This is a genomic window from Rhodoferax sp. RT4P68, assembly GCF_056521305.1.
The window spans coordinates 57672-115020 of sequence record NZ_JBWMBB010000008.1 but is presented as its reverse complement, the minus strand read 5'-3'; the positions used below and the strand labels follow the sequence as shown (position 1 = coordinate 115020).

51 protein-coding genes (2 of these 51 only partly in view) are annotated in these 57349 nt (G+C 67.4%); 30 read left to right on the top strand and 21 right to left on the bottom strand.

Annotation, left to right across the window (positions count from 1 at the left end):
• Positions 1–1257: the 3' portion of a lipopolysaccharide biosynthesis protein gene (locus AC099J_RS18095; RefSeq protein ID WP_479616673.1), read on the top strand. 210 nt of this gene lie to the left of the window's left edge; the window shows 1257 of its 1467 coding nt (coding positions 211–1467); the start codon falls outside the window, past its left edge; the stop codon is at positions 1255–1257.
• Positions 1258–1272: 15 nt separating this feature from the next.
• Here the strand turns inward: AC099J_RS18095 and AC099J_RS18090 are convergent, their stop codons facing one another.
• The 9 genes from AC099J_RS18090 to hda form a co-directional block, all read right to left on the bottom strand.
• On the bottom strand, positions 1273–2274 hold the full coding sequence (locus AC099J_RS18090) for a hypothetical protein (RefSeq protein ID WP_479616672.1): 1002 nt from the start codon (positions 2272–2274) through the stop codon (positions 1273–1275).
• 454 nt (positions 2275–2728) lie between these two features.
• Positions 2729–3646, bottom strand: a complete 918-nt coding sequence (locus AC099J_RS18085; protein WP_479616671.1) for a glycosyltransferase family 2 protein — start codon at positions 3644–3646, stop codon at positions 2729–2731.
• Positions 3639–4418: a glycosyltransferase family 25 protein gene (locus tag AC099J_RS18080; protein ID WP_479616670.1), complete on the bottom strand. Its 780-nt coding sequence runs from the start codon at positions 4416–4418 to the stop codon at positions 3639–3641. The genes AC099J_RS18085 and AC099J_RS18080 overlap by 8 nt, the downstream gene beginning before the upstream one ends.
• Positions 4415–5227: a hypothetical protein gene (locus AC099J_RS18075; RefSeq protein ID WP_479616669.1), complete on the bottom strand. Its 813-nt coding sequence runs from the start codon at positions 5225–5227 to the stop codon at positions 4415–4417. Before AC099J_RS18075 ends, AC099J_RS18080 begins: the two co-directional genes overlap by 4 nt.
• A 6-nt stretch (positions 5228–5233) precedes the next feature.
• Positions 5234–6676, bottom strand: coding sequence for a flippase (locus AC099J_RS18070; RefSeq protein ID WP_479616668.1), 1443 nt, complete (start codon positions 6674–6676; stop codon positions 5234–5236).
• Between the two features lie 111 nt (positions 6677–6787).
• Positions 6788–7294, bottom strand: coding sequence for a 2-amino-4-hydroxy-6-hydroxymethyldihydropteridine diphosphokinase (gene folK / locus AC099J_RS18065; RefSeq protein WP_479616667.1), 507 nt, complete (start codon positions 7292–7294; stop codon positions 6788–6790).
• A gap of 10 nt (positions 7295–7304) precedes the next feature.
• Positions 7305–8873, bottom strand: coding sequence for a polynucleotide adenylyltransferase PcnB (gene pcnB, locus AC099J_RS18060; protein ID WP_479616666.1), 1569 nt, complete (start codon positions 8871–8873; stop codon positions 7305–7307).
• Complete coding sequence (locus AC099J_RS18055; protein WP_479616665.1) at positions 8870–9556, bottom strand: HAD family hydrolase; 687 nt, start codon at positions 9554–9556, stop codon at positions 8870–8872. Before AC099J_RS18055 ends, pcnB begins: the two co-directional genes overlap by 4 nt.
• Positions 9553–10227 (bottom strand): DnaA regulatory inactivator Hda, encoded by a 675-nt coding sequence (hda, locus tag AC099J_RS18050; protein ID WP_479616664.1) that lies wholly within the window; start codon positions 10225–10227, stop codon positions 9553–9555. The genes AC099J_RS18055 and hda overlap by 4 nt, the downstream gene beginning before the upstream one ends.
• A gap of 94 nt (positions 10228–10321) precedes the next feature.
• Here hda and purM point away from each other — a divergent pair, with 94 nt between their 5' ends.
• Positions 10322–11368, top strand: coding sequence for a phosphoribosylformylglycinamidine cyclo-ligase (gene purM, locus AC099J_RS18045; protein WP_479616663.1), 1047 nt, complete (start codon positions 10322–10324; stop codon positions 11366–11368).
• A 48-nt stretch (positions 11369–11416) separates the two neighbouring features.
• On the opposite strand, the gene AC099J_RS18040 is transcribed toward purM, so the two are convergent.
• Positions 11417–12721, bottom strand: coding sequence for a hemolysin family protein (locus AC099J_RS18040; RefSeq protein ID WP_479616662.1), 1305 nt, complete (start codon positions 12719–12721; stop codon positions 11417–11419).
• 97 nt (positions 12722–12818) lie between these two features.
• Between AC099J_RS18040 and AC099J_RS18035 the strand changes: the two genes are divergently transcribed.
• The gene (locus AC099J_RS18035) at positions 12819–13664 is read left to right on the top strand and encodes a symmetrical bis(5'-nucleosyl)-tetraphosphatase (protein WP_479616661.1); all 846 of its coding nucleotides are present in this window, start codon (positions 12819–12821) and stop codon (positions 13662–13664) included.
• Between the two features lie 6 nt (positions 13665–13670).
• Here AC099J_RS18035 and AC099J_RS18030 read toward each other — a convergent pair whose 3' ends face one another.
• A complete protein-coding gene (locus tag AC099J_RS18030) occupies positions 13671–15230 on the bottom strand; it encodes a DEAD/DEAH box helicase (RefSeq protein ID WP_479616660.1) in 1560 nt (519 codons plus the stop codon).
• Between the two features lie 127 nt (positions 15231–15357).
• The gene (aroC, locus tag AC099J_RS18025; protein WP_479616659.1) at positions 15358–16455 is read right to left on the bottom strand and encodes a chorismate synthase; all 1098 of its coding nucleotides are present in this window, start codon (positions 16453–16455) and stop codon (positions 15358–15360) included.
• Between the two features lie 109 nt (positions 16456–16564).
• Between aroC and AC099J_RS18020 the strand changes: the two genes are divergently transcribed.
• On the top strand, positions 16565–16987 hold the full coding sequence (locus AC099J_RS18020; protein WP_479616658.1) for a cupin domain-containing protein: 423 nt from the start codon (positions 16565–16567) through the stop codon (positions 16985–16987).
• Positions 16988–17161: 174 nt separating this feature from the next.
• Here the strand turns inward: AC099J_RS18020 and AC099J_RS18015 are convergent, their stop codons facing one another.
• Entirely contained in the window at positions 17162–17827 is a 666-nt protein-coding gene (locus tag AC099J_RS18015; RefSeq protein ID WP_479616657.1) for a glutathione S-transferase, read from the bottom strand.
• 125 nt (positions 17828–17952) lie between these two features.
• On the opposite strand from AC099J_RS18015, the gene AC099J_RS18010 reads away from it, so the two are divergent.
• Positions 17953–19173 carry a polyhydroxyalkanoate depolymerase gene (locus AC099J_RS18010; RefSeq protein WP_479616842.1) on the top strand — a complete coding sequence of 407 codons (1221 nt, stop codon included), beginning with the start codon at positions 17953–17955 and terminating at the stop codon, positions 19171–19173.
• 56 nt (positions 19174–19229) lie between these two features.
• Here AC099J_RS18010 and AC099J_RS18005 read toward each other — a convergent pair whose 3' ends face one another.
• On the bottom strand, positions 19230–19685 hold the full coding sequence (locus tag AC099J_RS18005; RefSeq protein ID WP_479616656.1) for a CBS domain-containing protein: 456 nt from the start codon (positions 19683–19685) through the stop codon (positions 19230–19232).
• Positions 19686–19783: 98 nt separating this feature from the next.
• Between AC099J_RS18005 and AC099J_RS18000 the strand changes: the two genes are divergently transcribed.
• Both AC099J_RS18000 and AC099J_RS17995 read left to right on the top strand, forming a co-directional pair.
• Positions 19784–21106 carry an O-acetylhomoserine aminocarboxypropyltransferase gene (locus AC099J_RS18000; protein ID WP_479616655.1) on the top strand — a complete coding sequence of 441 codons (1323 nt, stop codon included), beginning with the start codon at positions 19784–19786 and terminating at the stop codon, positions 21104–21106.
• Positions 21103–21921 carry an alpha/beta fold hydrolase gene (locus tag AC099J_RS17995; RefSeq protein WP_479616654.1) on the top strand — a complete coding sequence of 273 codons (819 nt, stop codon included), beginning with the start codon at positions 21103–21105 and terminating at the stop codon, positions 21919–21921. Before AC099J_RS18000 ends, AC099J_RS17995 begins: the two co-directional genes overlap by 4 nt.
• A 22-nt stretch (positions 21922–21943) precedes the next feature.
• Here AC099J_RS17995 and AC099J_RS17990 read toward each other — a convergent pair whose 3' ends face one another.
• Positions 21944–23179, bottom strand: coding sequence for a YihY family inner membrane protein (locus tag AC099J_RS17990; protein WP_479616653.1), 1236 nt, complete (start codon positions 23177–23179; stop codon positions 21944–21946).
• Between the two features lie 20 nt (positions 23180–23199).
• On the opposite strand from AC099J_RS17990, the gene AC099J_RS17985 reads away from it, so the two are divergent.
• From AC099J_RS17985 to AC099J_RS17960, 6 genes are read left to right on the top strand one after another with little or no spacing between them, the layout of a single operon-like run.
• Positions 23200–23610 (top strand): DUF2069 domain-containing protein, encoded by a 411-nt coding sequence (locus AC099J_RS17985; RefSeq protein ID WP_479616652.1) that lies wholly within the window; start codon positions 23200–23202, stop codon positions 23608–23610.
• A 12-nt stretch (positions 23611–23622) separates the two neighbouring features.
• On the top strand, positions 23623–25056 hold the full coding sequence (locus AC099J_RS17980; RefSeq protein WP_479616651.1) for an FAD-binding oxidoreductase: 1434 nt from the start codon (positions 23623–23625) through the stop codon (positions 25054–25056).
• Positions 25057–25103: 47 nt separating this feature from the next.
• The gene (locus AC099J_RS17975; RefSeq protein ID WP_479616650.1) at positions 25104–25397 is read left to right on the top strand and encodes a type II toxin-antitoxin system CcdA family antitoxin; all 294 of its coding nucleotides are present in this window, start codon (positions 25104–25106) and stop codon (positions 25395–25397) included.
• Between the two features lies 1 nt (position 25398).
• Complete coding sequence (locus tag AC099J_RS17970; protein ID WP_479616649.1) at positions 25399–25713, top strand: CcdB family protein; 315 nt, start codon at positions 25399–25401, stop codon at positions 25711–25713.
• A 12-nt stretch (positions 25714–25725) separates the two neighbouring features.
• Complete coding sequence (locus AC099J_RS17965; RefSeq protein WP_479616648.1) at positions 25726–26538, top strand: thymidylate synthase; 813 nt, start codon at positions 25726–25728, stop codon at positions 26536–26538.
• 1 nt (position 26539) lies between these two features.
• On the top strand, positions 26540–27049 hold the full coding sequence (locus tag AC099J_RS17960) for a dihydrofolate reductase (RefSeq protein WP_479616647.1): 510 nt from the start codon (positions 26540–26542) through the stop codon (positions 27047–27049).
• Between the two features lie 4 nt (positions 27050–27053).
• On the opposite strand, the gene AC099J_RS17955 is transcribed toward AC099J_RS17960, so the two are convergent.
• The 5 genes from AC099J_RS17955 to AC099J_RS17935 all read right to left on the bottom strand — a co-directional run bounded on the left by AC099J_RS17955 (position 27054) and on the right by AC099J_RS17935 (position 35534).
• Positions 27054–28268 (bottom strand): MFS transporter, encoded by a 1215-nt coding sequence (locus AC099J_RS17955; protein WP_479616646.1) that lies wholly within the window; start codon positions 28266–28268, stop codon positions 27054–27056.
• 103 nt (positions 28269–28371) lie between these two features.
• On the bottom strand, positions 28372–30324 hold the full coding sequence (locus tag AC099J_RS17950; protein WP_479616645.1) for a hypothetical protein: 1953 nt from the start codon (positions 30322–30324) through the stop codon (positions 28372–28374).
• Positions 30299–33121 carry a caspase family protein gene (locus AC099J_RS17945; RefSeq protein ID WP_479616644.1) on the bottom strand — a complete coding sequence of 941 codons (2823 nt, stop codon included), beginning with the start codon at positions 33119–33121 and terminating at the stop codon, positions 30299–30301. The genes AC099J_RS17950 and AC099J_RS17945 overlap by 26 nt, the downstream gene beginning before the upstream one ends.
• A gap of 96 nt (positions 33122–33217) precedes the next feature.
• Entirely contained in the window at positions 33218–34732 is a 1515-nt protein-coding gene (gene glpK, locus AC099J_RS17940; RefSeq protein WP_479616643.1) for a glycerol kinase GlpK, read from the bottom strand.
• 13 nt (positions 34733–34745) lie between these two features.
• On the bottom strand, positions 34746–35534 hold the full coding sequence (locus AC099J_RS17935) for a DeoR/GlpR family DNA-binding transcription regulator (protein WP_479616642.1): 789 nt from the start codon (positions 35532–35534) through the stop codon (positions 34746–34748).
• A 163-nt stretch (positions 35535–35697) separates the two neighbouring features.
• On the opposite strand from AC099J_RS17935, the gene glpD reads away from it, so the two are divergent.
• From glpD to AC099J_RS17850, 17 genes are all read left to right on the top strand, one after another.
• Positions 35698–37296 carry a glycerol-3-phosphate dehydrogenase gene (gene glpD / locus AC099J_RS17930; RefSeq protein WP_479616641.1) on the top strand — a complete coding sequence of 533 codons (1599 nt, stop codon included), beginning with the start codon at positions 35698–35700 and terminating at the stop codon, positions 37294–37296.
• Complete coding sequence (locus AC099J_RS17925) at positions 37287–38369, top strand: ABC transporter ATP-binding protein (RefSeq protein ID WP_479616640.1); 1083 nt, start codon at positions 37287–37289, stop codon at positions 38367–38369. The genes glpD and AC099J_RS17925 overlap by 10 nt, the downstream gene beginning before the upstream one ends.
• A gap of 171 nt (positions 38370–38540) precedes the next feature.
• Positions 38541–39650, top strand: coding sequence for an ABC transporter ATP-binding protein (locus AC099J_RS17920; RefSeq protein ID WP_479616639.1), 1110 nt, complete (start codon positions 38541–38543; stop codon positions 39648–39650).
• On the top strand, positions 39647–40531 hold the full coding sequence (locus AC099J_RS17915; RefSeq protein WP_479616638.1) for a carbohydrate ABC transporter permease: 885 nt from the start codon (positions 39647–39649) through the stop codon (positions 40529–40531). The genes AC099J_RS17920 and AC099J_RS17915 overlap by 4 nt, the downstream gene beginning before the upstream one ends.
• Positions 40524–41336 carry a carbohydrate ABC transporter permease gene (locus tag AC099J_RS17910; protein ID WP_479616637.1) on the top strand — a complete coding sequence of 271 codons (813 nt, stop codon included), beginning with the start codon at positions 40524–40526 and terminating at the stop codon, positions 41334–41336. Before AC099J_RS17915 ends, AC099J_RS17910 begins: the two co-directional genes overlap by 8 nt.
• The gene (locus AC099J_RS17905; protein WP_479616636.1) at positions 41336–41644 is read left to right on the top strand and encodes a DUF2160 domain-containing protein; all 309 of its coding nucleotides are present in this window, start codon (positions 41336–41338) and stop codon (positions 41642–41644) included. Before AC099J_RS17910 ends, AC099J_RS17905 begins: the two co-directional genes overlap by 1 nt.
• Before the next feature lie 86 nt (positions 41645–41730).
• Positions 41731–43464 carry an ABC transporter substrate-binding protein gene (locus tag AC099J_RS17900; RefSeq protein WP_479616635.1) on the top strand — a complete coding sequence of 578 codons (1734 nt, stop codon included), beginning with the start codon at positions 41731–41733 and terminating at the stop codon, positions 43462–43464.
• A gap of 253 nt (positions 43465–43717) precedes the next feature.
• Positions 43718–43897 carry a hypothetical protein gene (locus AC099J_RS17895; protein ID WP_479616634.1) on the top strand — a complete coding sequence of 60 codons (180 nt, stop codon included), beginning with the start codon at positions 43718–43720 and terminating at the stop codon, positions 43895–43897.
• On the top strand, positions 43894–44385 hold the full coding sequence (locus AC099J_RS17890; RefSeq protein WP_479616633.1) for a RidA family protein: 492 nt from the start codon (positions 43894–43896) through the stop codon (positions 44383–44385). Before AC099J_RS17895 ends, AC099J_RS17890 begins: the two co-directional genes overlap by 4 nt.
• A 44-nt stretch (positions 44386–44429) precedes the next feature.
• Positions 44430–45551, top strand: coding sequence for an ABC transporter substrate-binding protein (locus tag AC099J_RS17885; RefSeq protein WP_479616632.1), 1122 nt, complete (start codon positions 44430–44432; stop codon positions 45549–45551).
• Positions 45535–47607: an ABC transporter permease gene (locus AC099J_RS17880; RefSeq protein WP_479616631.1), complete on the top strand. Its 2073-nt coding sequence runs from the start codon at positions 45535–45537 to the stop codon at positions 47605–47607. Before AC099J_RS17885 ends, AC099J_RS17880 begins: the two co-directional genes overlap by 17 nt.
• 32 nt (positions 47608–47639) lie before the next feature.
• Positions 47640–48470 carry an ABC transporter ATP-binding protein gene (locus tag AC099J_RS17875; protein ID WP_479616630.1) on the top strand — a complete coding sequence of 277 codons (831 nt, stop codon included), beginning with the start codon at positions 47640–47642 and terminating at the stop codon, positions 48468–48470.
• Positions 48467–49174 carry an ABC transporter ATP-binding protein gene (locus AC099J_RS17870; RefSeq protein ID WP_479616629.1) on the top strand — a complete coding sequence of 236 codons (708 nt, stop codon included), beginning with the start codon at positions 48467–48469 and terminating at the stop codon, positions 49172–49174. Before AC099J_RS17875 ends, AC099J_RS17870 begins: the two co-directional genes overlap by 4 nt.
• A gap of 338 nt (positions 49175–49512) precedes the next feature.
• On the top strand, positions 49513–52878 hold the full coding sequence (locus tag AC099J_RS17865) for a response regulator (RefSeq protein ID WP_479616628.1): 3366 nt from the start codon (positions 49513–49515) through the stop codon (positions 52876–52878).
• A gap of 182 nt (positions 52879–53060) precedes the next feature.
• Positions 53061–53771 (top strand): zinc metalloprotease, encoded by a 711-nt coding sequence (locus tag AC099J_RS17860; protein ID WP_479616627.1) that lies wholly within the window; start codon positions 53061–53063, stop codon positions 53769–53771.
• A gap of 4 nt (positions 53772–53775) precedes the next feature.
• Positions 53776–54333 (top strand): hypothetical protein, encoded by a 558-nt coding sequence (locus tag AC099J_RS17855; protein ID WP_479616626.1) that lies wholly within the window; start codon positions 53776–53778, stop codon positions 54331–54333.
• Between the two features lie 9 nt (positions 54334–54342).
• Positions 54343–56499 carry a caspase family protein gene (locus AC099J_RS17850; protein WP_479616625.1) on the top strand — a complete coding sequence of 719 codons (2157 nt, stop codon included), beginning with the start codon at positions 54343–54345 and terminating at the stop codon, positions 56497–56499.
• Here AC099J_RS17850 and AC099J_RS17845 read toward each other — a convergent pair.
• Positions 56484–57349, bottom strand: partial view of a fatty acid desaturase family protein gene (locus tag AC099J_RS17845; protein ID WP_479616624.1) — the 3' portion only. The gene runs 307 nt beyond the window's last position; the window shows 866 of its 1173 coding nt (coding positions 308–1173); its start codon lies off the right edge, out of view; its stop codon occupies positions 56484–56486. The genes AC099J_RS17850 and AC099J_RS17845 overlap by 16 nt on opposite strands.

The window sequence follows — 57349 nt, the reverse complement described above, 5'->3', positions numbered from 1 at the left end:
ATCGACCCGCGCGATGTCGATACGGCGTTCACCCTCAACTGCCTGCGAGGCGCGTTAGTCTCTGCCTTCATCGTAGCAACGGCATTTCCGATGGCAGCAATCTACGACGACACCAGGCTTCGCTCCATTCTGCTGGTGATGGCATCGGTCCCGCTGCTGGGCAGCTTGACGAGCCCTGCCATGGTGCACTACCTGCACCGTCTCCAGTACGGCCCCGGCGCGCGCATGCAACTGGTTGGACGCATCGCCGGTCTGGTCGTATCGGTCAGTCTGGCCTTTTCCACGCGTTCTTACTGGGCCTTGATCGCGGGCCAGGTCGTCAACCCGCTGGTCTCCACGATCTACAGTTATCTACTGGCGCCGTACCGACCACGGCTCCGGCTGCAAGGAGCGCGCAGCCTGCTGCACTTCGCAGGCTGGATGACCGCGTCGCGATTTATTTCCACGCTGAACTTGCAGTCCGATCGATTCTTGATCGGCCATATCCTTGGCAAATCTCAGTTGGGGCAGTACACGGTGGGCAGCGACATGGCGTCCATGGCAACGTATGCCTTCGCCTCGCCGATCATGCAAACCATGTTCGGTGGGTTTGCACGGATGCAAGGCGATGATGATCGGATGCGTGCGGCTTACCTGAAGGCCCAGCAGATGCTTGTGATCGTCCTGCTGCCATTGGGCTTCGGCCTAGCAATCGTGGCTGAGAGATTGGTGCCCCTGGTACTTGGTCCTGAATGGGACTCTGTAGTCACCGTCATCTGGTGGCTGGCGCCAGTGGTATCGCTTCAAGTGTTGTATATGCCGCTGTTGTCGCTTGCCATGGCGCGCGGCCAACCCAAGGTGCTAGTTTTGCGCGAGGCTGTCAATCTGGCCATGCGCATGCCGCTTACCCTTGGTGGGGCTTGGTTCTACGGTCTGCTAGGTGCAGTTGTGGCCCGCTCGCTTGGCGGCTTGGTCATCATCCTCATGACGCTGATGATCGCGCGGCGTTTTATCCAGATCTCTGTGATGCGACAAATCTCAAACATCTGGCGCAGCCTCATTAGCGTTGCTGTGATGGTCGTTGGTGTCGCACTGCTCAAGCTGAACGTTGCTCCCGCTGAGGGCACGTTAATCCAGGTCACGCAACTTGCCCTGCTTGTCGGAGCGGGCGCGGCGCTGTACGCCGGCACTCACGTAGGTCTGTGGTTCCTCGCCCGGCGACCTGATGGAGCCGAACGGTTCCTTATTGAGATGATCTCGAAGCGAACGAAAAAATAGCAGCGCTTGCTCTGGTCAGGACGTTGATTGCACGATTGGGTGCAATGCAGCTGCTATGGCCTCGTCCCCGAACGCCCGAATCAGTTGCGGCATCGCGTCGACCGGTGCCTTCTGCGGCCGGAAGCTACGCACGAGTTGCATCAGCTCGTCCAATTCCGGCGCAAGGGTCAGCAGGTCGGGGCCGACCTGCGGCTGCACCCAGGACAGGAACGGCGTCTGCACCGCCAGCACGGGCACAGGTAGCGACATGGCGTAGAAAAACGACCCGCTGACCACAGTGTTCTCACCTGCGTGCGCCAGCACGATGCCCTGACTGCGGCGAATCAGGCGTTGCGCGCTGGCGTCGTCGATGTAGCCCGGCCGATAGATCACGTTGGGGCGATCGACTTCCTCGACCGCACGGCCGTACGCCACATCGGAGACGGATCCGATGATGAGCAGGTTGCGCTCGATGGGAAAGGCACGGGCGGCCTCGACGATCCGTTTGTACGGCGCTACGCGGCCGAACATCACGAAGTAATCTTGCGGCAGGCCGGGCACGGGATCGGGCGCGTTCTGCGCAGCTTCATCGGAATGGCTGTACAGCGGGTGCGGGCAGTAGCGATAGTGGCGCTGAAGGTGGGCACCGGAATGGGTGATGACGATGTCGAAGAAGCGTTCGTACCAGGCGATCAGCCGCATGGCTGCAGCCTCCTGGCCCGCAGCCAGCGTGTGCGGATACACGTTGTGGCGCACGAACACCAGGCGGCGCGACAGCAGGCGTGCGATGCAAGTCTTGAACAGTACCTTGGCCACATTCACAGCCGAGATGGTCCCTCCATGCTTGACCAAAAAATCATTCTCCACCCAGTTGAAGAACGTCGCGTCGTAGCGACGCAATCGCCTTCCCACTAGTTCACGCAGAAACTGCCGCGGACGCATGAACTGCTCGACCGAACCGAACGCGCGAAGGATTTCCTGCATGCGGCTCACATAGGCGTTGTTGACATCTGTGTGCGGCACGTAGGCGATGCGCATCGGTCCATTCATCAACACAGTTCCCTTGTGTCACGCCCAGCGACAAGCCACGCCTGCCGCACTGCTAAGCCGGACGTGGTGCCGTGGGCCGGCTGCTGGTGCAGGCCGTCGAAGCTGTGACCACGGCATGTCAGCATCTGGCGCACGGCCACATGTAACCGGGCCCAGCCATGATCAAAATCCTGCCAGATAGCGAACTCCATAAGCCATTCTTTCCTCAAGCGGATATTGGGCAATATTTGCCAACGATGAAATCGATCCACGAAAAATCAACGACGAGATGTATCGATTTCAAGCAAGGCTTGGCAGCGCCGCCCTTCGCAAGGGTTGGAACCGGCCTGACGCCAGATCGTTCGCCGACGCCTGGGTCCAAGACGACAGTTCTGCTCTCAAGCGCTGATGATCGAGCGCTTCACCGATCGGCAAGGTGTGCGGCATCAAAGTTCTTTTGTTCTTACACACGGCTCGACGGCCTGCCGTTGTTCCACCATGTCCACGCATAGCGCAGTGCGCCGTACGTTTCCCAATACCCGCTCATGGGCCGCCACCGGATGCGGCGCAACAGCCCGGCCCACCCCCGCAACGCAAGTTGCGGCGCGCGGCAACTGAGCAACAGCTTGGCGTGGTAGGCACCACGCCCGATGTCGTAGTCGCGGTACAGAAGACCGATCGTGTCGGCCTTGCGCCCGTGGTGGTGCGATACCACCATGTTCGGCTCATAACGCCCAGCCCACCCTGCCAAGCTGGCGCGGGCGGCGGCGTCGCAGTCTTCTGCCGGGAATGCTGCGCCACTGCCGAACCAGGGGTCAAAGCCACCGATGGCATCTAGCACTTCGCGACGAAACGCCATGTTCGCGCCTTTGAAGACGCCTGGCACCACGTAGCGCCCGGTCTCGAACACTTGCGGCTGTGTTGACAGGCTGATGGTGGCGGGGAAATCCGTTGGATCGTGCAGCAACACGCGGCCGCTGGCATAGCCCAGGCGCGAGTCCGCAAAGGTTGCGACCGTCGCTTGCAACAGGTCGGGGGCCACGTAGCAATCGTCGTCCGTAAACGTGATGACACGGCCGCGCGCGCGCGCAATGCCCGCGTTGCGTGCGTTGCTGAGCCCCTTGACGGGCTGCAGCACATACTGGACGGCAACCGACGCGGTTGCCGCAAAGTCGGCGACGACGCGCGCTGTGTCGTCGGTGGACCCGTTGTCGACCACGACGAACTCCCACAGCCCCTCGTAGTGCAGCTCAGCCACCGCACGCAGACAGGCGCCCAGTTGTGTCGCCCGGTTGCGGGTGCAGATGACGAGGGATATGTCCGGCGCGCCTGCGGTGGCGGACGGGTCAGCAGGCATGGCCGCGGGTGCAGCATCAGCCATGGGGCCCCTCCATCGACTGGGTGGCCTCGGGCAATGGCCGCCAGCGCGCACGCCAGTCCACCACCAGACGCCGCGCGCGATCGCGCAACCGCCACACCAGCCGTCCGCCGCGGGCTGCGGCCGCATGGCCCGCTCGGTCTGCTGGCGGATGACCGATCGACGACGGCACCAGGCGCTCGATCACCGGGTAGGGTACGACCGCGTAGTTGGCGTGGCCGTATGCCCAATAGCGCGATATGGCCCAGTCGATCGGCATGTCCACCACGGCGCAGCTGTCGAGCAGGGCCCGCGCAGCCGTCCGTGTGAGCAGATAAGCCTGCGTGCCATAGCAGTAGCCCTGGACCCGCACCAGATGGCTGTGGTCAGAATAGAACTTGTAGCGCACCGTTCGCGATTGGATGGGAAAGGTGGCGAACAACTTGAGCACATGGACGCCGAGGGACGCAAAGTCTCGGCCAGCGAGGCGTTGCACCGCCACCCAGTCCACCAGCACATCGTCTTCGAAAACGAGCAGTTGCTCGGCCGACGTGGCCAGGAACTCCTGCCACACCGCGTAGTGGCTGGCATAGCAACCGAGCTCGCCCGGGCGCAGAACACGGCCAGCGCGTACCAGCGCGGCTTTCGGCGAATACACCAGCGGCTGCTGTGGACCTGTCAGCGCGTCGAAGAAGGCCCATTGCAGTTCGACACCCTGCGCGCTGGCGGCAAAATGCTCCCTGCGCTGCACAGCGTTCGCCAAACTGATCACACGGACCATGGTCGTGGTCGTCATGGCCACGCCCTCACCAACAAGTTCTTCAGCAGGTAGATCCACCGCGTGTGCAACACCGAGCGGATCCTGGTGCCGCAGCGCAGCAGTCGCGCGGTCAGGTCCTGCTCGCAAATCAACATGTGCGCCTTGCCGACCATCATGGCGTGATTGTCGGCATCGAGCGGGCGGCTCCTGCGCCACGTTGGAATTTGCTTGCTGCCGAAAAGCCAGGCGCCAAAGTGCTGGCGGAGTTTTGGGTCCAACTCGGGCGCAAAGAAACCGGCTTCGTCCAGGCCACCCGGCACCAGGCGCGCCACGTCCTCGATCGGCGGATGCATGCGCCAACCGATGCCTTCCAGCGCACGCCGATTCAAGGCAAAGAAGTAGGTTGCGATCCACTCCTTCAACCGCGTGCCGCCGTAGGTGTAGAACGAGCGGTCCGGCAGCAACGCCAGCTCGCCACAGGCGGCCGGCGTTTCAGCACGGGCGCCGTCACGGGCACCTTGAAGGAACGCGGCCTGCTCCAGCACGCCCATCGGCCGGTAGTGGCAGAAAGTATCGTTGGCGAAAACGACTGACTTTAGAAGGTGTGCCCCAGCCAAGCCGCGAACGTGATCCAGACCGGACTGCCACGCACCGAACTCATGCAAGAAGTTGCTGGTCTGCAGGACTGTGACGCCCTCGTAGGACTTGAGCTGCAACTGCGTGTTGTTGGACATGACAACGATGGTGGCGTCTCGATCGATGCGGCGCACCATCCACGCGAACAGGCGAATGGCCGTGTCGGCGAACGCTTCGGAATAGACGACCAGAATGCCTGCTGTGTGCATGACGGATCAACGGTTGATTTTCTTCTGCAGCATCTGATGCAGGACTTGGTAGTTCAAAGCCAGGAACGCCACGCCAATGACGAATGCCAGTGCCACAACGGTCTGCGTCGACGGGACGGTGCGTGCCGCCCAAATGCCCACCACGCCGACCACGAGACCATGGACGGCCATCCGCACGTAGGTCGCCGCACCAGCGTCGCGAGCGAACAGGCACAACAGCACGCAGTCCACCAACATGCGGCTGGCCCACGCCAGCGCCGCACCGACGACCCCGTAAGCCGTGGTCAGCCACAGGAGGATCAGCACGAACGGCACCAGCTCCACGCCGTGAATGATGGCCGTGACGTTGGGTCGGCCTCGTGCCTGGATATAGACGAAGGGCAGCAAAGCCATGGAGTTGAGCCAGGCGCCGCCGAGCAGCACGATCGCAACCACGCCCGACACGCTGTCTCGCGACGCGCCGATCCACAGTTCGAGCAGGTGCCGGCTGGTCACGATGACACCCAGCACGACCGGCGTCATCAGGTTCAACGACGTGGAGACGAGCTTGCGGTAGAGATCCAGCGCCTCTTGGTCGGGCAGGCCGGAGAGTCGCGGATACGCCGCTCTCACCAACGCGCGCGGCACAATCCTCAGCTTGTCTGCGATCGAGAACGGCACGGCGTACAAGGCCACGTCGCTGGCACTGAGTTTTGCACCGATCACGAAGCGGTCCAGCGCCTCCAGCACCGGGCTGATGATGCCGCTGACCGATGCCCAACTGCCGAACGACACCAGGCGCCGCACCGCCGCGCGGTCCCAGGGCAAGGGCCGTCCCAATGGGAAGGTGCGCTGTGCCACCAGCACGATCACAACGAACAGCGCAATCCGCGTCCACACGATGGCCGGAATCAGCACATCGAGCCGCACACTGACCTGGTAGGCAAACACCACAGGCACCAACTGCACCGCCAGGCCACCGACGACATTCAAGGCATTCACCACGCCAAAGCGCTCGCGTGCTTCCAGCCCTCCCTGCAAAACCGCGCTGACCAGGGTCAGCGGTACGGTCAGGCAAAGCCAGGGCAAGCTGGCGACCAATTCTTCGCGCAAGCCCGGTTCGTCAAAGCGCACCGTCCCGAAAATGTATTGCGCCAGCGGATACACCACCGCCATGCCCACCAGGCCGAAGCCGCCGTTGATCCACAGCGCAGACCACAGCACACGCTGCTGACCGATCCTGTCGCTGTCTGGCGTGCGCGCAACCATATTGACGGTAGCCCGTGAGATGCCGAAGTCGAGCAGGCTGAAATAGCCAGCGAACAGCCACACCAGCGACAGAACGCCGTAGCGCGCTGCACCCACGCTGTTCAGGTAGAGCGGCACTGTGACGATGGCCACCAACAGCGGGATCACAGACCCGGCAACATTCAGGACGACGTTCTTTTTGAGACTGGGTTTGCGAGTCATGTGGGACAGGTGACGCAGGCGGGGCTGGGTGGATCGCACGAGCACCCAACAGCGGGCCTCAACGGACCTGCTCGCGTGCACCGACCAACCCCCTGATCTTCCCTGAGACCGTTACAAGTTGTTGGAAAATTCGTCCGACAAACGCGCGACTTGCTGTCCGGAAACGGCTTGTAGTTGCGCCAGCGCGACATGCTGTGGCGCAATCTCTGCAAGTGGAACCAGCACAAACGCGCGCTCCCACATGCGAGGATGGGGAATGGTCAGCCTCTCGGTGTCGATCTGCGCATCGCCATACAGCAGCAAGTCCAGGTCCAAAGTCCGCGGAGCGTTCACATAAGGGCGCTCACGGCCGGCCTGCCGCTCCAGGGACTGCAATGCGTCCAGCAAATCCAAGGGCGCCAAGGCGGTGGACAGCTCTGCGACGGCATTCAGGTAGTCCGGCCCGCCGGCATCGACAGGCGCAGTACGGTACAAGTGCGAGTGGCGCATGAGCCGGGTCGACGGCAATTGGCCCAGTGCCTGCAAGGCCGCCTGCAAGGCGGCCTTCGCGTCGCCCAGGTTGGCACCCAGTGCGATGAACGCTGGCACCTGCGAGGCGGGCCCGGCGTGCGCGGGCACGACCAACGGCCTAGCCGAGGTCACCCGGCACCGGGGCCGATTCCACCGCGCCGCTCGCCGGCTTGCGGCGGCGCCGGCGCTTGCGCGGGGCACCGGCACCCTCGTCAACGGCCGCAACCGCTGCATCATCCACCGGTTGGCTGACGGTCGCAGCACCATCCGGATCGTGCCGGGGCACCCGGACAACCCGCGCGCGCTGGCGCCCGTGCTGCTCTTCGCGCGCCTGCTCCAGCAAGTCCTGGCGACGCTCGTCGCTGGCCTGGGTGAACTCCTGCCACCACTCGGCCAACGCCTCGTCGACCTCGCCGATGTCGGCCCGCAGCCGCATGAAATCGAACGCCGCACGAAAGCGAGGCTGATCGATCAGGCCATATGGCGTGCTGCCGGTGCGCTTGTCGAAGCGCGGCTGCATCATCCAGGTCTCGCGCATGTCGCCGGCCAGCTTGCCGCGGCCGGACACATCGCCGATGCGCGCGCTGAACACGTCTTCGATCGCATCTTGCAGAGCCGGGAACGAGGGCAGGCGCTTTTCGATGCGCGCAGCCCATCCATCGCGCACGTCGGCCCACAGCACGCAGGCCAGCAGGAAGCTGGGCGCCACCGGCTTGCCCTCGCCCACGCGGCGGTCGGTGTCCTGCAGCGCAGCGCGCACGAAGGGTTGATCGGCCCGCTGCACGACCACATCCAGCAAGGGGTAGATGCCACTGGCCATGCCCAGCGACTTCAACTGCTCGATCGTGGCGATCGAATGGCCGGTCTGCAGCAGCTTGAGCATTTCGTCGAACAAGCGGCTTTGCGGCACATCGGCCAGCAGTTCCTGTGATTTGACCAACGGCGCCGCGGTCTTGGGGTCGATCGTGAAACCCAGCGCCCCCAGCTTGGCCGAGAAGCGCACGGCGCGGATGATGCGCACCGGGTCTTCGCGGTAGCGCACGGCAGCGTCGCCGATCATGCGGATGGTGCGCTTCTTCACGTCCTTGAAGCCGCCGTGGTAGTCCACCACGACCTGGCGCTTGGGGTCGTAGTACATGGCGTTGATGCTGAAGTCGCGGCGCGCGGCATCTTCCTCCTGCGGGCCCCAGACGTTGTCGCGCAGCACGCGGCCGGTGGAGTCGACGGCATGCTGCATGCCGGCCAGCTCGCTCTTGCTGGTGCGCTCGTTGCCGGCCACCTGCTCGGCTGCCGCGTTGTCCAGGTAGGCGCGAAAGGTCGAGACCTCGATCACCTCGTGCTCGCGGCCACGTCCGTAGACCACGTGCACGATGCGGAAGCGACGGCCGATGATGAACGCCCTGCGGAACAGGCTTTTGACCTGCTCGGGCGTGGCGCTGGTGGCCACGTCGAAATCCTTGGGGCGCAGGCCGACCAGCAGGTCGCGCACGGCGCCGCCGACGATGTAGGCCTCAAAACCCCCCTGCTGCAGCGTGTTGACGACGTTCAGCGCGCGCTCGTCCACCAGATTGGGGTCGATGCCGTGGACATCGAGCGCGATTTCCTCGCGCTTGCCGAACTTGGGTGGCGCCACTACTACGGTCGCCGGGGTCTTGCCCAGAAGCCTGTCGATGAATTTCTTGATCATGTGATTTTGTTGAACAGGTCCAGTATGCGCCAGCCCCGCTCCAGGGCGATGGCGCGCAGACGGTCGTCTGGATTGGTCGCGACCGGCTCGTCGACCTTCTCTAGCAGGGCCAGGTCGTTGATGGAATCGGAATAGAAGGTGCAGCGCACGTCGCCCCAGGCCAGCCCGCGTGCCGCCAGCCAGGCCTCGACCCGCGTGACCTTGCCCTCGCGCGCCGAGGGCACGCCGCGAATGGCACCGGTGATCCAGTCGCCGCCAGCGGGCCAGGGGGCACGCTCCAGCTCCACGGCAATCAAGGTCTCGATGCCGAAGGCCTCGGCGATCGGGCGGGTCACGAATTCGTTGGTGGCGGTGACCATCAGCAACGTATCACCGCGGGCGCGGTGCTGCTCGACCAGCGCGCGCGCGGCCGGCACGATGGCCGGCAGCACCATGTCGCGCATGAAGTCGGCGTGCGCCAGCGCTGCGGCTTGCGGCCCACGTGCGCGCACGGCGTCGGTGGCGAAACGCACGTAGTCGTGGATGTCCAGCGTGCCGGCCTTGTAGTCGGCATAGAACGCGTCGTTGCGGCGGGCGAAGGCCTCGGGGTCGGTCCAGCCAATGCGGGTGGTGTGCACGCCCCAGGCGTAGTCGGAATCGATCTGCAGCAAGGTGTGGTCCAGATCGAACAGTGCCAGGTTCACATTTGCTCCAGCATGGCCTTGATCAGCGGAATGGTGATGGCGCGCTGGGTCTGCAGCGCAAAGCCGTCCAGTTTGTCCAGCAGTTGCAGCAGGCTGCCCAGGTCGCGGCTGAAGCGCGTGAGCATGAAGTCCATCACCTCGTCGGGCAGAAACACGCCGCGCGCGTCGGCGTGCTGGCGCAGCACCGCACGCCGCTCGGGCTCGGACAGCAGCTGCAGCTGGTAGACATGGCCCCAGCCCAGACGCGAGCGCAAATCGTCGCGCAGCGGCAGGTCTGCCGGCGGCAGGCGGCCCGCGCCCAGCACCCAGCGCTGCAGGCCCTGCGCGTTGACGAACCAGTTGAAGGCGGCGTGCTGCTGCTCGGCCGAGTAAAGATGCACGTCGTCCATCAGCACGGCCGCCCAGCGGTCGTCGAAGTCGGGCGGCTCGTGCAGGCTCGGGTCCAGCCAGCCGACGGCGGCACCCTGCACCCGCAGCGCCTCGCGCACGGCGTCGAGCAGGTGCGTCTTGCCGCTGGCCTGCGGTCCCCACAGGTAGGTGGGCACCGGCGAGCGCGTCGGGCTGCCGGCCCACAGCTGCAGGTGCTGCAGCGCAGCCTGGTTCGGCCCGGCGAAAAAGTTCGCCAGCGTAGGGCCTGCTGCCAGACCGATGTCGAGGGCCAACTGTTGCATGAAGAGGATGTGGCGTGGGGAGCCCCACGTAAAATTCGCGCGAATTTTAGTCTCCCAGGCGTACCCCCTGTGCCGTCGCTGGCACCTCCCCCCCATGAGCACCACCCCGAACTCCCCTGCCCCGCTGTCGTACAAGGACGCCGGCGTCGACATCGTTGCGGGCGACGCCCTGGTCGAGCGCATCAAGCCGCTGGCCAAAAAGACGATGCGCGAAGGCGTGCTGGCCGGCATCGGCGGCTTTGGCGCCCTGTTCGAAGTGCCCAAGCGCTACAAGGAGCCGGTGCTGGTCAGCGGCACGGACGGCGTGGGCACCAAGCTCAAGCTGGCCTTTGAATGGGGCATGCACGACACCGTGGGCATCGACCTGGTGGCCATGAGCGTGAACGACGTGCTGGTACAGGGTGCCGAGCCGCTTTTCTTTCTGGACTATTTCGCCTGCGGCAAGCTGAATGTGGACACGGCAGCGGCAGTGGTCGGCGGCATCGCGCGCGGCTGTGAGCTGTCGGGCTGCGCGCTGATCGGCGGCGAGACGGCCGAGATGCCCGGCATGTACCCGGCCGGCGAATACGATCTGGCGGGCTTCGCGGTCGGCGTGGTGGAGAAGTCCAAGATCCTCACGGGCCAGGATGTTGCGCCCGGCGACGTGGTGCTGGGCCTGTCTTCCAGCGGCGTTCATTCCAATGGCTTCAGCCTGGTGCGCAAGTGCATCGAGCGGGCCGGCGCCGCTTTGCCCGCCACGTTGGACGGCCTGCCCTTTCGTGAGGCTGTGATGATGCCCACGCGGCTCTACGTGAAGCCGGTGCTGGCAGCGCTGGCGGCGCACCCGGTCAAGGCGCTGGCCCACATCACCGGTGGCGGCTTGCTGGAAAACATTCCGCGCGTGCTGCCCGATGGCATGGCCGCCGAACTCAGCCGCGCCAGCTGGCCGCACAGCGAATTGTTCGACTGGCTGCAGAAGACGGCCGGCATCGACGACGTGGAGATGAACCGCACTTTCAACAACGGCATCGGCATGGTGGTGGTCGTGGCGGCGGAGCACGCTGAAGCCGTGGCCAGCACCCTGAGCGGGGCGGGGGAGACGGTGCAGGCCATCGGCAAGATCGCCGCGCGCGGCGCGGGTGAGGCGGTCAGGGTCGCCTGATCGGGCAGCAGGCGCCGCCCCGGGCCAGGGAGGCCTCGCGGTGACGGCTCACGTCAGCGTGTCGTCCTGCACCGGTGCCGCCAGCACCTTGTCGATGCGCTTGCCGTCCAGGTCCACGACCTCGAACACCCAGCCGGCGCATTCGATGCGCTCACCGGTCGCCGGCAGCCGTCCCGAGACCGACATCAACAACCCGGCAACCGTGTTGTAGCGGCCACGGTCGTCGTCCGGCAGCTCGCGGATCTCCAGCCGGTTCTTCAGCTCGCCCACCGGCATCAGGCCGTCCAGCAGCCAGGAGCCATCGCCGCGCGGCGTGGCCCAGGCATCGGACTCGCCGCCTGGCTGCAGTTCGCCGGTGATGGCCTCCAGCAGGTCGCGCGGCGTCATCAGCCCCTGCACCACCCCGTATTCGTCGACCACGAACACCATGCGGCCCGAGCGCGCACGGAACTGCTCCAACAGCTCCATGCCCGACAAGGTCTCCGGCACGAAGGTGGCGGGCAACACATGCGCTTCGATCTGCGCGTTGTTGCCGTCGGCCACGCCCAGCAGCTTTGCCACACTGATGACGCCGATGACATCGTCCAGCGAACCGCGGCACACCGGGTACCAGGAATGCGAATCGGTGTCCTCGTCGCCCGCCGCCTGGCGCAGCGCTTGCTCCACCGTCAGGCTGGCGTCCAGCCAATGCAGGTCGGTGCGCGGCACCATCAGCGAGGTCAGCGGGCGCTCGTCCAGCCGAAACACGTTCTGCACCATCTGGTGCTCATGCTCCTCGATCACGCCGGCGTCGACACCCTCCTCCAGGCTGGCGGTGATTTCTTCTTCCGTGACCGAGCGGCCCCCGGCGGTGTCGATGGGCAGCAACGCGAGCACGCCCTGGGTGCTGAGCGAGAGCAGCCGCACGAACGGCTTGGCCACCGTGGCCACCCAGGTCATGGGCCGCGAGATCAGGTGCGCGACATTTTCCGGGTACAGCTGCGCGATCCGCTTGGGCACCAGCTCACCAAAGACGATGGTGATGAAGGTGATGATGGTCACCACCAGCGCCGTGGCCGAGACGTCGGCTACACCGTCCGCCACGCCCAGGCTGATGAACCAGCCGGCCAGCTCGCCGCTGAAAGCGGCCTCGCCGATGATGCCGTTCAGCATGCCGATCGAGGTGATGCCAACCTGCACCGAGGACAGAAACTGCGTCGGGTTGTCCAGCAGCGCCAGAGCGGCCGCCGCGCCTTTGTCACCAGTCTCGGCCATGGCGGTGAGGCGGGCCTTGCGGCTGGACGCCAGCGCCATCTCGGACATCGCGAACACGCCGTTGAGCACGGTCAACAGCGCGATCAGAAGGAAGTCCATGGATTCAGGTCAGCCGCTCAAGTGGGAAAGGCGCAAATTACAGCACAGCGTGCCGTGTAGAGTCCGGGCCACACAAGCACGAAGGCGGGGAGCAGACATGGCGGCGTATCTGGTCGGGGATGTTCAAGGCTGCGACGCCCCGCTCGGGCGGCTGCTGCAGGCGATCGATTTTTCCGCCAGCCGCGACACGCTCTTCGTGCTGGGCGATCTGGTCAACCGCGGCCCGGCATCGGCTGCCGTCCTGCGGCGACTGATGGCGATGGGCAGCAGCGCGCGCTGCCTGCTGGGCAATCACGACATGCATCTGCTGGCCTGTGCGCACGGCGTGCGCAAGCCCCACAAGCGCGACACGCTGGATGACCTGCTGGCGGCCCCGGACCGCAGCGCCATGCTCGACTGGCTGCGCCGCCAGCACCTGGCGCTGCACGAGACGGTGGACGGTCGGCAGCTGTTGATGGTGCATGCCGGCGTGTTGCCGCAGTGGACGGCAGCGCGCACCGTGGCGCTGGCGCACGAGCTGGAACAGGTGCTGCGCGGCGAGGGGCTGAGCGATTTCCTGCACGCCATGTATGGCAACACGCCAGACCGCTGGAGTGACGATCTGCATGGCCACGAGCGGCTGCGCGTGATCATCAACGCGCTGACGCGTTTGCGCTTCTGCACGGCCGACGGCCGTATGGAATTCGACAGCAAGGACAGCGCTGGCACCGCGCCGGCAGGCCATATGCCCTGGTTCGACGTGCCGGGGCGCGCGACGGCCGGCGATACCGTGGTGTTCGGCCACTGGTCCACGCTGGGATGGCTGGACCGGCGCGACCTCGTCTGCATGGACACCGGCTGTGTCTGGGGCGGCCCGCTGAGCGCGTTGCGGGTGTCGCCGCAGCTGGACCGCGCAGGCCTGGTGCAGGTCGACTGCCCACAGGCTCAGAAGCCCGGGGCCTAGCGCCGATCAGTCGGCGGTGGTGGAGGTCTCTTGCGGCTGTGGCTGCGGCGCCTGCACCACTGGCGCGGGGGGCTGCGACTTGAATAGCGCGGCGACCTTGCGCTTGGACTTGATGTTGGCCGAGATGCTGCGCGCCGGCTGACGCGCATGGGCTTCCCAGCCCGGCGCGGCGCCCTTCTCAGCCGCAGCCGTTGCCTCGTACGGCTGATCGAAGAACGGGTCGCGCGACGCAGCCGCACGCTGCGGGCGTGCCGGCCGGTCGGGCACGTCACGCCGCGGCGGCGCAGGTTGCGGGCGGTCTTCCAACACATCCCGCGGATCGTCGCCACCCCAGGCCCGGCGACCGTCGTTGAAGCGTCCCTGCTCGCGGATGCGCGGCATGTCCTCTTCGAACTCCAGCGGCTCGATCTCGATCTTGGTCTTGATCAGCTTCTCGATCTCGGCGACGAGGCGCACATCGTTGCCGCCTCCGGCAAAACTCACCGCCAGGCCCGACGCGCCGGCACGACCGGTACGGCCAATGCGGTGCACGTAGTCTTCGGCGTTGAATGGGATGTCGAAGTTGAAGACAGCCGGCACATCCTTGATGTCCAGCCCGCGGGCGGCCACGTCGGTGCAGACCAGCAAGTCGACTTCGCCCTTCTTGAACGCCTCGAGCGCTTTGAGGCGCTCGTCCTGGCTGCGATCGCCGTGCAGCGCCACCGTGCGCAGGCCTTCGCGCTCGAGCGAGCGCGCCAACCGGGCGCAGCCGAGTTTGCTGTTGACGAACACAAAGGCCTGGCGCAGCTCGCGGGCCTTCAGGATCTGGCGCACGGCGCGGCGCTTGTTCTCGTCCGTCACGCTGTAGAAATGCTGCTCGACGGTGGACGCTGCGGCGTTCGAGCGGGCCACTTCGATCGTGGTCGGGTTCTGCAGGTAGCTGCTGGCCAGACGCTTGATCTCGGGAGAGAACGTGGCCGAGAACAGAAGCGTCGTGCGTTGCTTGGGCAGGTACGACAGGATGCGTTGCAGGTCCGGCAGGAAGCCGATGTCCAGCATGCGGTCGGCCTCGTCCAGCACCACGTACTCGACCTGGTTCAGCACCGCGTTCTTGGCCTCGATGTGGTCCAGCAGCCGGCCGGGCGTGGCCACCAGCACTTCGACGCCCTTCTTCAGCTCGGCGGTCTGCGGCTTCATGTCGATGCCGCCGAACACCACGGTGCTGCGCAGCTGCGTGTACTTGGCGTACAGCGCGATCTGCTGGGCGACCTGGTCGGCCAATTCGCGCGTGGGCAGCAGCACCAGTGCACGCACCGGGTGCCGCGCGGGCGACATGGAGGCGTTCTCGTGGCGCAGCATGCGCTGCAGCAGCGGCAACGAGAAGGCGGCCGTCTTGCCGGTGCCTGTTTGCGCGGCGCCCATGACGTCCTGGCCTTGCAGCACCACCGGAATGGCCTGCGCCTGGATCGGCGTCATGGCGGTGTAGCCCATCTCGGCAACCGCCCGGGCCAAAGGCTCCGCAAGCTGCAGTTGGGAAAACGAATCAGGCGCGGAGCTGGAGGAGGTGTCGGGTTCGGAGTCGATCATCAATACGAAAATTCAAGCGCTACCAAACCGATAGCTGGCCGGCGCGAGAGAGAAAGGCCGGATTCGGATTATCGCCCAAGGGGTGAAACCCCGTGGCGCGCAAGCCGGTTCGAGGTCGCCCGCAAGGCTAAGGAAGCGACGCAGCAATCGGCGCCACGGCCTGCCGCACGTCGCCGCACTGCGCCCGATGGCGCAGCGCATGCTCCATCACCACCAGAGCCAGCAAGGACTCGACAATCGGGGTCGCGCGGATGCCCACGCAGGGATCATGCCGGCCCTTTGTCACGACTTCGACAGGTTGGCCCTGCACATCGATGGATTCGCGCGGCGTGATGATCGAGCTGGTGGGCTTGATCGCGATCGAGACTTCCAGGTCCTGCCCGGTGCTGATGCCGCCCAGCACGCCGCCAGCGTGGTTGGTGCGAAAGCCCCCTGGCGTCATCGAATCGCCATGCATGCTGCCGCGGTGGGCCACGCTGGCGAAGCCGGCGCCGATCTCCACGCCCTTGACGGCGTTCAGCCCCATCATGGCGTAGGCGATGTCGGCATCGAGCTTGTCGTACAGCGGCTCGCCCAGGCCCACCGGCATGCCACTGGCCACCACGCGCACACGTGCACCGCAGGAGTCACCGGCCTTGCGCAGGCTGTCCATGTAGTCCTCCAGCGCAGAGACGTCGGCCACCGGCGCGTAGAAGGGGTTGTTCGGCACATGCTCCCAGCTTTCGAACGGGATGGCGATGTCGCCCACCTGCGTCATGCAGCCGCGAAACTGCACACCGTACTGCTGCGCCAGCCATTTCTTGGCGACGGCACCAGCCGCCACCGTGGGCGCCGTCAAACGCGCGGAGGAACGGCCGCCGCCGCGCGGATCGCGGATGCCGAACTTGTGCCAGTACGTGTAGTCGGCGTGCCCGGGCCGAAAGCTCTGCGCGATGGCGCTGTAGTCCTTGCTGCGCTGATCGGCATTGCGGATCAACAGCGCGATCGGCGTGCCCGTGGTGCGGCCCTCGTACACGCCCGAGAGGATCTCCACCGCATCGGGCTCGTTGCGCTGGGTCACATGCCGGCTGGTGCCGGGGCGTCGGCGGTCCAGGTCGTACTGGATGTCGGCCTCGGACAACTCCATGCCCGGCGGGCAACCATCGATCACGCAGCCGATGGCCGGACCGTGGGATTCCCCGAAGTTGGTGACCGCGAAAAGGGTGCCGAAGGTGTTGCCGCTCATGCGCCGGATTATCCGCGAGCCCCTGCCATCGGTGCGATGTTGGGAACGGTTCCTGCTTTGCACAGGCGGCACCCACCCGGGCGCAGCACAACCGACTGAAAGGCACGCCATGCTGGACCGCACAAGCACCAAGTTCTCCCACGTCAAGCCCGAAGACACCAGCTACGTATCGGGCGGCTTGCGCGATTTCTTTCTGTACCGCGACCTGGGCATTGCCGACGCCACGCACGGAAAGGTGATCGCGCACCTCGTCAAGGCCAACATGGCACCTGAAACGGGCACCGGCTGGCACCGCCATGAGGCGGACTTCCAGATCGTGATCATGGTCAAGGGCTGGGCACGCTTCATGTACGAAGACAAGGAAACGCTGGTCGAAGCAGGCGACGTGGTGCACCAGCGCCCAGGCGTGCGCCACTACCTGTTCGACTACTCGCCCGACATGGAATACCTGGAGATCGTCTCGCCCGCCGACTTCAAGTCCGTCGATGTGGAACCTGTTTGCGAAGTGCCGTCCCCCACGCCCTGGATGTAAGTCGAACTGTGCCGTTGCGACCGCCGGTGAGCGCGCGCGGCAAACGGTCAGGGACTGAAGGCCGCGAAGCAGGCCATGCGCCAGAACATCCGCGGGGCTGGCTCCGCCAGACCGCTGGATGTGCCCCCCTTCGCGCAGCAGAAGGGGGGAGCCGCGAAGCGGCCGGGGGGTAGCTCAGAATTCTGCGTCGAGCTCGTCGATCTCTTCCGGCTCCTTCTTGGCCGCTGCGACCCACTCCTTCATCGGCGGCAAGGCCATGATGCGTTCGCAATAGGCCACGCACTCGGGCTCCAGCGGCACGTCGTAGGTCAGAAAGCGCGTCACCACCGGCGCGTACATCGCGTCGGCCATGCACGGCTGCTCGCCGAACAGGAAGGGGCCACCATACAGGGCCAGGCACTCGGCCCAGATCTCCAGAATGCGGTCGATGTCGGCCTGCGCGCGGGACCACACCTTGAACCCCGGAAAGTGGCCCTTGATGTTCATCGGCAGCGACGAGCGCAGCGCCGAAAAGCCAGAATGCATCTCGCCACAGATCGAGCGGCAGTGCGCGCGCGCAGCCTGGTCGTCCGGCAGCAGGCCCGCCTTGGGCTTGATCTCGTTCAAATACTCGCCGATGGCCATGGTGTCCCACACCTTGATCTTGTGGTGCGCCAATGCGGGCACCCGCATGGACGAGGACAGCAACAGCATCTCTGCCTTCATCGCAGGATCGTCGGGCGAGACCACGGTCTCGGTGAACTCGAGTCCGGAAAGCTTGGTCATCAGCCAACCCCGCAGTGCCCACGCACCGTAGTTTTTGCTGCTGATCGTCAACACGGCCTTGGTCGCTGCGCTCATCGTCATCGCCTCCAGTGGGCCACCTGTGTGCAAGGGCTGTGCCAGCGCGCTGCGTTACGCCAACGTTACATGCTGGCCCGCAACTTGCCTGCATGCGTGCATTCCAGCCGTCCACGAACACCCGCATGCTCTACCAGGCCTACCAGTTTCAGTCCGACCTGATGTCGCCGATGCGGTTGCTCGCCCAGTCGCTGGGGGCGGCGCTGTGGCTCGACGACACCGATCGCAGTCCGCTGCGCAAGATCGCGTCCGCCAGCCAGGTGTTGGCGCACATGCGGCTCACGCACTCGCGGCCGGCCTACGGCATCGACAGCGTCCAGATCAATGGCGAGCGCGTGCCGGTGACCGAGGAGGTCGGCCTGAAGCTGCCCTTCGGCAGCCTGCTGCACTTCAAGCGGCAACTGCCCGACCACCTGCCCGCACAGCCGCGTGTGCTGCTGGTCGCCCCGTTGTCGGGCCACTTCGCGACACTGCTGCGCGAGACCGCGCGCACGCTGCTGCAGGACCATGACGTCTACATCACCGACTGGCACAACGCACGCGATGTGGCGCTCCAGCACGGCGCGTTCACGCTGGACGACTACATCGCTTACATGATGGAGTTCATCGCCGCCGTGGGTACCAGCACGCATGTCATCGCCGTGTGCCAGCCCTGCGTGGCCGCATTGGCCGCTGCGGCACTGATGGCCGAGGACGACCACCCGGCGCAGCCACGCAGCCTCACCCTGATGGCCGGCCCGGTGGACTGCCGCGTCAACCCCACCGGGGTCAACACGCTGGCCATCAGCAAGCCCATCGGCTGGTTCGAGAAGAACCTCATCAGCCACGTGCCCATGCCACACGCGGGTTTCATGCGCCGCGTGTACCCCGGCTTCGTGCAGCTCGCGGCCTTCCTGAGCATGAACCTGGAGCGGCACAAGCAGCAATACAAGGACATGTACAAGCACCTGCTCGAAGGCGATATCGAGAAAGCCACGACCATCCGCGTGTTCTACGACGAATACCTGGCGGTCAACGACCTGCCGGCGGAGTTCTACCTGGAGACGGTCGAGAAGGTATTCCAGACCTATGACCTGCCACGCGGCGCCCTCACCTTCCGCAGCCGCGTCGTCAACCCGGCGGCCATCCGGCGCACAGCGCTGATGACGGTGGAAGGTGAGCGAGACGACATCTGCTCGGTGGGCCAGACGCTGGCCGCGCAGGACCTGTGCACCAGCGTGCGCCCGTTCCGCAAGACCCACCACGTGCAGACCGGTGTGGGCCACTATGGCGTCTTCAGTGGCCGCAAGTGGAACCAGGAGATTTATCCGCGTGTGCGCGACATGATCTACGCGATGGCGGACTGAAGACGTCTGCCGGGGCCCGCGGCGGGCCCGTCAAAAAAAGATGGCGAAGGAGCGCTTCAGCCCCTGTCTGCGTCTTCTTCCGCCGGCCAGTCGCGGATGTAGGCCTTGAGCATCTTGTTCTCGAAGTTCTGGCTGTCCACCACGGCACGGGCCACGTCGTAGAAGCTGATCACACCCATCAGCATGCGCTTGTCCATCACGGGCATGTAGCGGGCGTGGCGGTCCAGCATCATGCGGCGCACTTCGTCCAGTTCGGTCTCCGACGTGCATGTCAACGGTGCATCATCCATCGCGGTGCGCACCAGCGTCGTGCCCAATGCGCCGCCGTTCTTCACCACGGTCTTGATGACTTCGCGGAATGTGAGCATGCCCACCAGGTCACCGTGCTCCATCACCACCAGCGAGCCCAGGTCCTTCTCGGACATCGTGGAGACCGCGACCGACAGGGGTTCATCGGGTGTGACGGTGTATAGCGTGCTGCCTTTGACGCGCAGGATATCGGCGACTTTCATGGGACTCTCCTCGTGACCATCCGCACTGCGGAACGTTGATTGAATATAGCCCACAATCGCCGCGCATCTGCCTCTTTTCGCCTTCGCAGGAGACCCGCATGGCCGGCTATTCGGACCCTGGCTTCGACACCCTGGCGCTGCATGCGGGCGCAGCACCAGACCCTGTCACCGGCGCACGCGCCGTGCCCATCCACCTCACGACTTCGTTCGTGTTCGAGTCCAGTGACCACGCGGCCTCGCTGTTTAATCTTGAACGCGCGGGCCACGTGTATTCGCGCATCAGCAACCCCACGAATGCCGTGCTCGAACAGCGGGTCGCCGCACTCGAGGGCGGCATCGGTGCCATCGCCACGGCCAGCGGCCAGGCCGCGCTGCATCTGGCGGTGGCCACGCTGATGGGGGCGGGCGGGCACATCGTGGCCAGCACCGCGCTGTATGGCGGCTCGCAGAATCTGCTGCACTACACGATGCGGCGCTTCGGCATCGACACGACCTTCGTCAAGCCCGGCGACATCGACGGCTGGCGCAACGCCATCACACCTGCGACGCGGCTGCTGTTCGGCGAGACCGTCGGCAACCCGGGCCTGGACGTGCTGGACATCCCCACCGTGTCGGCCATCGCGCACGAGGCGGGCGTGCCGCTGTTGGTCGATTCGACGCTGACCTCACCCTGGCTCATCAAGCCGTTCGAGCTGGGGGCCGACCTCATCTACCACTCGGCCACCAAGTTTCTCTCGGGCCACGGCACGGTGATCGGAGGCGTGCTGGTCGACGGTGGCAGCTTCGACTGGGCAGCTTCCCATGCGGCGAGCGGCCGCTTCGCGGAGCTGGCAACGGCCTACGACGGCTTTCACAACATGGTGTTCACCGAAGAAAGCACGGTGGGCGCCTTCTTGCTGCGCGCGCGGCGCGAGGGGCTGCGCGACTTCGGCGCTTGCATGAGCCCGCACACGGCCTGGCTGATCCTGCAGGGCATCGAGACGCTGCCGCTGCGCATGGAGCGGCACATGGCCAACACGCGCAAGGTGGTCGAGTTTCTGGCGGCGCAGCCCTTCGTGTCGCGCGTGGGACATCCGCTGCTGGAAAGCCACCCCAGCCATGCGCTGGCCAACAAGCTGCTGCCGCGCGGTGCGGGTTCGGTGTTCAGCTTCGACATCCGCGGCTCGCGCGACCAGGGCCGCAAGTTCATCGAGGCACTGAAGATCTTCAGCCACCTCGCCAATGTGGGTGACTGCCGTTCGCTGGTGATCCACCCGGCCAGCACCACGCACTTCCGCATGAGCGACGAGGCACTGGCCGCAGGCGGCATCGGCCAGGGCACGATCCGCCTGTCGATCGGGCTGGAGGATGCGGACGACCTGATCGACGACCTGAAGAATGCGTTGAAGGCGGCGGAAAAATCGACGGGGAGGGCAGCATGAACCTCGTCGTCAACGGCCATGACTCCTACTGCTACACGGGTGGCAAAGCCTTCGATGCGGCCAAGCCCACGGTCGTCTTCATCCACGGCGTGCTGAACGACCACAGCGTGTGGATTCTGCAGAGCCGCTACCTTGCGCACCACGGCTTCAACGTGCTGGCGGTCGATCTGCCGGGCCATTGCCGCAGCGCCGGCGAGGCGCCCTCTTCCGTCGAAGAAGCCGCCGAGTTCATCGGCGCCCTGCTGGACGCGGCCGGCGTCGACCAAGCTGCGCTGGTCGGCCACAGCTGGGGCTCGCTGATCGCACTCGAGGCCGCGAGCCGGCTGCGCGAGCGCGTATCGCATCTCGTCCTCGTCGGCACCGCATTTCCGATGAAGGTCTCCCAGGCGCTGCTGGAAGCTTCGCAGCACGACCCCGAGGCCGCGTTGAAGTTGGTCAACGTCTTCTCGCGCTCCACGCTGGCGGCTCCGCCCTCGTCCCTGGGGCCGGGCACCTGGGTCTATGGCGCCAGCATGGCGCTGGGCCGGCGCGTGCTGCGCAGCAATGCGACGGCCAACGTGTTCCACCGCGGCTTTGCAGCCTGCAACGACTACGCGAGCGGCGAGGTGGCGATTGCGCAGATCACCTGCCCCGTGCTGTTCGTGCTGGGTGCGCAGGACCAGATGACACCGCCCAAGGCCGCCCAGGGCTTGATCGCCAAGGCCCGCGCCGCCGGCCAGAAGGTGACGGTGGTGCAGCCGCCCGTGGGCCACCACCAGATGACCGAAACGCCGGACGCCACCTTGTTCGCGATCCGCGATTTCCTGCGCGGCTGAGCGCGCCTCCCGGCAGGGCCGCCTACAGCGCGTCGCGCAGCCGCAGCGTGTCCCAGTGGCCGCGCTCCCACAGTGGTGCCAGCGCCGCGCCACGGTCGACCAGCAGGCGCTCCAGCAAGGGCGCGAGCAGCGTCTCATCCGGGTCGGCCAGCAGCACGTAACGCGCTTCGGTGGTGACGGGCTGGGCTGCCTCGTCGAGCCGGGCGATCCAGTCCAGCGCGACCAGCGCGTCCAGCACCGGTTCCAACTGCAAGGGGCCCGTGCCCAGACGCCGGCCAAGCTCGGCCCCGCCCAGGCCGTGCAAGGCCTCTCGCCGCGCTCCGTGCAGGTTCTGCAGCACCTCGATCGCCAGATGGAAGTGCCAGCCATGCGCGCTGGCAGGCCGGGCCACACCTTCGAGCAGGCTGGGCAGGTAGGCAACCGTCACGGCGCCCAGTAGCACGATCACCCAGGCCAGGTAGATCCACACCAGCAAGATGGGCGCGGTGGCAAAGGCGCCGTACATCGCCGAGTACATGGGCACCGAGGCCAGGTACAGGCTGAGCAGGCGCTTGGCCAGCTCGATGCCGACCGCCACGAACACCCCGCCCACGAGCGCGTGGCCCCATTTCACGTGCGTGTTGGGCACATGCCGGTACACGCTGGCCATGCCACCGGACAGCAGCATGAACTCCACCACATCGAGCAGCAGCCGCACACCGCCGGGCAGGGCCTCGACCACGCCGCGCGATGACGAAATGGCGTACGACGTCAGCGCCAGGCTGGCCCCCAGCGCCAGCGGCCCCAGCGTGATCAGGGCCCAGTAGATCAGCACGCGCTGGCCCAATGGCCGCGCGCGCCGCACGCGCCAGATGCGGTTCAGCGTGTGGTCGATCGTCAGCACCAGGGCCAGCGCGGTGGCCAGCACCACCGCCAGGCCGGCAGCCCCCAGGCGGCTGGCCTGGCTGGCGAACTGCGTGAGGTAACCCAGCACCTGGCGCGCGATACTGTCGGGCACCAGGCTTTGGATCAGCCAGCGCTGCAGCCCGCCCTGCACGGTGTTGAACATCGGGAACACGGTGAAGACCGCAAGGGCCACCGTGAACAGCGGCACCAGCGCCAGCGTGGTGGTGAAAGTCAGACTGCTGGCGGTCAGCGCCAACTGGTCTTCGCGGAAGCGTTCGCGCAGCGTGTGGCCAGTGTTGCGCCAGGGGAACTGCGCCAGTCGCTGCAGCAGCGCCAACAGGCGCGGCGGCAGCCGGCGGGTGACGGAGAGCATGACCGTATGATGCCACCGCCATGACACCCCCCTCCCCCCTGCCAGAGCCCTCTGGGCCCGCCGTCCAGTGGACGCGCACGCTCGCGGTGGCCAGCCTGCTGGGCCTGATCGCGCTCGGTCTGGCCTGGGAGCTGTGGCTGGCGCCGCTGCGCCCGGGCGGCTCGTGGCTGGCCCTCAAAGTGCTGCCGCTGTGCCTGCCACTGGCCGGGCTGCTGAAGAACCGCATGTACACCTACCGCTGGCTCAGCCTCTTGATCTGGCTGTACTTCACCGAGGGCGCGGTACGCGCTTTTGGCGATGCCGTGCCCGCCAGCCGCTGGTGCGCAATGGCGGAAGTGCTGCTGTGCCTGCTGCTGTTCACCGCCTGCGCGCTGCATGTGCGCCTGCGTTTTCGCAATGTCCGCGCGGCCGCTGCCGCGACGGGCGCCTGAAGGATGGACGACATGACCGATTTGCTCGATTCCCTGCGCACCACCGTCGGCGCTGCGCATGTACTGACCGAAGGCGATCTATCGGCCTGGGAGCAGGACTGGCGCAAGCGCTCGCGCGGCAAGTCTTTGGCTGTGGTGCGGCCCGCCAGCACGCAGGAGGTGGCGGCCGTCGTCAAGGCCTGCGCCGCGGCCGGCACCAGCCTGGTTCCGCAGGGCGGCAACACCGGCCTGGTGTGCGGCTCTACGCCGGATGAGAGCGGCACGCAGATCGTGCTGGCGCTGACCCGCATGAACGCCGTGCGCGCGCTGGACCCGGCCAACCTCACGATGACGGTGGAGGCCGGCTGCATCCTGCAGTCGCTGCAGGAGACGGCCGAGAAGGAAGGCTTCCTGTTCCCGCTGAGCCTGGCGGCCGAGGGCAGCTGCACCATCGGCGGCAACCTGTCGACCAACGCCGGCGGCACGCAGGTCGTGCGCTACGGCAACGCGCGCGAGCTGTGCCTGGGCCTGGAGGTGGTCACGGCCCAGGGCGAGATCTGGCAAGGCCTCACGGGCCTTCGCAAAGACAACACCGGTTACGACCTGCGCGACCTGTTCATCGGCAGTGAAGGCACGCTGGGTGTCATCACCGCGGCCACGATCAAGCTGTACCCGCTGCCGGCGGCGCGGCTGACGGCCTGGGCGGCCGTGCCGTCGATGGACCACGCCGTGCAGCTGCTGGGCATGGCCCACCGCAGCCTGGGCGCGGGGTTGACGGGCTTCGAAGTCATGGGCCGCTTCGCACTGAGCCTGGTGGCGCGGCACTTCCCGCAGCAGCGCGTGCCCTTCATCACCGGCGCGCCCGAGGCGCCGGACGAGACGCCCTGGTGCGTGCTGCTGGAGAACTCGGACGACGAATCGGAAGAGCACGCCCGCGCGCGCTTCGAGGCGCTGCTGGAGAAAGCCTTCGAAGACGGCTGTGTGACCGATGCCGTGGTCGCAGAGAACCTCACGCAGGCCCACCAGCTCTGGCACATCCGCGAAAGCATTCCGCTGGCCCAGGTCGAAGAAGGGCTGAACATCAAGCACGACATCTCGGTGCCAGTCTCACGCATTCCCGAGTTCGTGCGCGTGACCGACCAGCTGCTGGCCGAGAAGATCCCCGGCGTGCGCATGGTCAACTTCGGCCACCTGGGCGATGGCAACCTGCACTACAACGTGCAGGCGCCGCTGGGCGGCGATGCACATGCGTTCCTGCGCGAGCAAGAAGAGCACGTCAACACCGTGGTGTTCGACTCGGTCCACGCGTTCGACGGTTCGATCTCGGCCGAGCACGGCGTGGGCAGCCTGAAGCAGGCCAAGCTGCCGCACTACAAGTCGCCGGTGGCCATGCAGCTGATGCGCTCGATCAAGGGCGCGCTGGACCCGCAGAACCTGATGAATCCAGGGCGGGTGCTGGAGGTCTGAACTTCATGCGCTTAAAATCTGCGCATACTTGTTGCGCAGGAGCCGCCATGGCGCGTTTCGACAAATCCCCGAAGAAGGCCACCAACCTGTCCTTGAACAGCAAGGTGCTGGAGATGGCCCGCGAGTTGGGCATGAATGTCTCGGAGACCGTTGACGCCCTGCTGGCCAAGGAGGTCGAGCGCCGTTACTGGGAAGGCTGGCAGGAGCGCAACCAGGACGCCATCGACGACTACAACGCCCGCATCCGCCGTGACGGCATCTGGGGAGCCCAGTACCGCACGTTTGCACGCGGGCTGGGCGATGGCAGCCAGGAAGATGCCGGCAAGAAGAAGGCCGCTTGAGATGGCCCGGTTCGATGTCTACGCCAATCCGGAAAAGTCGGAGCACAAGCACACGCCGTTCGTGCTCGACGTGCAGAATGACCATCTGAACGGCGTCGAGACGCGGATCGTGATTCCGCTGCGGGATGCCCGCGTCCATGGACGCCGCCTGGAGCGCATCCATCCCGCCTTCACCGTCAACGCACGAGAGGTCGTGCTCGACACGCCGACGATGGCGACCTTCCCGCGCGAGTGGCTGCGCACGCCCGTGGCGAGCCTGAAGCCACAGCAACACGAGATCCAGTACGCGCTGGACGCTGTCTTCGGCGCCTACTGAATCCACACCAACATGACCGCCCGCCCCACCCGCTCCCAATACGAAGATTTCATGCGCCACGTGCACCAGCACGGCGTGGCCAAGACCGACCGCACCGGCACGGGCACCACCAGCGTGTTCGGCCACCAGATGCGCTTCGATCTCACCGAAGGCTTCCCGCTGGTCACCACGAAAAAGGTGCACCTGAAATCCATCATCCAGGAACTGCTGTGGTTCCTGACCGGCTCGTCCAACAACAACTGGCTCAAGGAGCGCGGCGTCAGCATCTGGGACGAATGGGCCAAGGCCGATGGCGACCTGGGGCCCGTCTATGGTGTGCAGTGGCGGTCGTGGCCCACGCCGGACGGCGGCCACATCGACCAGATCGCCGAAGTGGTCAAGCAACTCAAGAGCAACCCCGATTCACGCCGCATCATCGTGAGCGCATGGAACGTGGCCGATCTTTCGAAGATGGCGCTGATGCCGTGCCACGCGTTCTTCCAGTTCTACGTCGCAGACGGCAAGCTGAGTTGCCAGCTCTACCAGCGCAGCGCAGATATCTTCTTGGGCGTGCCCTTCAACATCGCCAGCTACGCGCTGCTCACCCACATGCTGGCGCAGCAGTGCAACCTGCAGGTGGGCGACTTCATCTGGACCGGTGGCGACTGCCACATCTACAGCAACCACCGCGAACAGGTGGAACTGCAGCTGAGCCGCACGCCCTACCCTTACCCGACGCTCCACATCAAGCGCCGACCCGATTCGATCTTCGACTACCAGTTCGAAGACTTCGAAGTCGTGGACTACCAGCACCACGCCGCCATCAAGGCGCCGGTCGCCATTTGACATGACCACGCTGCACCTGATCCTCGCGCGCGCCGCCAACGGCGTGATCGGCAAGGCCAACGCCCTGCCCTGGCGGCTGCCGGAAGACCTGGCGCACTTCAAGGCCACCACGATGGGCTGCCCGGTGCTGATGGGCCGCAACACCTGGGAATCGCTGCCGCCCAGGTTCCGCCCGCTGCCGGGCCGTTTGAACATCGTGCTGACGCGCCAGCCCGCCTGGCAGGCCGATGGCGCGCTGCGCGCGGCGTCGGTGGACGAGGCGCTGGGCCTGTGCCCGGCGCAAGCCCAAGTGTGGGTCATCGGCGGCGCCGAGCTTTTCGCCCAGGCGATGCCGCTGGCCAGCACGGCCGTGGTGACCGAGCTCGAGGCCGATTTCGAGGGCGACGTGTTTGCGCCGGTGTTCGATGCCGGCTGGCAAGAAACGGCGCGCGAGCGCCATGTCTCCAGCAACGGCTTGGCGTTCAGCTTCGTGACCTTGCGCAACACGACCGTGCCCGCGAGCGCGCCCTGATCGCTCAACGCTGCGCGGTGGTCGCGTCGCGCGGGCTCAGCAGATAGGGCAGCAGCCCGAGCAGTACCAGCGCCGCGGCACTGCCGAAGATGGCGGTCCACGTGCTGCCCGGCGACCAGCCGGCCCGCTGCCCGGCATCGGCGATCTGGCCGAACGCCCAGGCGGCAAACGCCGAGCCCAGAAACACAAAGCTGTTCAGCAGCCCCAGGCCGCGCCCGCGCACGGCCGGTGCCAGCAGCTGGCGGCCATGCGTCATGACCAGCGGGTGCAGCATGCCGATGATGACCACCAGCGTCAGCATCACGACATGCGACAGCACCTCTCCCCCAGGCCACCCCGCCAGCACCAGCGCTGCGCTGCCCGATGCCACCGACACCCCGATCACCGTGGCCCGCAGCGAACTGCGGCGCACCAGGCGCGGCAGCAGCAGCGCCGTGGCGAAGCTGCCCAACGTGATGCCTGTCAGCGCCAGGCCGCGCGCATCGGCGTCCAGCCCGAACACGGACGAGAAGTACGGCCCACCCCAGGCGTTGCGAAACGTGGTGCCCGCCGCCATGCCCACGCACATCGGAATCAGCGTCCACAGCGCCGGCACCGCCAGCAAGCGCGCACTGGCCGCCAGCATGGCCGTGGGCGCCTCGCGCCGCGCCTCGGCATGGCCGGCATCGCGCACATAACGCCACACGCCGACACAGGCCGCCAGCATGCACAGCGCGGCCACGCCGATGGCCACGCGCCAGCCCAGCTGGTGCGCCACCCAGCCCAGCGGCCAGGTGGCGCACAGTGCGCCCAACATGCCGATGGCGTTGGAGCGGCCCATGAAGGGAACGTGCCGGTCTGGCGGCAGGTTCTCGGCCGCGTAGTGCATCAGCCCCATGAACACCGGCGCGCAGGCCAGGCCCAGGCCGACCTGCGCCAGCATGGCCGTGGGCCCATTCGGCGCCAGCGCGAAGAGCACGGCCGAGACCACGCCCACGGCCAGCAGCCAACGCGTCGGCGCGCCCACGCCATGCCGGTCGAACGCAATGCCCACGGGGATCTGCGCCACGGCGAAAGCCAGGAAGAAACACGACGACAGCAGCCCGAAGTCGGCCGGCGACAGCGCCAGGTCGTGCTGCAGCTCAGGCGCCATCACGGCCAGGCAGGAACGGAAGAACTGGCTCAGCGAGAACGCGAAGACCAGGGCGCGCAGGCCGCGCGAGGAGATGGTTGGGGACATGGGGGCTGCGCAGAAGGAGGGCCGGGCGAGGCCGCATCCTACCCACGCGCACCGCTCGACGACGACCCCTGCACGACGCAGGACTGCGCGCCGCAGCCCTTCGTCAGGCCGGGCCGGAGCCGGCCGGCTGCGCCGTCGCGTGCTCGCACATGGATCGGCTCCAGTTCGCCTTCAGCACCATGGCACCGTCGCGCTCCTCCCAGTAACGCCCGGCGACCGCCGATTTCCCAGTGATGAACGCGCGCCGCCGTGCAATGCGGTCTTCGCCCAGTACGTTCTTCGTGATCGCTAGCCGCAGCGTACCGTCCGGCGCAAACAACAGCGTGCCGCCGCCGACGAAGCCGAAGCCTGGAAGAGCGTCGCGCGCCGCAACGCTGACGGTCTGCGTCACCACCGCTACCGTCTCGAACAGCACGTCGCCGTTGGGGGCCACGCGCCGCGTTACCTCGATCGCGTCGATGCACGGCAGCGCAAACGTGACCCGCTCACCTGATGGCACGGCCTGCTCGGGTGTCGCCAGCCCGCACTCCCGTGCGACACCGGGAAGCGTCAGCCATTCGCCCAGCGCCTTCGCCTGCCGCAGGCGCTCGTCCACCGGCAGCGGGCGGCCCGGGGCGCCGGCGAACTGCGTGCGGGCGAAGCTCAGGCCCTCTGCCGGCGGCAGCGCACGCCGCGGTGGCGCCCACACCAGCGCATCTTCGGACAGGCTGATGACATGGGTGGGCACGATCTCGCGCACCCGAAAGGCATCGATCAGCGCCTCGCGGATGGCCCAGGGGTCATCGGGGCGCAGCTCCGTGTCGGCGGTGATCATGGCGCGCAGAAACTCGCCCAACTTGATGTCGGCCGGCGGGCAGTAGTCGATTGCCCGCACCACGATGGCGGTGAACTGGCGGGCCAGCAACGCCGCCTCTTCGGCCAGCGCGTCCAGCAAGTCCGGCGCCAGGCTGCCCAGCGGCAGCACGCCGCTGCCCGAGGTTGCCAACCTTCGCAACCGCGCGGTGCGGCGCCGGTACACCGTGTCGAACGCGTCGAACACCGCCGCCAGCAGCACCTCGCCCATGTCGTGCTCTTCCAGGTCGTGCCGGTAGATGCCGGTGGGCTCCTGACTTTCAGGCCGGCGGCCGGGTCGGCCGTCCGCCCGGCGCAGGGCGTCGCGGTCTCCCGTCTGGCCGAACTGCCGCGCGATGCAGCACAGCCAATCGGTCGCGGTCTCGTTGTCATCGCGCCGCACCACGACCGACCTGGAAGCCTGCAATGCGTCGCGTAGCGCATGCGGATACTGAAAGTGCTGGAACAGGGCGACCAGATCGGCAAAGCCTTCGTGGAAGCCGGGCACATCGTGGGAGGTCGGCTCCATGAAGCGCGGGCGCTGGCTGTCCAGCAGCGCGTGGGCGATCTCATGGGCCACGATGTCGTGCGAGAGCGCCGTGAACACCCAGCCCGCACGTTCTGTTACGAAGTAGCCGAACCGCAGTTCGCCGCGCGCAGCGTCATACCAGGCATTGCGCTCGCCGGTGCCCAGCGGAAACATGCGCAACCGGGCCGGCGCGGCACCGGAGCGGCCAAACGACCAGCCCGGCTCGCGCCCCAGCGCGAAGCGGAAAGCGGCGTGCACCTGGCTGGCCACCGCATAGACCATCTGCGCGTGAAAGCGCGGGTTCGATTCCGACGGTGCATACCCGTCCTGCAGCAGCTGGCTGGCGTCGTCGAGGTGCGGCGGGTCGAGCGCGACGCCCTCGGCATCGAGCATGCAGACCTCGAAGATGCGCCCGCACAGGCTTTGCGAGCCGGCATGCACATCGGCCGGCTCCAAGGTTAGCGGCTCGTAGTCGACATGCGCCACGGCCGAGCGGCCCTCGAAGCGCTTGGCCACCGGATCACTGGTGAAGACGCGCAGGCGCCGGTAGGGCGGGTCGCCGGCGCGGCGCTCGGCCGTCTGCGCGACCGGGTGGCGCAGACGGTCGTGTACCAGGAACTGAACCGGCAGTTCCTCTGGCGGCGGCGTGCCGTGCGCTGACGTGGCCACCTCAGGCCCCACCGAACAGCGGCGCATTCAGCCGCTCGATCGGCCCTTCGATCTGCGGGTGCTGGCGCGCGCCGTTGCCGAAAGCGTCGACGACCTGCTGGTGCAGCGCACGCGCCGTCTCCGGCAGCGCTCCAGCGGCCAGCAGGCGCGTCGCGCGCAGTGTGAACTCGCCATGGCCATCGCTCTCCCAAGCAAACTCCTTGGACGTGCAGGCGCTGAACAACAGTTCCATCTTGGCCACGCGTGGCGCCGGCAGTTGGACGCCATTGCGCGCACGCATGGCGCGGATGGCCGCCGTGACCTCTGGCGTCGGCGCGATCTCACGTTTGCGCGCAATGCCCGCACCGCCCACGTTGCCCGCATGGCGCGCATTGCGCGGTGACGCCTGCATGAGAGCGCGCGAGATGGTGCCGGAGCTGCAGCAGTCCGCAAAGATCGTGAGCCGGGCGCCGGCGACCAGCCGGTCACACAGCGCGCCCAGGTCGTCGTCGAGCAGCACCGCACCGCTTGCGTAGTCGATCGGGCACAAAGCCTCGTCGAAGCTGGGGCTATCGCTGGTCGCCTCGTCACGGTTGAGGTCGCGGATCTGCATGCCGTGGCCGGCGTACTGGAACACGATCTCGTCGCCCGCCCGCGCGCTGTCGATCAACTGTTCCAGCTTGCCGACCAAGGCGGCGCGCGTCGGGTCGATCAAGGGCTCCACGGTGAAGCCGAGCCGCTCCAAGGTCATTTTCCACAGTGCCGCGTCGTTGATGCAGCCGTAAAGCTTGTCTTTGTCCAGGGCATAGTTATCAATGCCTACGCACAGCGCGCGCCGCCGGCCGCTGCCCTGCGCAGCCGGGCTGGCCAACGGTGACTGCGATGTTGGTGGCGGTGGCGGTGGTGCTGGCGGGGGTGGCGTGTTGCCAGCGGCCGCATCCCACTCCGGCGGCCAGTCGACCGTGTCTGCCCAGGTGTCCGGCCCTCCGCGCCGAGCATCGTCCGGAAAGCTCTCCCGCAGAGGGTCCGCATCGCTCAGCCCGAGCACGCGGCGCGCCACCGAGTTCATCGTCGGCGGATCGTTGTCGAAGTCGCCGTGCCGCACCGCCCGGCTGGCGCTGCGCCCATCGAGCTCTGAGCTCTTGGACCAGACCAGATCGGCGTGCCCGCTGCCCGCCTGGCCGAGCCCGAACAGTGCGCGCATCGCGGGGTCCGCGCGCAGCGAATCCTCCAGTCCCAGCAGGCGCGTGCCAGAGCGGGGTTCGCAGGCCTCGCTGACGAGGTAGAGCAGAGACTTCTGGTAGATCCGCGCGCAGTTGTCGGCACGCTCGAAATCACGCCGCATGGTGAAGACGGTCAGCGCGTCGACCCCGTTGCCGGCGCCGAGCAAGGGCGCGGCCAGGCTGGCAAACGCATCCACGCGCACCGCTGGCGCCATCAGCTGCAGCGTGGCGAACGAGGGCAGGCCGAGCGCACGTGCGGCACGCACCAGATGCGTATGAAAAATCGCCCCTGCGCTGTGGCCGACCGCGTGAAGATCGACCTGCGCGCCCTCGGCGATGAAGCGGCCGAGCGCGATCAGCAAGTGGCGAGCTGCACCGTCTTCGGCACTGGCCAGCTGCGCAGAAGCCTTCATGCCGCCCCAGATACGCTCGGCCTGCAAAGCGCGCACGGTCTTCTCGATCAACGGGTCGCTCACGTAGTCGTTGAACTTCTCGCCAAACCCTCGCTGGCGCAACGGCGATCGGGCCCGTTCCAAGAGGCTCTTGATGGTCTCGAACAGGCCGGTCTCCCAGACGAAGTGGATCGGATAGATGCCATTGGCAAGCCACCAGCCGACCTGGTTCTGGGCCGTGGCGAGCCCGGCCGATTCCTTCACCAGCCCGCCATGCGCATACAGCACAACCTGCAACCTGCGGTTCTGCGCTGCGGCAGCGGCCGCCGCCGGGCGCAGGTGCTCGTGGATGATCATGTCGACATCTTCCGGCCGACTGGTCATCAACCCGCTGGACGAGAACCGGCCCATGCGCAGGTTCAGTACATACGGGCGCAGCGCGTCGATCTGCTCCGGTGTGGGCGCATCGCCGCCGGCGCCGCCGCGTGCACCGTCGCGCCCAGCGCCGAGCATCGCAGCCACGTCGGCGTGCTGGTAGTCCAGCTCTTCCATCGGCGTATCGCTGGCGGCACTGCGGGCGCCCGCCGGGCCGGGTTCGATCAAGCGCAGGGTGCGTTGCACCAGCGCGTGGTCAGCCCGCGCCGCATCCGGCCACTGCGGCTGCGCGGCTCCCCGCGCCCCACCACGGCCACGCGCACCCGCCGCGTGCATGGCCGTGCGATGCGCTCTCAGCTCGGCGAGAAAGGTGTCGTAGTCGATGCCGGTGCCAGGGCAGCTCTTGGCCGCCATCTGGTTGTGAAAGGCCAGGTTCTCCGCCGGCAGGCCGAACCTGGCCTGCACCAGCGCGATGACGTCCAGCACGGTGCGGCGCTGGGCGCCCTGCAGCTGGTCGCGCCCGGTGTCGAAATCGCCCACCGTCTCGAACATGAAGGCCCCAGACACGCCGTTGCCGTTGTGGCCAATCGCGCTGGCTGGCGCATCGTTCCAGTTACGCCCTGTCCACACGAAGCCTTGGGGGTCGATCGTCAGGTGCTGCGCGATGTCGGAAAAGCCGCGGTCCTGGGTGTGAAATCGCCACATGCCCACCATGGAATCGTGACTCTTCCACATCGCGTGGTTGGGCCGCCAGGTGTGGTGCATGTGCACGTTGGTGATGCGACGGCGAAAGGCGAACGCCTGCAGAACGCTGGCGAACTGGTCGATGGTCAAACGCTGGAACGGTGCGGGCATGAGCGGGTCTCCTGGGCCGGGGTCGGCGCAGCGCATCGTCCCGCTTTCGGCGGGAACGCTCATCCTCAATCCGCAGGATGGACGCGCCGCTTGCGCTCAGGTCGCGATCGTCTGGCGCACCGCCCGCTCCCACTGCTGCATGTGCTGCTGCGCACGCTCGCGCGACATTGCGGGCTCGAAGCGGCGCTCCACCTGCCACTGGGCGGCCAACTCGTCCAGGCCGCCGTAGACGCCGCACGACAGGCCCGCGAGATACGCCGCGCCCAGCGCCGTGGTCTCGATCACCCGCGGACGCACGACAGGGATGCCCAGCAGATCGGCCTGAAACTGCATCAACAGATCGTTGACGCAGGCGCCGCCGTCCACGCGCAGCTCGGTCACACCGGCAAAGCCGGCATCGGCCGCAGCGTCGCGACCCATGGCCTGCAATAGCGCGGCGCTCTGAAACGCAATGCTCTCCAGCGCGGCACGGGCGATGTGCGCCACCGTGCTGCCGCGCGTGAGGCCCACGATGGCGCCGCGCGCGTCGGGGTTCCAATACGGCGCGCCCAGCCCGGTGAAGGCCGGCACCACCAGCACGCCGCCGCTGTCGGGCACGCTCTCGGCCAACGCCTGCACCTGGCTGCTCGACTCGATGGCGCCCAGTCCGTCGCGCAGCCACTGCACGATGGCCCCGCCGATGAACACGCTGCCCTCCAGCGCAAATTCGGGCACCGCACCGGGCACCTGCAGCTGCGCGGCCGAGGTGGTGATCAGCCCGTTGGCCGACTGCAGAAAGCGCGTGCCCGTGTGCATCAGCATGAAGCAGCCGGTGCCATAGGTGTTCTTCGCCAGCCCGGGCCGAAAGCAGGCCTGGCCGAACAGCGCGCTCTGCTGGTCGCCGGCGACGCCGCCGATCGGCACCGGCACGCCGAACACGGCCGCCTGCGTGTGGCCGAACACGTGGCTGGACGGGTGCACCGTCGGCAGCAGCGCGGCCGGCACGCGCAGGAGCGCCAGCAGTTCCTCGTCCCACGCGTTGCGGTGCACGTCCAGCATCAGCGTGCGGGCGGCGTTGCTGACATCGGTGGCATGCACGGCGCCGCCGGTCAGCTGCCACATCAACCACGTATCCACCGTGCCGAAGGCCAGCTCGCCACGCTCGGCCGCGGCGCGCGCGCCGTCCACGTGGTCCAGGATCCACTGCAGCTTGGTGCCCGAAAAATAGGCGTCGATGACCAGACCCGTGCGCGCGCGAAAGGTCGGCTCGTGCCCGGCCTCGCGCAGCGCGGCGCAGGTCGGCTCGGCACGACGGTCTTGCCAGACGATGGCGTTGTAGATCGGCACGCCGGTCTTGCGGTTCCACACCAGCGTGGTCTCGCGCTGGTTGGTGATGCCGATGCCGGCCAGGTCGGTCGGAGCGATGCCGGCCTTGGCCAGCGCCTCGTGCGCAGTGGCCAGCTGGCTCTGCCAGATCTCCATCGGGTCATGCTCCACCCAGCCCGGTTGCGGGTAGATCTGGCGGAACTCGCGCTGGGCGATGGCCACCAGCCGGCCCCCGGCATCGAACACGATGCTGCGCGAGCTGCTGGTGCCCTGGTCCAGCGCGAGTAGAAAGTTCTTGGTCGTCATACAGCGGTGGCTTTCATGCGATCACACAGGCGACCCCGGCCTGGTCCAGCAGCGTGGGGAATAGCGCCGGCGGCGGCGCGTCGGTGAACAGCTTGTCGACCTGCTCCAACCGCGCCACCTCGACCATGGCCGGGCGGTTGAACTTGCTGTGGTCGGCCGCCACCCAGACCTCGCGCGAATGGTCGATGATGGCCCGCGCCACCTTCACTTCGCGAAAGTCGTAGTCGCGCAGGCTGCCGTCGTCCTCGATGCCGGAGATGCCGATCAGCCCGATGTCCACGCGGAACTGGCGGATGAAGTCCACCGTGAGCTCGCCGACGATGCCGCGGTCGCGCGTGCGCACGATGCCGCCGGCCACGATCACCTCGCAATCGGGGTTGCCCGACAGGATGGCCGCCACGTTCAGGTTGTTGGTGATCACGCGCAGGCCCTTGTGGTGCAGCAGCTCGCGCGCAATCGCCTCGGTGGTGGTGCCGATGTTGATCAGCAGCGAACAGCCGTGCGGCACCGCCGCCGCCGCCGCCCGCGCGATGCGCTGCTTGGCGCCCTCGTTGAGCAGCTGGCGCTGCAGATACTCGATGTTCTCCGTCGTCGAACTGGGCACGCGCGCGCCGCCGTGAAAGCGCGCCAGCAGCCCGGCGTCGGCCAGCAGCTTCACATCGCGCCGCACCGTTTGCAGCGTCACGCCGAAACGCTCGGCCAGCGTCTCGACCGAGACCGAGCCACGCGCGCGCACCTCGTCCACCACTTGGGCCTGGCGGGGGTTCAGAGTCATGGCCCGAAGGGTACCGAAGCTGTCCACGGCAGCCACTGCGACAACCCCTCTTGCACTTGGCGAACAGCTTTGCTAAAAACCGAAGCAACTAATCGAGCAATCGAACAAAAACGAAAAAGCAAGGTCCGCCAACTGTTGCGTATGTCACAGCATCGCAGCCGACCACGCGCCAGAGCCCAGGAGACAACGCTTGGATTCCACCCGCACCGCACCCGTGCAGGCCCCACCGCCCGCAGCCTATGACGTGCTCGTCGTCGGCGGCGGCATCAACGGGGCCGGCATCGCCCGCGATCTGGCCGGCCGTGGCTGCAGCGTGCTGCTGTGCGAACAGGACGACCTGGCCGCACACACCTCGTCGTCGTCCACCAAGCTGATCCACGGCGGCCTGCGCTACCTGGAGTACTACGAGTTCGCGCTGGTGCGCAAGGCCCTGGCGGAACGCGAGGTCTTGCTCAAGAGCGCGCCGCACATCATGTGGCCGCTGCGCTTCGTGATGCCGCACGACCCCGGCATGCGGCCGGCCTGGATGATCCGCGCCGGCCTGTTCCTGTACGACCACCTGGCCCGCCGCGAGGTGCTGCCCGGCTCACGCACGGTCAACCTGCGCCGGCACCCGGCCGGCGAGGCGCTGCAGCCGCGCTTCAAGCGTGGCTTCGTGTACTCGGACGGCTGGGTCGACGATGCGCGGCTCGTCGTGCTCAACGCGCTGGACGCCGTCGCCCACGGCGCCACGGTGCTGACGCGCTGGCGCTGCAGCGCTGCCGTGCGCGAGGCCGGGCACTGGCGCGTGCGCCTGCAGGGGCCAGACGAGGCGCAGCGCGAGATCACGGCGCAGGTGTTGGTCAATGCCGCCGGGCCGTGGGCCGCGCAGTTTCTGGCCGAGCAGGCGCGCATCCCGCAGCCGCGCGCGCTGCGGCTGGTCAAGGGCAGCCACATCGTCGTGCCGCGCATGTTCACGCACGACCATGCCTACATCTTCCAGAACCCCGACAAGCGCATCATCTTCGCCATCCCCTACGAGCGCGATTTCACGCTGATCGGCACTACCGATGTCGAGCACCTCGGTCCCGTCGGCACCGCCCGCATCGACACCAGCGAGATCGACTACCTGTGCGCCCAGGCCAGCCGCTACTTCGCCAAGCCGGTCGCCCCGGCCGATGTGGTGTGGACCTATGCCGGCGTGCGCCCGCTGCTGGACGACGAATCGGGCGACCCCTCGGGCGACCCCTCTGCCGTCACGCGCGACTACCTGCTGGACCTGGACAGCACGCACGCCCCGCTGCTGACCGTCTGGGGCGGCAAGATCACCACCTTCCGCAAGCTGGCCGAAGAAGCCGCCGACCTGCTGACGCCCGCACTGGCACCGCGCATGCAGCGTGGCGCCTGGACAGGTGGCGCCTTCCTGCCCGGCGGCGACCTGTCGACCTGGATCGGCCCGGCGCAGCGGCCCGATACCGATTTCGCGCGCTTCGTGCAGGCCGTGGGTGAACGCTACCCCGCGCTGGCACCTGCGCTGGCGCTGCGCCTAGCACGGGCCTACGGCTCGCGCATCGACCTGCTGCTGCAGGACGGCCTGGGCGCCGAGATCGCGCCCGGCCTGTTCGAGGCCGAACTGCACTACCTGCACCGCAGCGAATGGGCGACCACGGCCGACGACGTGCTGTGGCGCCGCAGCAAGCTGGGCCTGCACCTGAGCCCCGAGCAGCGTGCCATCGTGGCGGGTTGGTGCACCACGCACTGGTCCGAGCCCAGCGCCCCCGCCCCCTTGACGGAGACCCCATGGAATTGACGCTCACGGGCATTGGCCAGCAACTCGGCTCGGCCACGCACCTGTACCCGCTGGACCTGACGCTGGTGCCGCGCGCCGTCACCGTGCTGCTGGGCGCCACGCAGGCCGGCAAGACCAGCCTGATGCGCGTGATGGCCGGGCTGGATGCACCCAGCCAGGGCCGGTTGCTGGCCGATGGCGAAGACGTCACCGGCCGCCCGGTGCGCCAACGCAATGTGGCCATGGTCTACCAGCAATTCATCAACTACCCCTCGCTGACCGTGGCCGAGAACATCGCCTCACCCCTGAAGCTGCGCGGCCAGCCGCGGGCCGAGATCGACGCCCGCGTGCGCGAACTGGCCACGCGGCTGCACATCGACCCGTTTTTGCAGCGGCTGCCGGCCGAGCTGTCCGGCGGCCAGCAACAGCGCGTGGCGCTGGCCCGCGCGCTGGCCAAGAACGCGCCGCTGATGCTGCTCGATGAGCCACTGGTGAACCTGGACTACAAGCTGCGCGAAGAGCTGCGCGACGAGCTGACGCAGCTCTTCGCCGCTGGCCAGTCCACTGTCGTGTACGCCACGACCGAGCCAACCGAGGCGCTGCTGCTGGGCGGCTACACCGCCGTGCTGGATGCCGGCGAGCTGCTGCAGTACGGCCCCACGGCCGAGGTCTTCCACCGCCCGCGCTCGATCCGCGTGGCCCGCGCGTTCAGCGACCCGCCGATGAACCTGCTGGCCGCCACGGCCGATGGCAGTGGCGTCACCCTGGCAGGCGGCGTGCACCTGGCCCTGCCCGAGGGCGTGTGCCAACGCCTGCCCGCCGGAGCCCCGCTGACGGTGGGCGTGCGCGCTGCCGCATTGCGGGTGCACGCGCGGCCTGGCGACCTGGCGCTGCCGGGCCAGGTCGAGCTGGCCGAGATCTCCGGCTCCGACAGCTTCGTGCATGTGTCCACCCCGGTTGGCGAACTGGTCGCCCAGCTGACCGGCGTGCATGTGTTCGGGCTGGGTGATGCACTCACGCTGCACCTGGACCCGCGCCACGCCTATCTGTTCGACACGGCCGGCGACCTGATTGCAGCACCACAAGAAAACTAGAAATGAAACCCCCACGCTCATCGCTTCGCGTATCGCTGCCCCCAAAGGGGGCGCTCAGTGGCTTCGGGCGGCCGGGCGCTCACGAAATGAAACCTCCACGCTCATCGCTTCGCGTATCGCTGCCCCCCGAGGGGGCGCTCAGTGGCTTCGGGCGGCCGGGCGCCAACTGATATGGCACGCATCGACCTCGACCTGGCCCACGCGTACAAGGCCAACCCGCAGCGCGACGAAGACTACGCGCTGCTGCCGCTGAACATGTGCTTCGAAGATGGCGGCGCCTACGCGCTGCTGGGCCCTTCGGGCTGCGGCAAGACGACCCTGCTCAACATCATCTCCGGCCTGGTGAAGCCCTCACAAGGCAGCGTGCGTTTCGACGGCACCGACGTAACCGGCCGCACGCCGCAGCAGCGCAACATCGCCCAGGTGTTCCAGTTCCCGGTGATCTACGACACCATGACCGTGGCCGAGAACCTGGCTTTTCCGCTGCGCAACCGCGGCGTGCCGGCCGACCGCATCCGCGAGCGCGTGGGCCGCATCGCCGAGATGCTGGAACTCTCCGGCCAGCTCGGCACCCGCGCCGCCGGCCTGGCGGCCGACGCCAAGCAGAAGATCTCGCTGGGCCGCGGCCTGGTACGTGAAGACGTCAGCGCCGTGCTGTTCGACGAACCCCTGACCGTGATCGACCCGCACCTGAAATGGCAGCTGCGCCGCAAGCTCAAGCAGATCCACCATGAGTTGAAGCTGACGCTGGTCTACGTCACGCACGACCAGGTCGAGGCGCTCACCTTCGCCGACCAAGTGGTCGTCATGACGCGCGGCCGGGCGGTGCAGATCGGCAGCGCGTCCGACCTGTTCGAGCGGCCGCAGCACCGCTTCGTCGGCCACTTCATCGGCTCGCCGGGCATGAACTTTCTGCCGGCGCAGTGGGACGGCCGCCAGCTGATGGTGGCCGGCCACGCCATGGCGGGCCAGTTGCCGCTGCCCGATACCGGCGCCATCACGCTGGGTGTGCGGCCCGAATACGTGCGGCTGGCCGCGCCCCAGGCGCCGGGTGCCGTGCCGGCGCGCGTCACGCAGGCGCAGGACATCGGCACCTACTGGCTGCTGGCTGCCGAGGTCGGCCAGGGCGCCGAGGCGCATACCGTGCGCGTCCGGCTGGCGCCGCAGCAGACGGTGCCGCAACCGGGCACCGACGTGTGGCTGGCGCTGGTCGGCCCGCACAGCTGCTTCTACCGCGACGATCGGCTGGTCGCCACCGCCCCCACCGGAGTCGCCGCATGAAGCCCCTGAACCAGAAAGCCTGGCTGTTGATCCTGCCCGTGGTGCTGTGCGTGGCCTTCTCGGCCATCCTGCCGTTGATGACGGTGGTGAACTACTCGGTGCAGGACATCATCTCGCCCGAGCGCCGCGTGTTCGTCGGCACCGAATGGTTCAAGGCCGTCATGCGCGACGATGAGTTGCACGATGCGCTGCTGCGCCAGATCGGCTTCTCGCTGGCGGTGCTGGCGGTGGAGATCCCGCTGGGCATCGCGCTGGCGCTGTCGATGCCGGCGGCGGGGTGGAGGTCATCTGCCGTGCTGGTGCTGATCGCCATCTCGCTGCTGATCCCGTGGAACGTCGTGGGCACCATCTGGCAGATTTACGGCCGGGCTGACATCGGCCTCATGGGTGCGACATTGGCCAAGCTGGGCATCGAGTACAGCTACACCGGCAACGCCACGCACGCCTGGCTCACGGTGCTGCTAATGGACGTATGGCACTGGACACCATTGGTCGCGCTGCTGTGCTTTGCCGGGCTGCGCGCCATTCCCGACGCCTACTACCAGGCCGCCAGCATCGACGGCGCCAGCAAGTTCGCCGTGTTCCGCTACATCCAGCTGCCCAAGCTGCGCGGCGTGCTGATGATCGCCGTGCTGCTGCGCTTCATGGACAGCTTCATGATCTACACCGAGCCCTTCGTGCTGACCGGCGGCGGCCCCGGCAACGCCACCACTTTCCTCAGCCAGTACCTCACGCAAAAGGCCGTGGGCCAGTTCGACCTGGGGCCAGCGGCGGCGTTCTCGCTGATCTACTTCCTCATCATCCTGCTGCTGTGCTTCATCCTGTACAACTGGATGCAGCGCGTGGGCACTGCAGAGCAACCGGGAGACGGACATGCCTGAGCGCCGGTTCAAAAAGCGCGTCATCTTCCTGGTGGCGTACCTGGTGTTCGCCATCCTGCCGGTCTACTGGATGGTCAACATGTCGTTCAAGACCAACGCGGAGATCCTCTCGGTCTTCAGCCTGTGGCCGCGCGACTTCACGCTGGCGCACTACCGCACCATCTTCACCGATGTGTCCTGGTATTCGGGCTACATCAACTCGCTGATCTACGTGGCCATCAACACGGTGATCTCGCTCGTCGTGGCGCTGCCGGCGGCCTATGCGTTCTCACGCTACCGGTTCCTGGGCGACAAGCATGTGTTCTTCTGGCTGCTGACCAACCGCATGACGCCGCCGGCCGTGTTTCTGCTGCCGTTCTTTCAGCTCTACACCACGCTGGGCATGATGGACACGCACATCGCCGTGGCCCTGGCGCACCTGCTGTTCAACGTGCCGCTGGCGGTGTGGATCCTGGAAGGCTTCATGAGCGGCATCCCACGCGAGATCGACGAGACGGCTTACATCGACGGCTACAGCTTTCCGCGCTTCTTCCTCACCATCTTCATCCCTCTGATCAAGGCCGGCGTGGGCGTGGCGGCGTTCTTCTGCTTCATGTTCAGCTGGGTCGAGCTGCTGATGGCACGCACGCTGACCAGCGTCAACGCCAAGCCCATCGTGGCGACGATGACGCGCACGGTCTCGGCATCGGGCATGGACTGGGGCGTGCTCGCCGCCGCCGGCGTGCTGACCATCGTGCCCGGTGCCATCGTGATCTGGTTCGTGCGGCACTACATCGCCAAAGGTTTTGCCATGGGGAGAGTGTGATGTTCGACTGGATGGCCTGGACGCTGCCCGTTGCCGTGTTCTTCTGCAGCATCGTGCTCATGCTGGTCGGCATGACCGTGTGGGAACTTAAATCGCCCACCGTGCTGCGCAAGGGCTGGCTGCCCATCGCCACCACGCGCGGCGACCGGCTGTTCATCGGCCTCCTGGCCGCCGCCTATGTGAACCTGGCCTTCGTCGGCGTCAGCGAGCTGATGATCGGCTGGTTCGGCCTGGGGGCCGAGCCCTCGATCTGGATCAGTTTCATCGCCTCCATGGCCCTGCTGGCACTCATCATGCGCAAGGGCTGAGCCACCGTTTGTTTGTCCGGGCGCGCGGTGGTCGCTTCCCAGCCGCATGCCCTTCTTCGCAACGGGAACGCACCGAGGAGACTTTCATGACATTGCGCTTGAACGCAATCGCCTTCGCCGCCGCCACGATGGCCCTGGGCCACAGTGCCTGGGCCGGCGAAGCCGAGGCGAAGAAATGGATCGACGCCGAGTTCCAACCGTCCACGCTGACCAAGGACCAGCAGGCGGCCGAGATGAAATGGTTCATCGAGGCCGCGCAGAAGCTGATCGCCAAGGGCGTCAAGGAGATCTCGGTCGTCTCCGAGACCATCACCACGCACGAGTACGAGAGCAAGACGCTGGCCAAAGCCTTTGCCGAGATCACCGGCATCACCGTCAAGCACGACCTGATCCAGGAAGGCGACGTGGTGGAGAAGCTGCAGACGTCCATGCAGTCGGGCAAGAGCATCTACGACGGCTGGATCAGCGACTCGGACCTGATCGGCACGCACTACCGCTACGGCAAGATGATGAACCTCACCGACTACATGGCCGGCGCGGGCAAGGAGTTCACCAACCCCGGGCTGGACCTCAAGGACTTCATCGGCACCAGCTTCACCACGGCGCCCGACGGCAAGCTCTACCAGCTGCCCGACCAGCAGTTCGCCAACCTGTATTGGTTCCGCGCCGACCTGTTCGCGCGGCCGGACCTCAAGGACAAGTTCAAGGCCAAGTACGGCTATGACCTGGGCGTGCCGCTGAACTGGAGCGCGTATGAAGACATCGCCGATTTCTTCACCAACGACGTGAAGACCATCGATGGCAAGCCGATCTACGGCCACATGGACTACGGCAAGAAAGACCCGTCGCTGGGCTGGCGCTTCACCGATGCCTGGCTGTCGATGGCGGGCACGGCCGACGTGGGCATTCCCAACGGCAAACCGGTGGACGAATGGGGCATCCGCACCAGCGCCGATGGCTGCACGCCGCAGGGGGCATCGGTCTCGCGCGGCGGCGCCACCAACTCGCCAGCCGCCGTCTACGCGCTGACCAAGTACGTGGACTGGATGAAGAAGTACTCCCCCAAAGAGGCCACTGGCATGACCTTCGGCGAAGCCGGCCCGGTGCCGGCCCAGGGCCAGATCGCGCAACAGATCTTCTGGTACACCGCCTTCACCGCCGACATGACCAAGCCCGGCCTGCCGGTGGTCAATGCCGACGGCACGCCCAAGTGGCGCATGGCGCCCGGCCCCAACGGCCCGTACTGGAAGCAGGGCATGCAGAACGGCTACCAGGACGTGGGCTCCTGGAGCTTCTTCAGCGGCCATGACGCCAACAAGACGGCGGCCGCCTGGCTGTACGCGCAGTTCGTCACGGCCAAGACCACCAGCCTGAAGAAGACCATCGTCGGCCTGACCCCCATCCGCGAAAGCGACATCCAGAGCAAGGCCATGACCGACCTGGCGCCCAAGCTGGGTGGCCTGGTGGAGTTCTACCGCAGCCCCGCCCGCGTGGCCTGGACGCCCACCGGCACCAACGTGCCCGACTACCCCAAGCTGGCGCAGCTGTGGTGGAAGAACGTGGCCGTGGCGGTGACGGGCGAGAAGACGCCGCAGCAGGCCATGGACACGCTGGCCGAAGAGATGGACCAGGTCATGGCCCGGCTGGAGCGCGCCGGCATGGCCAAGTGCGCACCCAAGCTGAACGCCAAGGGCGACCCGAAGAAGTACCTGAGCGACAAGGCCGCACCCTGGGCCAAGCTGGCGAACGAAAAGCCCAAGGGCGAGACGATCGCGTATGACACGCTGCTCAATGCGTGGAAGGCTGGCAAGGTGCGCTGAAGCCCCTGCGCGCGCTGGGCCTGACCCGCGCGCGCGCATCAACTCCCGATCCCGGGGGGGATCGGGCGAGCGCAGTGGCGCTGGGAGTTGCATTCCGGCTCTCGCTCCTGCGCCAGCACCCACTGATCGCAGAAGTGTGCGGCGTCGGCTCGATGGCCGCAGCGGAGCTGGCTGCGTCTGAAGAAGCAAGGCCCACGTCCAGGAATTCGGCCAGCTGCCCACGCTGGCGGCGGCCGCGCTGGCCCGGCGCCACATGATCACCCGCAACATCGGCGACATGATCGCCCTGTGCCCGCTGCTGTGCGTCACGCACAAGGCACTCGACACGCTGCTCGCACATGTGGAACATGCGGTCGACGACGTGGCAGAAGCGCTCGACGCCTGCCGGCCGGCCATCACGCCTGAATCGCACTTCATGAGGTCCCACCCATGACAGACATCGAATCGCGCTTGCAGCAGATGGGCATCCAACTGCCCCTGGACGAGGTCGGCGCCAACTACTACGGCAGCAAATACGGCAGGATGAAGCCGCACTACGCCTACGGCAAGCTGCTGCTGCTCTCGGGCCAGACCGCCGGGCTGAACGCCGATGGCAGCGTCCGCTTTCCCGGCCGCGTCGGACGCAGCATTTCAGTGGCCGATGCCAGGCTCGCGGCGCGACAGACCGGCATCAACTGCCTGGCCGCCATCCGCAATGCCGCAGGCGACCTGGAACGGGTCGTCGGCATCGCGCGGGTCCTCAACTTCGTCGCGTGCGACGTCGACTTCGAGGAACCGCACCTGGTCGCCAGCGCCATGACCGATCTGTTCGTGGACGTGTTCGGTGAGCAGATCGGTGTGGCGCCACGCGCGACGATCGGCGTGACCTCGCTGGCCGACAACTATTGCTTCGAAACCTGGGTCACAGTGGAAATCGCCTAGGCGCCACGGAGTCAGTTCCCGCAACCCGATCGAGCAGCCAACCCATGTCCAAGCCATTCATCACCGCATCGCTACTGTGCTCTGCCCTGGCCTGTTCTGGCGCCGCCCTGTCGGCCGAACCCGTCACCATCGGCTTCACCGCCACGCTCACGGGCGACTTCGCTTCTTACGGCGTGGACATGCGCAAAGGCTTCGACCTCGGGGTCGCCGAGCTCACATCCAAGGGCGGGCCGCAGATCACCGCCACCGTCGTGGACGACCGGGGCCAGGCGAACGACGGCGTGCTGGCGGCAGGTCGGTTCTGCGAGAACCCGAAGATCAGCGCCGTGGTGGGATACAGCTTCAGTTCCGTCGCGCTCGCGGCATCCCCCATCCTGCAGAAGTGCAAGATGCCGGTGGTGGCGACGGCCGTGACCAGCCCGGCACTGAGCGGCATCCACAAGTACTTTCGGCGCGTGATCCTGACCGACGCCATCCAGGGCAGCATGATGGGGACCTACGCCGCCAAAGGGCTGGGGGCGCCATCGGTCTACGTCCTGTACCAGCAGGATGACTACGGCATCGGCGTGAGCAAGGCGTTCAGCAGCGCCTACACGGCGGCGGGCGGCAAGTTGCTCGGCCAGGCCGGCTACCTGCTGGGCATCAAGAACTTCCGCACGGTGCTGGCGCGACTGAAGACCTTGAATCCCGATGCGGTGTTCATCGGCGGCTTCTACACCGAAGCGGCGATGCTCGCCGAGCAGGCCAGAGCGCTCGGCATCCAGGCCAGATTCATCGGCACGGACGGCTCGTTGTCGCCGCAGCTGATGCAGTTGAGCGGCGGCGCGGTGGAAGGCATGACGGTGTACGGCATGTTCGACCCGGGTTCGGCACCCTCACGGCAGGCGGCTGATTTCGCCACGGCCTACGCGGCGAAGTACCAGCAGCAGCCGAACGCCTGGGCCGCCCTGGGCTTCGACACGGCCTTGACCATCGGCCAGGCGGCCAGCCTCGCCCAGGGCAAGGGCGCGGTCAACCGCGACAGCCTCAACGTCGCCCTGTCCGAGATCAAGGACCTGCCCGGAGCGACGGGGAACATCTCCTTCCAGCCCAACGGCGACCGGACCGGCACCTTGTATTACTTCACCGTGCGTGGCGGCAAGTTCGTGCTTGCCGACAAGCAGTAAGAACGCCGAGACACCGCAGGGCGGTCCGCATCCGACCCACCACCAGGAGACCGCCATCGCCTACCTGGAGCAGCTGCTCGTGAACGGACTCATGCTGGGGTCTGTCTACGCACTCGCAGCCGTGGCCTACACCCTGGTCTACGGCGTGGTCAAGCTGGTGAACTTTGCCTTTGGCGAACTGTTCATGCTGGGGGCCTTCTTCACGCTGACCCTGATGTCGCCCGAACTGAGCCTGCTGGGACGCGTCGTCCCGATGCCGGGCCTGAACTTCTTCACCGCCAGCACCCTCGCCATCCTGGCCGTCGGCGCCCTGGGCGCCCTGATCGACCGCGTGGCCTACCGGCCGCTGCGCCACGGGCCACGGCTGGCGCCGCTGATCACCTCCATCGCCGTGTCCGTGCTGCTGCAGAGCCTGGCGCAAACCGTCTGGGGGCCGGGCTCGCTGCGGTTTCCGGCCACGCCCCTGTCGGGCATGGCCCCGATCCAGCTCGGCCAGTTGACGATTGCGGGATCGGACCTGGCCGTGTTGGGCACCGCCTTCGTGGCCATGGTCGGGCTGCAGCTCTTCGTGTCCTATTCGTCGCTAGGCCGCGCCATGCGGGCATCGGCACAGGACAGCACCGCCGCCTACCTCGTCGGCATCCCGGTCAACCGCATCATCGGCGTGGCCTTCGTGCTCGGCTCGGTGTTCGCGGCACTCGCCGGTGTGCTCTATGCGCAGGCGTTCCAGTTCGCGAGCCCGACCATGGGCTTCACGCCGGGGCTGAAGGCATTGACCGCAGCCGTCCTGGGCGGCATCGGCAGTTTCCCCGGCGCAGCACTCGGGGGCCTCATCCTGGGTGTGGCGGAATCACTGTGCGCGGGCTACTTGCCCGAAGGCGCGCTGTACCAGGACGCGCTGAGCTTTTCGCTGCTCGTGGTCCTGCTGCTGTTCCGCCCGCAGGGCATCCTGGGAAAGAAGGAGATGCACACCGCAGCCGCAGGAAGCCTGGTCATGGCCTCGCCCGGCCGCACGGCGGGCTCGCTGCTGCAGGCGCCCTTGCGCGCGCTGGACCAGCTGTTCTCCTCGGCATTCTTCGACAGCACGGCGTTCAAGCTGCTGGCACTGGGCCTGGCCGTTGCGGCGGGCCTCGCGATCCAGTCCGACTACTGGCTCAGCCTGCTCGTCCTGGTGCTGGTGTACGGCATGCTCGCCAGCGGGTTAAACATCATCGTCGGTTATGCCGGACTGCTGGACCTGGGTTTCGTCGCCTTCTGGGCGGTGGGCTCGTACTTCACGTCGATCATCTTCGTGGACGTGCTGCAGAACCGCTTCGGGCTGGACACGGCGGGGCTCTGGTGGCTGCTGTACCTGAACCTGATCGTGGGCGGCTTGTTGGCCGCCGCGTGCGGCGCCCTGCTGGGCTATCCGACCCTGAGGGTGCGCGGTGACTATCTGGCGATCATGACGTTGGGCTTCGGCGAAATCGTCCGCGTCGTGGCGACCAACTGGATCTCGCTGACCAACGGTCCCATGGGCATCCGCGGCATTCCGTCGCCGGCCCTGTTCGGCGTGGACCTGGGTGACGCCAGATCGCTGTACTTCCTCGCCCTGGCACTGGCTTGCGTGCTGCTGCTGTGCATCGCACGCATCGTCCGCTCGTTCGTCGGGCGCGCCTGGGTCGCGCTGCGCGAGGACGAGGACGCGGCCGAGGCCATGGGCGTGCGGGCCACGCGCTACAAGCTGCTGGCCTATGCGTGCAGCGGTTTCGTCGGCGGCGTGGTCGGCGTCTTCTATGCGCACTTCCAGCGCTACATCAGCCCGGCCAGCTTCTCGCTGTTCGAGAACATCGTCATCCTGATGCTGATCGTGCTGGGGGGGCTGGGCACGATGATCGGCCCCTTCATCGGCGCGGCGATCTGGATCGTCTTCCTGCAGGTGTCGACGCAGATTCCTTTCGTCAGCAGCTATCCGGAGTCGCGCTACATCCTGCTGGGGGTCGCGCTGGTCGTGCTCATGTTGTTCCGCCCCAGCGGCATCGCGGCGCGGGCACGGCCGCGCCTCGTCATGCCGTGAGGCCACCCATGCGCGCACCACGGCCAGACGACATGCCATCGACATTTCAAGATCCGGGCGCAAACGTTGACGCGGTGCAGCGCCCCCGGCCAGGCCCCGTCGCGCTGCGGGCCGAAGGCGTCACGGTCAGGTTCAGGGGTCTCACGGCCGTGGACCGGCTCGACCTGCAGGTGCGCCAGCACAGCATCCATGCCTTGATCGGGCCCAACGGCGCGGGCAAGAGCACGGCCGTGGACGCGCTCTCGGGCTTCCGGCGCCCGAACGCGGGCCGGGTCCAAATCGGTGAGCAGACGTCCGCGCACTGGTCCTCGCATTCGGCCGCGAAGGCAGGCCTGGCGCGCACCTTCCAGAAGATCCGGCTGTTCGGTGTGATGACGGTGCTGGAGACGATCCTGGTCGGGCGCCACACCGGGTTCTCCGGCGGGATCTTCGCGGCGCTCGGGCGCACCGCAGCGGCGCGAGCGGCCGAGGCCCAAGCCGTTGCGCACGCCAGGCAGCTCATCGAGTTCGTCGGCCTTCCCGCAGACGTCGCCGAAGTCCCGGCGAACGCCCTGCCCTACGGCCACCAGCGGCGGGTGGAAATCGCGCGCGCCCTCGTGTCCGACCCGAAGGTCCTGTTGCTGGACGAGCCACTCGCCGGCATGAACACGGCGGAGAAGCACGCGCTGAGCGCGCTCATCCGCACGGTGAGCGGCCGCGGCGTCGCGATCCTGCTGGTCGAGCACGACATGGACGTGATCCGCAACCTGGCAGACCATGTCACCGTGCTCCACCACGGCCAGAAGCTGGTCGATGGCACCCCCGACGCCGTGCTGCGCCATGAGCAGGTGCAGGCCGCCTACCTGGGCAGGGCGAAACCATGAGCCGATTGCTCGAAGTCCACGGCCTGGAGGTGGCCTACGGGGGGATCAGGGCCGTCAAGGGGATCTCGCTGGCCGTGGGCGACCAGGAGATCGTCAGCCTGGTCGGCAGCAACGGCGCCGGCAAGACCACGACGCTGCGCGCCATCTCCGGCCTGCTGCGGTGCCAGGCCGGCCAGATTCTGTTCGGCGGCAAGGACATCACCACCATGCCGCCGGACCAGCGCGTGAGAGCGGGCATCGCACACGTGCCCGAGGGCCGCCATGTCTTCACCGACCTGACCATCGAGGAAAACATCCGGCTCGGGGCCTACGTCCGGCGCGACGCGCAGGCCATCGCGCAGGACGCCGAGGACATGTACGCGCTGTTTCCCATCCTCAGGCAGCGCCGCCGGCAGCAGGCCGGCACGCTGTCGGGTGGCGAGCAGCAGATGCTGGCCATCGCCAGGGCGCTGATGTCCAGGCCGAAGCTGCTGATCCTGGACGAGCCGACCATGGGCCTGTCACCCAGGATGATCGACCTGGTGCTCGAGACGATCCAGAAGGTCCGTCTTCGCAACACGCCCATCCTGCTGGTCGAGCAGAACACGGTGGAGGCTATCCAGATGGCGGACCGCGTGTACGCCTTGCGTGTCGGCGAGATCGTCGCGCAGGAGTCCGGCTCCAAGGTGTCGCAGACGTGGTTGCAGCAGCTCTACCTGGGATGAACCCGAGGTAGGGGCCCGTTTGCCCGCGAGGATGCGGTGTGACCATCTGGACATTTGCGCTCTATTGGTGAAAGATCGTTTGCAATACCTGTTCAATACGGAGTGCAAATGCAGCAAGTCAGGCCTCTTCAACGGTCCGTCGGGGTCTGCGTGTCGATGCCGGTGCACGGGCGAGCACTGGTAGGCGGTCCGCAGCAGACGTCGACCAGGGCGGCCAGCGTGTGCTCGCCGGAAGACCTACCCGGGGTGCCGTCCCCTCCCCGGTCCCCGGGCCTGATGTCCGCAGCGGCTTGACGCAGCGCGGCCTTGCTGGCCGTCGTTGCGGGCAAGGCATGGCCATGAAGTTCAACGCACTGCGCCGCATCCTTGCGCCGTTCCGACCGGTCGGGCCACGGGAGCAAACGCGTCGGGCCGCGCTGCGGTGGGCCATCGGCGCGGGCCTGGTCTGGGTGCTGTTGGTGGCGCTCCTGATGACCTGGGCCTCGCAACGCATCGTCGGCCCCCTGGACGCCATGGCCTCCGCCAGCGCGCGCCAGCACCTGATGGTGGCGCTGCTGGTGATGGGCGGTGGGCTCGTGCTGATCGGGCTGGGCGTACGGCAGAGCCTGCGCGCGGCGGCCCGGGAGTCCGCCTTCATGCGGGCGTTGATCGACCGCATTCCGAGCCCGATCTTCTACAAGGACAACAACGGCGCGTTCGTGGGCTGCAACAAGGCGTACGAAGAGGCGTTTGGCACCTCTGCTGCAGATCTGGCCGGCAAGACCGTGCTGGACCTGTCCTACGCCGACGCGGCCACGCGCGAGTCACTGCACGCGGAGCAGCTCGCCCTGATCGCCAGCGGCGGCGTCAGCACCCGTCAAGATGATTTCCCTTATACCGACGGGCGGATGCACTCCACGCTCTACGCGTTCGGCGCGATCCGCATGCCGGACGGCAGCAGCGCCGGGGTGGTCGGGGTGGTGGTCGACATCACCGAGCTGAAAGATGCCCAGCAGGAAGCGCGCAGAGCCACCGAGCGGCTGGAGCTGGCACAGGAAGCGGGCGGCATCGGCATGTACGACGTGGACCCGCACGGCAGGGGCTACTGGACGGTCGGGCTGGAGCGCCTGTACGGGTTGCCGCCGGACGGTTTGCACGGCAATCTGCGCAACTTGCTGGATTACGTGCACCCCGAGGACCGCCAGGCGGTCAGCCAGCTGGCGCGCGCGATCAGCGCCGATCCATCGATTCTGAACTTCAAGCAGGAATTCCGCGCGCTGCATCGCAACGGTGAGGAGCGTTGGCTGCAGAGCATCGGTCGCGTCGAACGCAACGCCCAGGGGCAGCCCGCGCGGATTCTGGGGGTGCACATGGACGTGACGGCGCTGGTGCAGGCGCGCGACGAGGCCGGCGCCGCCAACCGGGCCAAGAGCGACTTCCTGGCCAACATGAGCCACGAAATCCGCACGCCCATGAGCGCCATCATCGGCATGTCGCATCTGGCGCTGCGCACCGAACTCACGCCCCAGCAGCAGGACTACCTGAGCAAGATCCAGCAGTCTGGCCAGCACCTGCTGGGCATCCTCAACGACATCCTGGACTTCTCCAAGGTCGAGGCCGGCAAGCTGCTCGTGGAGAACATCCCGTTCGATGTGGACCATGTGCTGGACACCGTGGTCGGCGTCGTCGCCAACCGGGCCAACGCGAAGAATCTGGAGCTGATCTGCAACATCGCAACCGACGTGCCACAGCAGTTGTACGGTGACCCCCTGCGGCTGGGGCAGATCCTGATCAACTACGCCAACAACGCCATCAAGTTCACCGAAAGGGGCGAGATCGGCATCATGGTGCGCGTGCATTCCATCGGCCCGCCCAGTCCAGGGGCCGGCGGCACCGCACCCAACCCTGAGGTGTCGCTGCGCTTCGAGGTGCGGGATACGGGCATCGGCCTGTCGCAAGAACAGATCAAGCGCTTGTTCAAGAGCTTCGAGCAGGCTGACAGCTCGACGACGCGGCAATACGGCGGCACGGGCCTGGGCCTGGCGATCAGCAAGAGGCTGGCCGAACTGATGGGGGGCGAGGTCGGCGTGCAGAGCACGCCCGGGCAGGGCTCTGTGTTCTGGTTCACGGCCCGGTTCGGCCTGGGCGAGCGGCGTGCTCCCGCGGTGCTGCCGCAGATCGACCTGCGCGGGCGGCGCGTGCTGGTCGTGGATGACAACGCCCACGCCGCCCAGGTGCTCAGCGAACTGCTGGCCACCCTGACGTTCGAGGCGCAGACCGTCCACAGCGGCGCAGAGGCAGTGACCCAGGTGCGCGATGCGGCTGTGCGCGGCCAGCCCTTCGACATCGTGATGCTGGACTGGCAGATGCCCGGCATGGACGGGCTGCAGGCTGCCTCGCGCATCCGCGCGCTGGGTCTGGAGCCGGCGCCGCAGCTCGTGATGGTCACCGCCTATGGCCGCGAAGAGGTGATCCGCGCCGCGCAAGAGGCCGGCATCGACCACCTGATGCTCAAGCCGGTCAGCACCTCGGTGCTGTTCGATACCCTGATGCGGATGCTGGGTGGCGCCCAGGTGGCGAGCGCCGACCCGCCGGTCTCCGGCCAGGACCGGCGCACGCCCGAGCTGCATGCCTTGGCGCCGCTGCGCGGCGCGCGCGTGCTGGTGGTGGAGGACAACGAGCTGAACCAGCAGGTGGCCCTGGAACTGCTGCGCCACGCGGGTTTCCAGGTGGACCTGGCCGGCGACGGGCGGCAAGCCGTACAACGCCTCCAGGCCAGCGCCGAAGGCGGCCCTGACGCGCCCGCGCCGTACGACATCGTGCTGATGGACATGCAGATGCCGGTGATGGACGGCGTCGCCGCCACGCGGGAAATCCGGCGCGACGCGCGCCACGCACAGTTGCCGATCCTGGCCATGACGGCCAATGCCATGCAACACGATCGCTTGCGCTGCGAGGAAGCCGGCATGCAGGACTTCGTCTCCAAGCCGATCGACCCCGATGCACTGTGGCGTGCGCTGGCCACCTGGATCCGCCCACGGCCCGGCCTCGGAGGGCCTGCGGAACCGCAGGCCCTGGCGCCGGCCGGCGACAACCACGAGAGCCCGGTGCTGCCGCAGCCGGTGGCCGGCCTGGACGTGGAGGCCGGCCTGCGGCGCGCGCTGGGCAAGCGGTCGCTGTACCTGACGCTGCTGGACAAGTTCCGCAGCGGGCAGCGCAACACGGTCGCCGCGGCCCGCACGGCCCTGGCACAGGGCGACCACGCCAGCGCGGAACGGCTGGCCCACACGCTCAAGGGTGTGGCAGGCAACATCGGCGCGCGGCTGCTGCAGGACAGCGCCGGTGCGCTGGAGCAAGCGTTGCGCAACGGGGCGCCGGCCGCTGTGGTGCAGGCCGCGCTCGATGGCGCAGGCAGCGTGCTGCGCGAACTGGTCGAAGACCTGGACCGCGTGTTGCCGCCGGCGGACGCGGCGCGGGCCGGCCAGCCTCAGGCGGTCAACCCGGCAGTCAACCCAGCGGCCGACCCGGCAGCCGAGCAGGCGCTGCTGAAGCGCCTGCAGACGCTGCTGGCCGACGCCGACTCGGAGGCCCTGGAATTGATCGACAGCCAGGGCGAGCCGTTGCGGCGCGCGCTGGGAGCTGGATTCGATGACCTGCGCCAAGCGGTCGATGCCTACGATTTCGACAGGGCAGCGGACGTCTTGCGGGCCAGGCTGGTGCACTGAACGTCAGCGCGCCACGCACGCAGCCCGCGTCGGCGCGCAGGGTGATTCGCACCGTCCTGCTGAGCCCGCCGATGCCTCTGCAAAGCATCCGCAAGAAGGGGGACAGCCAGGCGCGGCACGGTGGACGACCCTGGCCCCACGGCCGATACTTCCGCCACACCCCACACCCCAAGGAGGCCCCCATGACCGAAGAACGCAAGCAATGGATCTGCACCACTGTCGACGTGGACGGTGGCGCGCGCGTGGTGGGCAGCCCCACGCAGGTCGTGTCGATGGGCGTGGCCGCCAAGGACAAGCTGTGGCCCAAGGGCACGGTGTTGAAGGTGCGCTTCCTGCAGGGGCCGCCCGCGCTGCACGAACGCGTGCTGAAGGCCGCGCAGTCCTGGCTGGTGCCGGGCGTGAAGCTGCAGATGGTGGCCGCCAAGGCGGGCGAGGCGGCTGACCTGCGCATCAACTTCGACACCCGGTCCGGCTCGTGGTCGTATGTGGGCACCGACTGCCGCACCATCCGCCCGGCCGACCCGACCATGAACTTGGGCTGGGCCAACCTGGAGACGGCGGAGAAAGATTTCTCCAGCGTCGTCATCCACGAATTCGGCCACGCGCTGGGCCTGCTGCACGAGCACAACCACCCGGGCGCCCGCGTGCAGTGGGACAAGGCCGCCGTCAACGCCGACCTCAGCGGCGACCCGAACTTCTGGGACCAGGCCACCATCGACCACAACGTGTTCGCCCGCTTCGAGGCCTCCAAGGTGGTGACGACCGATTTCGACAAGGCCTCCGTGATGATCTACACCGTGCCCAAGCACTGGACGCTGGACGGCAGCAGCTTCATGCCCTCGTGGAAGCTGTCGGCCGGCGACACGGCCACGATCGCCAAGCTCTACGGCTGAGCATTTGCCGGCCACTGCCATGCCGGGCTGGGAGCTGCGCGGCGACGTGCTGGCGTTTGCCGGCCTGCGCGTGCGGCTGCAGCGCATCGGCATCGGCCACTGGCGCACCGGCACCACCTTGCGCAGCTGGGGCGCCGCGCCGCTGCACCGTGACGGCGACCGGCTGCTGGCGCCATGCGCCCCCGGCGAGGCGCTGTGGATCGGCGCCTGGCTGGACGATGTCGCCGACACCGACACCGACACCGACACCGCAGCCGTAGCCACAGCCGCCCCCCAGGCAGCCCTCGCCGTGCGCGAGCCCGCCACCGGCCACGCCGCCTCCCTCACGTTGCCGCCGGGCTTTCAGATCAGCGGTCTGGTCGATGCCGACAGCCAGGCCCACCCCCTCACCCTGGCCGCAGACGGCCAGGGCCGCGATCTGCTCTTGCAGCTGCGTGCAGAAGGCGGCCTGGCCGAATGCCCCTTGCGCCTGTGCACGCCACAAGCCTGGGCCACCGCCACCGGCCGCCCCGCGCCCGCTGCGCTGACCGGCCCGCCTCCCCTGCCCCCCCGACTCGGATAGGAGAACGCCATGCCCCTGGAACCCGTTGCCGGCAAGCCCGGCCTGTGGCGCGACCCGCAATGGACGCGCGGCATGCCCGGGCTGTATGCCGTCGTGATCGGCGTCAGCGCCTACCCGCACCTGGCCGGCGGCGAGGCGCCGGCCGACGACACGCTGGGCCTGGGCCAGCTGTTCTGCTCGGCCAGCACGGCGGCGGCCGTGTTCGACTGGCTGCGCCGCGACTATTTGCGGCAGGCGCTGCCGGTGGTCTGGTGCCAGCTGCTGCTCTCGCCCAGCACCGAGGAGCGCGCCGCGCTGCACGCGCGCGGCCTCACGCACTACGGCGTGCCCGACTACCTGGGCATGCACCAGGCACTGCAGGCCTGGGCCGGCCAGGTGCCGCACGAGGCGCCGGCCCACGCGCAGAGCCGCACGCTGTTCTTCTTCAGCGGGCATGGCGTGCAGTCCAACCGCAACCCCATCCTGCTGCCCTCGGACTACCTGAACAGCGACGCCGGTGCGCCGCGCCTGCAGAACTGCTTCGGCACGCGCGACCTGCGCGACTGGATGGAGTCGCACCCCGTGGCTGAGCACCTGGCCCTGCTGGACGCCTGCCAGAACGAGTTCACGCCGCTGGCCTCCAAAGGCGCCAAGGCGCAGCCGCTGTTCGAGGCCAACCCGGCCGAGTGGCCCGCACCCCGCACGGCCGCCAGCCTGGCCGCTACATCGCCCAACGCCGTGGCCTACCAGTTGCCGGGCGAAGAGCGCACCTTCTTCGGCCAGGCGTTGCTGGAGGCGCTGACCGGCCGCGCCGGCAGCGACGATGCGCAGGTCACGTTTCTCGAACTGGTGGACTACGTACTGCCCCGCGTGAACGCGCTCTTGCTGCAGGCTTCAGGCACGCCGCTGGAGCAGACTGCGCGCCAGAGCGTGGGGGGCCAGTACGGTCTGGTGGTGACCGAATTCGCCACGCCCCAGCCACCCGCCATGCCAGGCCCGCCGCCCCGGCGATCGCGTGGCGCACGCCCCACCGCACCGCCAACGCATCCGTCACCGCCCGCCGCGTCGCCCGGCACGCGCCGCGCCACCCGCAGCGCGCCCAGCGTGCCGGTGGTCCCGCCGGTGCTGCAGGCTGACCCGCGCTTCGACCCGGCGCTGACCTTCCGCACGCCGGTGGCGCTGTCCGCCCTGCGCGCAGACTTCGGCGCCGCGCACGCCATCTTCGGCCACGAACATGCCACCCACCCCTGGGTCTACGGTGCGTCGCTGCTGTCGCTGGCCGACGGCAGCCCGCTGAATGTGGAACTGCGCGAGGTGCAGCGCAATGCCGAGAGCACGCTGGTGCAGGTCGACCTGCTGCTGGCCGCCATGTCGCATGGTGTGCTGCTGGTGTTCGAGGGGGCCGCGCACGTGCAGCGCGAACGCCTGGCCGTGGCGCTGCCGACCGACGCGCATGGGCAGGTGCCGATCCGCCTGACGCTGACCTTCGGCGCGCTGGATGCGCAGTCGCCCATGCTGATCCAGAAGCTGGACGCCCGGCTCGGCCCCTCGGAGCACAACCCGCACTACGCCTACCTGTGGGAGCTGACGCGCCAGGCCGAGTTGGGCAGCCTGCGCCAGGCCGCCGCGCTGGCCGACCCGGCGCGTCTGCAGCGTGCGGCCCGCGACAAGATCAACGGTGAGACCGCCGCCACCGCCGGCATGCTGCTGCTGGCCCAGGGTGCGGCGCTGGCCCGCGTGCAGGAATGGCCGCGCAACCTGATGACCTGGTTCCCCTGGCTGCCGGATGGCGCCGTGCTGTGGGCCGAAGCCCTGCGCCAGGCCGTGGCGCGCGGCGAGCCGCAGCCCTTCGGCGAGGACGACCCGACGCAGTCGATCGTCCAGGCGCTGTTGTCGCTGCGCGAGCGGGGCCTGCCGTTCTTCGCGGAAAGCGTGGAGCTGGCCGACAGCCTGCTGCGCCACTGCCTGCGCCTGCAGCCCGACAGCCCGCACGCCAGCGCGCTGCAGGCCCTGGCCGACTGGCTGCGGCAGGTGTTCGAGGTGGCCATGCCCGGCGGGCACTTCACGGTGCTGGCCGCGTCGCCACGTCCCGAAGGCATGGGCGAAGGCCTGGGGCCTCTGAGCGTGGAGGAATTGCTGGGGCTGTGCCGGCCGGCGCTGGTGCCCGTCGCTCAGGCCGGCAGCTGAGGCTGCCAGACGGCGTCCACGACCGCCCGCTCCCCCTGCGCGGCCGCCACCGCCTGCGGCGTTGCGTTGCGCGCCGACAGATTGATCGGCTGCGCCGTCGGCTGCCCATCGAAATCCAGCCACTGGTGCCGCTCGTAGTCGTAGAGCTTGCAGCTGCGCAGCGTGCGCAGCACACCCGACAACGTCAAACGCTCCACCACCAGCCGGTTGCCCAGCAGCTCGTTCATGCGCTGTTGCGCCGGCAGCAGCATGTAGCTGGGAATGCCGTGGTGCGCATGGTGGGCGGCGTGGCAATAGACGTTGTTGACCATCTTGCTGAACCAATCCGGCGTAATGAACACGGTGGAGCACAGCTCGGGCGCGTAGTCGCCGCTGCGCACGATGTCGCCCTTGAACCACGGAATGTTGGGGTGCGTGTGCATCAAATACAGCGAGGCGCTGCTGATGAGGAAATGCACCGCCAGTGGCACGGCCCAGCCCAGCACCACGGCGGTGGCGGCCGACACCGGTGCGACGCTGGGCGCCACCAGCGCCAGGAAGCCCACCATGCCAGCGTGGAAGGCAACCAAAAGGGCCGAGTAGCGCATCGACAGCCCACGCTGCTCCACCGGCGTGCGCGGGTTGGGCCACACGCGCGTGGGGATCCAGCGGAACGCCCAGTACAGGAACAGGCCGACGACGTTGGGCGCGCGGTACAGCCGCTCCAGAAAGCGGTCGAAGGCCGGCAGCGCGTCGTACTCGGCTTTGGAGAACGGGCGGTAGAAGTCGAAATGGTCGCCGTTGGTGCGCGGGTGGTGCACATGGTTGTGGTCGTGCGTCCACATGCGGTAGTTCTGCACCGAGGGCACGC

What these genes read in the sequence shown, in the direction of transcription:
- AC099J_RS18090 (WP_479616672.1), bottom strand. Translation starts at nt 2,274, where the DNA reads ATGCGCATCGCCTACGTGCCGCACACAGATGTCAACAACGCCTATGTG.
- AC099J_RS18085 (WP_479616671.1), bottom strand. Translation starts at nt 3,646, where the DNA reads ATGGCTGATGCTGCACCCGCGGCCATGCCTGCTGACCCGTCCGCCACC.
- AC099J_RS18080 (WP_479616670.1), bottom strand. Translation starts at nt 4,418, where the DNA reads ATGACGACCACGACCATGGTCCGTGTGATCAGTTTGGCGAACGCTGTG.
- AC099J_RS18075 (WP_479616669.1), bottom strand. Translation starts at nt 5,227, where the DNA reads ATGCACACAGCAGGCATTCTGGTCGTCTATTCCGAAGCGTTCGCCGAC.
- AC099J_RS18070 (WP_479616668.1), bottom strand. Translation starts at nt 6,676, where the DNA reads ATGACTCGCAAACCCAGTCTCAAAAAGAACGTCGTCCTGAATGTTGCC.
- pcnB (WP_479616666.1), bottom strand. Translation starts at nt 8,873, where the DNA reads ATGATCAAGAAATTCATCGACAGGCTTCTGGGCAAGACCCCGGCGACC.
- hda (WP_479616664.1), bottom strand. Translation starts at nt 10,227, where the DNA reads ATGCAACAGTTGGCCCTCGACATCGGTCTGGCAGCAGGCCCTACGCTG.
- purM (WP_479616663.1), top strand. Translation starts at nt 10,322, where the DNA reads ATGAGCACCACCCCGAACTCCCCTGCCCCGCTGTCGTACAAGGACGCC.
- AC099J_RS18040 (WP_479616662.1), bottom strand. Translation starts at nt 12,721, where the DNA reads ATGGACTTCCTTCTGATCGCGCTGTTGACCGTGCTCAACGGCGTGTTC.
- AC099J_RS18035 (WP_479616661.1), top strand. Translation starts at nt 12,819, where the DNA reads ATGGCGGCGTATCTGGTCGGGGATGTTCAAGGCTGCGACGCCCCGCTC.
- AC099J_RS18030 (WP_479616660.1), bottom strand. Translation starts at nt 15,230, where the DNA reads ATGATCGACTCCGAACCCGACACCTCCTCCAGCTCCGCGCCTGATTCG.
- aroC (WP_479616659.1), bottom strand. Translation starts at nt 16,455, where the DNA reads ATGAGCGGCAACACCTTCGGCACCCTTTTCGCGGTCACCAACTTCGGG.
- AC099J_RS18020 (WP_479616658.1), top strand. Translation starts at nt 16,565, where the DNA reads ATGCTGGACCGCACAAGCACCAAGTTCTCCCACGTCAAGCCCGAAGAC.
- AC099J_RS18015 (WP_479616657.1), bottom strand. Translation starts at nt 17,827, where the DNA reads ATGAGCGCAGCGACCAAGGCCGTGTTGACGATCAGCAGCAAAAACTAC.
- AC099J_RS18010 (WP_479616842.1), top strand. Translation starts at nt 17,953, where the DNA reads ATGCTCTACCAGGCCTACCAGTTTCAGTCCGACCTGATGTCGCCGATG.
- AC099J_RS18005 (WP_479616656.1), bottom strand. Translation starts at nt 19,685, where the DNA reads ATGAAAGTCGCCGATATCCTGCGCGTCAAAGGCAGCACGCTATACACC.
- AC099J_RS18000 (WP_479616655.1), top strand. Translation starts at nt 19,784, where the DNA reads ATGGCCGGCTATTCGGACCCTGGCTTCGACACCCTGGCGCTGCATGCG.
- AC099J_RS17995 (WP_479616654.1), top strand. Translation starts at nt 21,103, where the DNA reads ATGAACCTCGTCGTCAACGGCCATGACTCCTACTGCTACACGGGTGGC.
- AC099J_RS17990 (WP_479616653.1), bottom strand. Translation starts at nt 23,179, where the DNA reads ATGCTCTCCGTCACCCGCCGGCTGCCGCCGCGCCTGTTGGCGCTGCTG.
- AC099J_RS17985 (WP_479616652.1), top strand. Translation starts at nt 23,200, where the DNA reads ATGACACCCCCCTCCCCCCTGCCAGAGCCCTCTGGGCCCGCCGTCCAG.
- AC099J_RS17980 (WP_479616651.1), top strand. Translation starts at nt 23,623, where the DNA reads ATGACCGATTTGCTCGATTCCCTGCGCACCACCGTCGGCGCTGCGCAT.
- AC099J_RS17975 (WP_479616650.1), top strand. Translation starts at nt 25,104, where the DNA reads ATGGCGCGTTTCGACAAATCCCCGAAGAAGGCCACCAACCTGTCCTTG.
- AC099J_RS17970 (WP_479616649.1), top strand. Translation starts at nt 25,399, where the DNA reads ATGGCCCGGTTCGATGTCTACGCCAATCCGGAAAAGTCGGAGCACAAG.
- AC099J_RS17965 (WP_479616648.1), top strand. Translation starts at nt 25,726, where the DNA reads ATGACCGCCCGCCCCACCCGCTCCCAATACGAAGATTTCATGCGCCAC.
- AC099J_RS17960 (WP_479616647.1), top strand. Translation starts at nt 26,540, where the DNA reads ATGACCACGCTGCACCTGATCCTCGCGCGCGCCGCCAACGGCGTGATC.
- AC099J_RS17955 (WP_479616646.1), bottom strand. Translation starts at nt 28,268, where the DNA reads ATGTCCCCAACCATCTCCTCGCGCGGCCTGCGCGCCCTGGTCTTCGCG.
- AC099J_RS17950 (WP_479616645.1), bottom strand. Translation starts at nt 30,324, where the DNA reads ATGCGCCGCTGTTCGGTGGGGCCTGAGGTGGCCACGTCAGCGCACGGC.
- AC099J_RS17945 (WP_479616644.1), bottom strand. Translation starts at nt 33,121, where the DNA reads ATGCCCGCACCGTTCCAGCGTTTGACCATCGACCAGTTCGCCAGCGTT.
- glpK (WP_479616643.1), bottom strand. Translation starts at nt 34,732, where the DNA reads ATGACGACCAAGAACTTTCTACTCGCGCTGGACCAGGGCACCAGCAGC.
- AC099J_RS17925 (WP_479616640.1), top strand. Translation starts at nt 37,287, where the DNA reads ATGGAATTGACGCTCACGGGCATTGGCCAGCAACTCGGCTCGGCCACG.
- AC099J_RS17920 (WP_479616639.1), top strand. Translation starts at nt 38,541, where the DNA reads ATGGCACGCATCGACCTCGACCTGGCCCACGCGTACAAGGCCAACCCG.
- AC099J_RS17915 (WP_479616638.1), top strand. Translation starts at nt 39,647, where the DNA reads ATGAAGCCCCTGAACCAGAAAGCCTGGCTGTTGATCCTGCCCGTGGTG.
- AC099J_RS17910 (WP_479616637.1), top strand. Translation starts at nt 40,524, where the DNA reads ATGCCTGAGCGCCGGTTCAAAAAGCGCGTCATCTTCCTGGTGGCGTAC.
- AC099J_RS17905 (WP_479616636.1), top strand. Translation starts at nt 41,336, where the DNA reads ATGTTCGACTGGATGGCCTGGACGCTGCCCGTTGCCGTGTTCTTCTGC.
- AC099J_RS17900 (WP_479616635.1), top strand. Translation starts at nt 41,731, where the DNA reads ATGACATTGCGCTTGAACGCAATCGCCTTCGCCGCCGCCACGATGGCC.
- AC099J_RS17895 (WP_479616634.1), top strand. Translation starts at nt 43,718, where the DNA reads ATGATCACCCGCAACATCGGCGACATGATCGCCCTGTGCCCGCTGCTG.
- AC099J_RS17890 (WP_479616633.1), top strand. Translation starts at nt 43,894, where the DNA reads ATGACAGACATCGAATCGCGCTTGCAGCAGATGGGCATCCAACTGCCC.
- AC099J_RS17885 (WP_479616632.1), top strand. Translation starts at nt 44,430, where the DNA reads ATGTCCAAGCCATTCATCACCGCATCGCTACTGTGCTCTGCCCTGGCC.
- AC099J_RS17875 (WP_479616630.1), top strand. Translation starts at nt 47,640, where the DNA reads ATGCCATCGACATTTCAAGATCCGGGCGCAAACGTTGACGCGGTGCAG.
- AC099J_RS17870 (WP_479616629.1), top strand. Translation starts at nt 48,467, where the DNA reads ATGAGCCGATTGCTCGAAGTCCACGGCCTGGAGGTGGCCTACGGGGGG.
- AC099J_RS17865 (WP_479616628.1), top strand. Translation starts at nt 49,513, where the DNA reads ATGAAGTTCAACGCACTGCGCCGCATCCTTGCGCCGTTCCGACCGGTC.
- AC099J_RS17860 (WP_479616627.1), top strand. Translation starts at nt 53,061, where the DNA reads ATGACCGAAGAACGCAAGCAATGGATCTGCACCACTGTCGACGTGGAC.
- AC099J_RS17850 (WP_479616625.1), top strand. Translation starts at nt 54,343, where the DNA reads ATGCCCCTGGAACCCGTTGCCGGCAAGCCCGGCCTGTGGCGCGACCCG.